Source organism: Paenarthrobacter sp. NPDC018779 (genome assembly GCF_044391085.1).
GTDB lineage: Bacteria > Actinomycetota > Actinomycetes > Actinomycetales > Micrococcaceae > Arthrobacter.
In genome coordinates this window covers 1-55,221 of sequence record NZ_JBIRZS010000012.1, presented here as the reverse complement: position 1 = coordinate 55,221, position 55,221 = coordinate 1, and the positions used below count along the sequence as shown (strand labels likewise).

At 64.3% G+C, this 55,221-nt stretch carries 58 protein-coding genes; 34 read left to right on the top strand and 24 right to left on the bottom strand.

Annotation, left to right across the window (positions count from 1 at the left end; translation table 11 throughout):
* Positions 1 to 309 precede the first annotated feature (309 nt).
* Positions 310 to 1,296, bottom strand: a complete 987-nt coding sequence (locus ACH488_RS13590) for a LacI family DNA-binding transcriptional regulator (protein ID WP_397324934.1) — start codon at positions 1,294 to 1,296, stop codon at positions 310 to 312.
* A gap of 319 nt (positions 1,297 to 1,615) precedes the next feature.
* On the bottom strand, positions 1,616 to 2,671 hold the full coding sequence (locus tag ACH488_RS13585; protein ID WP_397324932.1) for an NAD(P)-dependent alcohol dehydrogenase: 1,056 nt from the start codon (positions 2,669 to 2,671) through the stop codon (positions 1,616 to 1,618).
* 116 nt (positions 2,672 to 2,787) lie between these two features.
* Here ACH488_RS13585 and ACH488_RS13580 point away from each other — a divergent pair, with 116 nt between their 5' ends.
* Positions 2,788 to 3,696: an AraC family transcriptional regulator gene (locus ACH488_RS13580; RefSeq protein ID WP_397324930.1), complete on the top strand. Its 909-nt coding sequence runs from the start codon at positions 2,788 to 2,790 to the stop codon at positions 3,694 to 3,696.
* Positions 3,697 to 3,868: 172 nt separating this feature from the next.
* Here ACH488_RS13580 and ACH488_RS13575 read toward each other — a convergent pair whose 3' ends face one another.
* Positions 3,869 to 5,311, bottom strand: coding sequence for an SLC13 family permease (locus tag ACH488_RS13575; protein WP_397324928.1), 1,443 nt, complete (start codon positions 5,309 to 5,311; stop codon positions 3,869 to 3,871).
* 12 nt (positions 5,312 to 5,323) lie between these two features.
* Positions 5,324 to 6,442, bottom strand: coding sequence for a PrpF domain-containing protein (locus ACH488_RS13570; protein ID WP_397324926.1), 1,119 nt, complete (start codon positions 6,440 to 6,442; stop codon positions 5,324 to 5,326).
* A gap of 238 nt (positions 6,443 to 6,680) precedes the next feature.
* Here ACH488_RS13570 and ACH488_RS13565 point away from each other — a divergent pair, with 238 nt between their 5' ends.
* The 3 genes from ACH488_RS13565 (at position 6,681) to ACH488_RS13555 (ending at position 9,688) form a co-directional block, all read left to right on the top strand.
* Positions 6,681 to 7,619, top strand: coding sequence for a LysR substrate-binding domain-containing protein (locus ACH488_RS13565; protein WP_397324925.1), 939 nt, complete (start codon positions 6,681 to 6,683; stop codon positions 7,617 to 7,619).
* Between the two features lie 135 nt (positions 7,620 to 7,754).
* Entirely contained in the window at positions 7,755 to 8,897 is a 1,143-nt protein-coding gene (locus ACH488_RS13560; RefSeq protein ID WP_397324923.1) for a Gfo/Idh/MocA family oxidoreductase, read from the top strand.
* On the top strand, positions 8,894 to 9,688 hold the full coding sequence (locus ACH488_RS13555) for a TIM barrel protein (protein ID WP_397324921.1): 795 nt from the start codon (positions 8,894 to 8,896) through the stop codon (positions 9,686 to 9,688). Before ACH488_RS13560 ends, ACH488_RS13555 begins: the two co-directional genes overlap by 4 nt.
* A 58-nt stretch (positions 9,689 to 9,746) precedes the next feature.
* Here ACH488_RS13555 and ACH488_RS13550 read toward each other — a convergent pair whose 3' ends face one another.
* Both ACH488_RS13550 and ACH488_RS13545 read right to left on the bottom strand, forming a co-directional pair.
* Positions 9,747 to 10,742: a Gfo/Idh/MocA family oxidoreductase gene (locus tag ACH488_RS13550; protein WP_397324920.1), complete on the bottom strand. Its 996-nt coding sequence runs from the start codon at positions 10,740 to 10,742 to the stop codon at positions 9,747 to 9,749.
* A gap of 1 nt (position 10,743) precedes the next feature.
* A complete protein-coding gene (locus tag ACH488_RS13545) occupies positions 10,744 to 11,928 on the bottom strand; it encodes a Gfo/Idh/MocA family protein (RefSeq protein ID WP_397324919.1) in 1,185 nt (394 codons plus the stop codon).
* A gap of 116 nt (positions 11,929 to 12,044) precedes the next feature.
* On the opposite strand from ACH488_RS13545, the gene ACH488_RS13540 reads away from it, so the two are divergent.
* A complete protein-coding gene (locus ACH488_RS13540) occupies positions 12,045 to 13,103 on the top strand; it encodes a LacI family DNA-binding transcriptional regulator (RefSeq protein ID WP_397324918.1) in 1,059 nt (352 codons plus the stop codon).
* 1 nt (position 13,104) lies between these two features.
* Here the strand turns inward: ACH488_RS13540 and ACH488_RS13535 are convergent, their stop codons facing one another.
* On the bottom strand, positions 13,105 to 13,971 hold the full coding sequence (locus tag ACH488_RS13535; protein ID WP_397324917.1) for an EamA family transporter: 867 nt from the start codon (positions 13,969 to 13,971) through the stop codon (positions 13,105 to 13,107).
* A gap of 68 nt (positions 13,972 to 14,039) precedes the next feature.
* Here ACH488_RS13535 and ACH488_RS13530 point away from each other — a divergent pair, with 68 nt between their 5' ends.
* Positions 14,040 to 14,909, top strand: a complete 870-nt coding sequence (locus ACH488_RS13530) for a LysR family transcriptional regulator (protein WP_397324915.1) — start codon at positions 14,040 to 14,042, stop codon at positions 14,907 to 14,909.
* A 52-nt stretch (positions 14,910 to 14,961) separates the two neighbouring features.
* Here ACH488_RS13530 and ACH488_RS13525 read toward each other — a convergent pair whose 3' ends face one another.
* The gene (locus ACH488_RS13525; RefSeq protein WP_397324913.1) at positions 14,962 to 15,183 is read right to left on the bottom strand and encodes a hypothetical protein; all 222 of its coding nucleotides are present in this window, start codon (positions 15,181 to 15,183) and stop codon (positions 14,962 to 14,964) included.
* A 224-nt stretch (positions 15,184 to 15,407) separates the two neighbouring features.
* Between ACH488_RS13525 and ACH488_RS13520 the strand changes: the two genes are divergently transcribed.
* Positions 15,408 to 16,211, top strand: a complete 804-nt coding sequence (locus ACH488_RS13520) for a CPBP family intramembrane glutamic endopeptidase (protein WP_397325057.1) — start codon at positions 15,408 to 15,410, stop codon at positions 16,209 to 16,211.
* A gap of 101 nt (positions 16,212 to 16,312) precedes the next feature.
* Positions 16,313 to 17,563: an Nramp family divalent metal transporter gene (locus ACH488_RS13515; RefSeq protein WP_397324911.1), complete on the top strand. Its 1,251-nt coding sequence runs from the start codon at positions 16,313 to 16,315 to the stop codon at positions 17,561 to 17,563.
* A gap of 1 nt (position 17,564) precedes the next feature.
* Here the strand turns inward: ACH488_RS13515 and ACH488_RS13510 are convergent, their stop codons facing one another.
* Positions 17,565 to 18,032: a hypothetical protein gene (locus ACH488_RS13510; RefSeq protein WP_397324909.1), complete on the bottom strand. Its 468-nt coding sequence runs from the start codon at positions 18,030 to 18,032 to the stop codon at positions 17,565 to 17,567.
* A gap of 508 nt (positions 18,033 to 18,540) precedes the next feature.
* Positions 18,541 to 19,104 carry a MarR family winged helix-turn-helix transcriptional regulator gene (locus ACH488_RS13505; protein ID WP_397324907.1) on the bottom strand — a complete coding sequence of 188 codons (564 nt, stop codon included), beginning with the start codon at positions 19,102 to 19,104 and terminating at the stop codon, positions 18,541 to 18,543.
* Between the two features lie 83 nt (positions 19,105 to 19,187).
* Here ACH488_RS13505 and idi point away from each other — a divergent pair, with 83 nt between their 5' ends.
* The 6 genes from idi to ACH488_RS13475 are packed head-to-tail and all read left to right on the top strand — an operon-like array spanning position 19,188 to position 25,086.
* The gene (idi, locus tag ACH488_RS13500; RefSeq protein WP_397324905.1) at positions 19,188 to 19,736 is read left to right on the top strand and encodes an isopentenyl-diphosphate Delta-isomerase; all 549 of its coding nucleotides are present in this window, start codon (positions 19,188 to 19,190) and stop codon (positions 19,734 to 19,736) included.
* The gene (locus ACH488_RS13495) at positions 19,733 to 20,839 is read left to right on the top strand and encodes a polyprenyl synthetase family protein (protein WP_397324903.1); all 1,107 of its coding nucleotides are present in this window, start codon (positions 19,733 to 19,735) and stop codon (positions 20,837 to 20,839) included. Before idi ends, ACH488_RS13495 begins: the two co-directional genes overlap by 4 nt.
* Positions 20,836 to 21,741 (top strand): phytoene/squalene synthase family protein, encoded by a 906-nt coding sequence (locus ACH488_RS13490; RefSeq protein ID WP_397324901.1) that lies wholly within the window; start codon positions 20,836 to 20,838, stop codon positions 21,739 to 21,741. Before ACH488_RS13495 ends, ACH488_RS13490 begins: the two co-directional genes overlap by 4 nt.
* Positions 21,738 to 23,405 (top strand): phytoene desaturase family protein, encoded by a 1,668-nt coding sequence (crtI, locus tag ACH488_RS13485; RefSeq protein ID WP_397324898.1) that lies wholly within the window; start codon positions 21,738 to 21,740, stop codon positions 23,403 to 23,405. Before ACH488_RS13490 ends, crtI begins: the two co-directional genes overlap by 4 nt.
* Positions 23,405 to 23,770, top strand: coding sequence for a lycopene cyclase domain-containing protein (locus tag ACH488_RS13480; RefSeq protein ID WP_397324896.1), 366 nt, complete (start codon positions 23,405 to 23,407; stop codon positions 23,768 to 23,770). The genes crtI and ACH488_RS13480 overlap by 1 nt, the downstream gene beginning before the upstream one ends.
* Entirely contained in the window at positions 23,767 to 25,086 is a 1,320-nt protein-coding gene (locus ACH488_RS13475; protein WP_397324894.1) for a prenyltransferase, read from the top strand. Before ACH488_RS13480 ends, ACH488_RS13475 begins: the two co-directional genes overlap by 4 nt.
* Here the strand turns inward: ACH488_RS13475 and ACH488_RS13470 are convergent.
* On the bottom strand, positions 25,081 to 25,605 hold the full coding sequence (locus ACH488_RS13470) for a MarR family winged helix-turn-helix transcriptional regulator (RefSeq protein WP_397324892.1): 525 nt from the start codon (positions 25,603 to 25,605) through the stop codon (positions 25,081 to 25,083). The two genes, ACH488_RS13475 and ACH488_RS13470, sit on opposite strands and share 6 nt — an antisense overlap.
* Before the next feature lie 88 nt (positions 25,606 to 25,693).
* On the opposite strand from ACH488_RS13470, the gene ACH488_RS13465 reads away from it, so the two are divergent.
* The 4 genes from ACH488_RS13465 to ACH488_RS13450 all read left to right on the top strand — a co-directional run bounded on the left by ACH488_RS13465 (position 25,694) and on the right by ACH488_RS13450 (position 28,037).
* Positions 25,694 to 26,509, top strand: coding sequence for a tryptophan-rich sensory protein (locus ACH488_RS13465; RefSeq protein ID WP_397324890.1), 816 nt, complete (start codon positions 25,694 to 25,696; stop codon positions 26,507 to 26,509).
* Between the two features lie 39 nt (positions 26,510 to 26,548).
* Positions 26,549 to 27,289 (top strand): ANTAR domain-containing protein, encoded by a 741-nt coding sequence (locus ACH488_RS13460; RefSeq protein ID WP_397324888.1) that lies wholly within the window; start codon positions 26,549 to 26,551, stop codon positions 27,287 to 27,289.
* Positions 27,290 to 27,435: 146 nt separating this feature from the next.
* Positions 27,436 to 27,846 carry a hypothetical protein gene (locus ACH488_RS13455; protein WP_397324886.1) on the top strand — a complete coding sequence of 137 codons (411 nt, stop codon included), beginning with the start codon at positions 27,436 to 27,438 and terminating at the stop codon, positions 27,844 to 27,846.
* Entirely contained in the window at positions 27,846 to 28,037 is a 192-nt protein-coding gene (locus tag ACH488_RS13450) for a YegP family protein (protein WP_397324884.1), read from the top strand. Before ACH488_RS13455 ends, ACH488_RS13450 begins: the two co-directional genes overlap by 1 nt.
* Before the next feature lie 3 nt (positions 28,038 to 28,040).
* On the opposite strand, the gene ACH488_RS13445 is transcribed toward ACH488_RS13450, so the two are convergent.
* The 4 genes from ACH488_RS13445 to ACH488_RS13430 all read right to left on the bottom strand — a co-directional run bounded on the left by ACH488_RS13445 (position 28,041) and on the right by ACH488_RS13430 (position 33,075).
* Positions 28,041 to 30,401 (bottom strand): glycoside hydrolase family 65 protein, encoded by a 2,361-nt coding sequence (locus ACH488_RS13445; RefSeq protein WP_397324882.1) that lies wholly within the window; start codon positions 30,399 to 30,401, stop codon positions 28,041 to 28,043.
* 29 nt (positions 30,402 to 30,430) lie between these two features.
* Positions 30,431 to 31,162: an HAD family hydrolase gene (locus tag ACH488_RS13440; protein WP_397324880.1), complete on the bottom strand. Its 732-nt coding sequence runs from the start codon at positions 31,160 to 31,162 to the stop codon at positions 30,431 to 30,433.
* An 8-nt stretch (positions 31,163 to 31,170) separates the two neighbouring features.
* Complete coding sequence (locus ACH488_RS13435) at positions 31,171 to 32,169, bottom strand: LacI family DNA-binding transcriptional regulator (RefSeq protein ID WP_397324878.1); 999 nt, start codon at positions 32,167 to 32,169, stop codon at positions 31,171 to 31,173.
* Positions 32,170 to 32,436: 267 nt separating this feature from the next.
* Positions 32,437 to 33,075, bottom strand: coding sequence for an alpha/beta hydrolase (locus ACH488_RS13430; protein ID WP_397324876.1), 639 nt, complete (start codon positions 33,073 to 33,075; stop codon positions 32,437 to 32,439).
* A 26-nt stretch (positions 33,076 to 33,101) separates the two neighbouring features.
* Here ACH488_RS13430 and ACH488_RS13425 point away from each other — a divergent pair, with 26 nt between their 5' ends.
* Together ACH488_RS13425 and ACH488_RS13420 are read left to right on the top strand one after the other, a co-directional pair.
* Entirely contained in the window at positions 33,102 to 33,524 is a 423-nt protein-coding gene (locus tag ACH488_RS13425) for a helix-turn-helix transcriptional regulator (RefSeq protein WP_397324874.1), read from the top strand.
* Between the two features lie 48 nt (positions 33,525 to 33,572).
* Positions 33,573 to 33,974 (top strand): VOC family protein, encoded by a 402-nt coding sequence (locus ACH488_RS13420; RefSeq protein WP_397324871.1) that lies wholly within the window; start codon positions 33,573 to 33,575, stop codon positions 33,972 to 33,974.
* 78 nt (positions 33,975 to 34,052) lie between these two features.
* Here ACH488_RS13420 and ACH488_RS13415 read toward each other — a convergent pair whose 3' ends face one another.
* The 3 genes from ACH488_RS13415 to ACH488_RS13405 form a co-directional block, all read right to left on the bottom strand.
* Positions 34,053 to 35,180 (bottom strand): glutamate--cysteine ligase, encoded by a 1,128-nt coding sequence (locus tag ACH488_RS13415; protein WP_397324869.1) that lies wholly within the window; start codon positions 35,178 to 35,180, stop codon positions 34,053 to 34,055.
* A 40-nt stretch (positions 35,181 to 35,220) separates the two neighbouring features.
* On the bottom strand, positions 35,221 to 35,679 hold the full coding sequence (locus tag ACH488_RS13410) for a hypothetical protein (protein ID WP_397324868.1): 459 nt from the start codon (positions 35,677 to 35,679) through the stop codon (positions 35,221 to 35,223).
* A gap of 240 nt (positions 35,680 to 35,919) precedes the next feature.
* Positions 35,920 to 36,693, bottom strand: a complete 774-nt coding sequence (locus tag ACH488_RS13405) for a GAF and ANTAR domain-containing protein (RefSeq protein ID WP_397324866.1) — start codon at positions 36,691 to 36,693, stop codon at positions 35,920 to 35,922.
* Between the two features lie 161 nt (positions 36,694 to 36,854).
* Between ACH488_RS13405 and ACH488_RS13400 the strand changes: the two genes are divergently transcribed.
* From ACH488_RS13400 to ACH488_RS13375, 6 genes are all read left to right on the top strand, one after another.
* The gene (locus ACH488_RS13400) at positions 36,855 to 37,286 is read left to right on the top strand and encodes a hypothetical protein (RefSeq protein WP_397324864.1); all 432 of its coding nucleotides are present in this window, start codon (positions 36,855 to 36,857) and stop codon (positions 37,284 to 37,286) included.
* A gap of 54 nt (positions 37,287 to 37,340) precedes the next feature.
* Positions 37,341 to 37,550, top strand: coding sequence for a hypothetical protein (locus ACH488_RS13395; RefSeq protein WP_397324862.1), 210 nt, complete (start codon positions 37,341 to 37,343; stop codon positions 37,548 to 37,550).
* A 602-nt stretch (positions 37,551 to 38,152) separates the two neighbouring features.
* A complete protein-coding gene (locus ACH488_RS13390; protein ID WP_397324860.1) occupies positions 38,153 to 38,947 on the top strand; it encodes a DeoR/GlpR family DNA-binding transcription regulator in 795 nt (264 codons plus the stop codon).
* Positions 38,944 to 39,930 (top strand): 1-phosphofructokinase family hexose kinase, encoded by a 987-nt coding sequence (locus ACH488_RS13385; protein ID WP_397324858.1) that lies wholly within the window; start codon positions 38,944 to 38,946, stop codon positions 39,928 to 39,930. Before ACH488_RS13390 ends, ACH488_RS13385 begins: the two co-directional genes overlap by 4 nt.
* A 2-nt stretch (positions 39,931 to 39,932) precedes the next feature.
* Complete coding sequence (locus tag ACH488_RS13380; RefSeq protein WP_397324856.1) at positions 39,933 to 41,990, top strand: fructose-specific PTS transporter subunit EIIC; 2,058 nt, start codon at positions 39,933 to 39,935, stop codon at positions 41,988 to 41,990.
* A gap of 29 nt (positions 41,991 to 42,019) precedes the next feature.
* Positions 42,020 to 42,295, top strand: coding sequence for an HPr family phosphocarrier protein (locus ACH488_RS13375; RefSeq protein ID WP_397324854.1), 276 nt, complete (start codon positions 42,020 to 42,022; stop codon positions 42,293 to 42,295).
* Positions 42,296 to 42,384: 89 nt separating this feature from the next.
* On the opposite strand, the gene ACH488_RS13370 is transcribed toward ACH488_RS13375, so the two are convergent.
* Both ACH488_RS13370 and ACH488_RS13365 read right to left on the bottom strand, forming a co-directional pair.
* Complete coding sequence (locus tag ACH488_RS13370) at positions 42,385 to 43,341, bottom strand: DNA topoisomerase IB (protein WP_397324852.1); 957 nt, start codon at positions 43,339 to 43,341, stop codon at positions 42,385 to 42,387.
* 30 nt (positions 43,342 to 43,371) lie between these two features.
* Entirely contained in the window at positions 43,372 to 43,851 is a 480-nt protein-coding gene (locus tag ACH488_RS13365; protein WP_397324850.1) for a Dps family protein, read from the bottom strand.
* A 271-nt stretch (positions 43,852 to 44,122) separates the two neighbouring features.
* On the opposite strand from ACH488_RS13365, the gene ACH488_RS13360 reads away from it, so the two are divergent.
* From ACH488_RS13360 to ACH488_RS13350, 3 genes are all read left to right on the top strand, one after another.
* Positions 44,123 to 44,293: a hypothetical protein gene (locus ACH488_RS13360; RefSeq protein WP_397324848.1), complete on the top strand. Its 171-nt coding sequence runs from the start codon at positions 44,123 to 44,125 to the stop codon at positions 44,291 to 44,293.
* Positions 44,294 to 44,449: 156 nt separating this feature from the next.
* A complete protein-coding gene (locus ACH488_RS13355; protein WP_397324846.1) occupies positions 44,450 to 44,932 on the top strand; it encodes a DUF6328 family protein in 483 nt (160 codons plus the stop codon).
* Between the two features lie 48 nt (positions 44,933 to 44,980).
* Positions 44,981 to 45,247, top strand: a complete 267-nt coding sequence (locus ACH488_RS13350; protein WP_397324844.1) for a Rho termination factor N-terminal domain-containing protein — start codon at positions 44,981 to 44,983, stop codon at positions 45,245 to 45,247.
* A 116-nt stretch (positions 45,248 to 45,363) separates the two neighbouring features.
* Here ACH488_RS13350 and ACH488_RS13345 read toward each other — a convergent pair whose 3' ends face one another.
* Entirely contained in the window at positions 45,364 to 46,056 is a 693-nt protein-coding gene (locus ACH488_RS13345) for a FadR/GntR family transcriptional regulator (protein ID WP_397324842.1), read from the bottom strand.
* 245 nt (positions 46,057 to 46,301) lie between these two features.
* Between ACH488_RS13345 and ACH488_RS13340 the strand changes: the two genes are divergently transcribed.
* The 4 genes from ACH488_RS13340 (at position 46,302) to ACH488_RS13325 (ending at position 50,682) form a co-directional block, all read left to right on the top strand.
* The gene (locus ACH488_RS13340) at positions 46,302 to 47,519 is read left to right on the top strand and encodes an aminotransferase class V-fold PLP-dependent enzyme (protein ID WP_397324840.1); all 1,218 of its coding nucleotides are present in this window, start codon (positions 46,302 to 46,304) and stop codon (positions 47,517 to 47,519) included.
* Between the two features lie 61 nt (positions 47,520 to 47,580).
* The gene (locus ACH488_RS13335) at positions 47,581 to 48,879 is read left to right on the top strand and encodes an ABC transporter substrate-binding protein (protein WP_397324838.1); all 1,299 of its coding nucleotides are present in this window, start codon (positions 47,581 to 47,583) and stop codon (positions 48,877 to 48,879) included.
* 7 nt (positions 48,880 to 48,886) lie between these two features.
* Positions 48,887 to 49,849 carry a carbohydrate ABC transporter permease gene (locus tag ACH488_RS13330; protein WP_397324836.1) on the top strand — a complete coding sequence of 321 codons (963 nt, stop codon included), beginning with the start codon at positions 48,887 to 48,889 and terminating at the stop codon, positions 49,847 to 49,849.
* Positions 49,846 to 50,682 carry a carbohydrate ABC transporter permease gene (locus ACH488_RS13325; RefSeq protein ID WP_397324834.1) on the top strand — a complete coding sequence of 279 codons (837 nt, stop codon included), beginning with the start codon at positions 49,846 to 49,848 and terminating at the stop codon, positions 50,680 to 50,682. Before ACH488_RS13330 ends, ACH488_RS13325 begins: the two co-directional genes overlap by 4 nt.
* A gap of 106 nt (positions 50,683 to 50,788) precedes the next feature.
* On the opposite strand, the gene ACH488_RS13320 is transcribed toward ACH488_RS13325, so the two are convergent.
* Positions 50,789 to 51,655, bottom strand: coding sequence for a Ku protein (locus ACH488_RS13320; RefSeq protein ID WP_397324832.1), 867 nt, complete (start codon positions 51,653 to 51,655; stop codon positions 50,789 to 50,791).
* A gap of 38 nt (positions 51,656 to 51,693) precedes the next feature.
* Between ACH488_RS13320 and ACH488_RS13315 the strand changes: the two genes are divergently transcribed.
* A complete protein-coding gene (locus ACH488_RS13315; RefSeq protein ID WP_397324830.1) occupies positions 51,694 to 54,246 on the top strand; it encodes an ATP-dependent DNA ligase in 2,553 nt (850 codons plus the stop codon).
* A gap of 72 nt (positions 54,247 to 54,318) precedes the next feature.
* Here ACH488_RS13315 and ACH488_RS13310 read toward each other — a convergent pair whose 3' ends face one another.
* Together ACH488_RS13310 and ACH488_RS13305 are read right to left on the bottom strand one after the other, a co-directional pair.
* Positions 54,319 to 54,579: a hypothetical protein gene (locus ACH488_RS13310; RefSeq protein WP_397324828.1), complete on the bottom strand. Its 261-nt coding sequence runs from the start codon at positions 54,577 to 54,579 to the stop codon at positions 54,319 to 54,321.
* A 45-nt stretch (positions 54,580 to 54,624) separates the two neighbouring features.
* A complete protein-coding gene (locus ACH488_RS13305; protein ID WP_397324826.1) occupies positions 54,625 to 54,822 on the bottom strand; it encodes a hypothetical protein in 198 nt (65 codons plus the stop codon).
* Positions 54,823 to 55,221 lie beyond the last annotated feature (399 nt).

The following is a 55,221-nucleotide window of genomic DNA, read 5'->3' as shown; positions in this document are numbered from 1 at the left end:
GGAACAGGTGCGCCCCCTCAAGGAACGCCCCCGCACGGCGCACGCCCATGCACCCACGCCCGCCCTGCGCACCCGCACCCGCCCTGCGCACCCACACGGAACACCCATCGCACCCATAGCCGCTCCACGCACCCGTAAGAATGGGCGCGATCGGCGGGAACGGGTGCGCCCCGCACGGCACACGCCCATGCACCCGCACCCGCCCTGCGCACCCACACGGAACACCCAGCGCACCCATAGCAGTTCCACGCACCCACAAGAACGGGCGCGATCGGCGGGAACGGGCGCGCCCGGACTCCGCGGGCGCGCCTACGCTCGAGCTGGGCCGGTGGTGCTGCGAACCACCAGGTGCGGGGTCCGCACCTGGTGCGCGGCCGGCGTCGGGCTTTCCAAGCGGTCAATGGCGCGTTCGACGGCGGCACGCGCCAACAGCGGTGCGTCCTGGCTGATCGAGGACAGGCGGACGTAGCTGAGCCGCGCAAACTGGCTGTCGTCGTAGCCGAGGACCGAGACGTCCTCCGGGACGCGGAGCCCGACGGCCCTGAGGCTTTCCAGGACGCCGAGGGCGCAACGGTCGTTGAAGGCGATGATGGCCGTGGGCGGGTCCGCGTGGAGTTCCTGCCCGGCGCGCAGGCCGTCCTCTTCCGTTGGTCCGCCGGCCACGATCCGGGGCTCCAGGCCCCGCTTGAGCATTTCTGCGCTGAAAGCCTCGCGGCGCTGTGGACCGGAGACGGTGCCGCCGCCGTCGACGTGCACAATCCGTTCGTGTCCCAGCGAGGTGAGGTGTTCGATCGCGATGCGGATTCCCTCGAAATCGTCGCTGCTGACGGAGTCCAAGGCCTCGCCAACATCGTCCCGGAGGAGGCTGACCACGGGCACCCGCGCGGCATAGCCCGCCAGTTCGGGCTCTCCGAGCATGGGCGAGATCAGGATCAGGGCCTCGCAACCGAGGTCCAGGAGTGATTCGACGGCCCGCTGTTCCGGGCGGCCGTTGGCTACTGCGCTGAGGGCGATGTCGTAACCGCGTTCGGTGGCGCCGGCATAGGCCGCGTCCACGATTTCGGCATGGAAGGCGTGCGCCGTGGAGAAGCTGATGCCCAGGAGCCTGGTCCGGCTGCTGCGAAGGAGCCTGGCACGGCTGTCCGGGCGGTATCCGAGCCGCCGGGCGGCTTCCTGGACTTTGAGCCGGGTGGCCTCGGACGCACCGGGAGCGTCGCGCATCACGATGGACACGAGCGCGCGGGAAACCCCTGCCGCTTCAGCGACGTCCATCAGTGTGGGGCGTTTGCCTGCCATGTCCCTCCTCCGCCGGAGCCAGTCTATAGAACGATCCAAGACTGCCCCGCGCGGAACTTAACGCGGACTTTAAGACGTGCGGCCGGTCGCGACTCAGACGACCGACCGCACTTAGCCCGGTTATCTGCAGTGACGGCGCCCCGGGCGGGCCCCAGAACCCGCCACATCCATCACTGCTAACGCAACGTTGCCCGCGGAACTGCGTCGAAAAGGGCGACAACACAGATTGCGATGCAACGACATAGGCACTGGATATGTGCAAACCCCTCCCTAAACGTGACGGGTGGTTTCGAAAAAAGTTTTCGGGGGCGGATTCGGGTCAGCGGCCCGGGTAAACCACTGCCTTGAGTTGGCCCGCTTCCTTGTCTGCGCGCAGTGCTGCCTCGGCTTCATCGAGTCCGAATTTCCCGGTAACAAGGATGTCCAGGTCCACCTTGCCGTCAGCGAGGAGCTGGATCGCCAGGGGCCACGTGTTGGTGTAGCGGAACACGCCGGACAGCCAGATCTCCCGGTTCTGGATATGGGACACGGGAAGCTCCACGTCATCGGCGCCAAGGCCCACCAGGATGACACGGCCCGCAGGTCCCACCGCCTTGATCCCGGAACGGACCGCGGCCGGTGCGCCGGAAGCGTCAATGAAGGCATCGACGTCGAGCCCTTCAACGCTGTCCGTCAGCGCGTTGAGCGCGTGGGTGGCACCATGCTCCAAGGCGAAGGCCAGACGGTCCTCCGCGATATCCGTGATGTGGATTTCGGTGGCCCCAAATGCCCGTGCCGCCTGGGCCGCGATAATGCCGATCGGTCCGGCACCGGCAATGAGGACTCTGCTGCCCGGCTTCACCTCCGCGCGCTGGCAGGCCCACAACCCCACGGACAGCGGCTCGATCAGGGCCGCGGCCTCATCGCTCACCGAGTCCGGGATGGCGTACGCGAAGTCGCCCTGGATGGCGACGTACTCGGCGAACGCACCGTCCACCGGCGGGGTGGCGTAAAACTCCATGTCGGGGCACAGGTTGTACCGGCCGGCCTTGCACTGCGTGCAGCTCCGGCATGGCCGTTGGGGCTCGACGGCGACCCTCTCACCGATGCGGGCGGGATCCACAGCGGTCCCGACGGCGGCAATCCGCCCCGACAATTCGTGGCCGAGGACCAGCGGATGCTCCACCACGAAATCACCGATCCGGCCGTGCTGGTAATAGTGGACGTCGCTGCCGCAGACGCCCACAGCGGCCACTTGGACCAGGACCTGGTCCGGATGCAGCTGCGGTACGGGGAGTGTCGCCTGGCTCATCACTCCTTGGCGTTGCAGGACCGCGGCACGCATGGTGGCAGGCATTTGGGGGTGGTCCAGCAAGGGCGTCAGTGCACTTGTCATTTCGGAGTTCCTTTGGCGCGTTGATTTTCCTCAAGGCTAGGCAGCCGGGGCGGGGACAACTAGCGCCGGAAGTACGCCATACTGATACTTATTTGTCACGAGCCGGAAGGATTGCCGTGTCCGCTCGGATGCCTGCACTGCTCGCGAGCCGGTTGGTGGGACGGCAAGCGGTGCGCGAAGTGGTGCCCGCAGATCCCCACCACTCCGTGCGCTGGCACCAGCACGATTACCCGAGCCCGTTGGCGCGCTGGAACTACCACCCCGAGTACGAGATCCACCTGACCAGGAAGGGCCCCGGCAAGTTCATCGTGGGCGACTACGTGGGCACGTTCGAGCCCGGCAATGTGGTGCTGGTTGGCCCCGGCCTCCCCCACGACTGGGTGAGCGACCTGGAAGCCGGCGAGGTCCTGGTGAACCGCGACGCCGTGATCCAGTTCGAGGGCGCGTGGGTTGACCAGGCGTCGCTCGTGGTGCCTGAATTGGCGCAGATCAAGCCGCTGCTGGAAGAGTCGGCCCGGGGCATCGAGTTCCTCGGAACTACGGCAGTTGACGCGGCCCGGGCCATCGAGGCAATGGGAGCAACCACGGGATTGCAGCGCCTGCAGCACTTGGTGGGCCTGTTCGGGATCCTCGGTGCGGCTCCTGCGGGTGAACGGCGCTATCTCGCGTCGGAGTGGTTCGAACCCCAACTCGACGGGAAGGCCGCCGCCGTGGTGGAAATCGTCCTCGAGTACGTTTTCGCACATCATGCCGGTCCCCTCTCCATGGGCGAAGCCGCTGCCTTGGTGGGAATGGGTGAGCCCGCCTTCTCCAAATACTTCAAGCGCGCCACCGGGCAGAACTTCAGCGACCTGGTCAGGAAGCTACGGCTCGCCCACGCCCGCCGGCTCCTGGAGCGGACCGACAAAGCAGTATCGGACATCTGCTACGAGGTTGGCTTCACCAACCTCTCCAACTTCAACCGGCACTTCCTCCGCGATACGGGCCAGACACCCAGGGAATTCCGACGGCGGCCGCGGGCCTAGGTGCGCGGGTTTGCCTCCATGCCAACACGCCAATGGCGGGGCGGCTCTGTTGAGCTGCCCCGCCATTGCCAGCGTTCGGGTTGTTCCTGCGCCCGTCTTTCGGGTCTCCTGTTGCGATGGAGTGCAGTTTCCCTTTGCGCGTGCCGGACTCGGGTCCGGCGGTCTCTGCCTGCTACATGATGCCCGTGGGTACCAGCAGCGCCCAAGCCAGGGCCGGTGCCACCAGGACCACTCCTCCTGCGTACATCATGAGCTGTTTGTAGACACGCTGCCGGTCTGAGTCGCGGGCATTGGCTACCACCAGGGCGCCGTCGGTGGAGAACGGCGACACATCCACCACAGTGGCGGCGATGGCCAACGCGGCCACCGTTCCCGAGGCACTCAGCGAACTGGTGGCCAGCAGTGGACCGGCAAGGGGGATGAAGGCCGTGAGCAGCGCCGTAGAGGATGCGAAGGCCGAGCCAACACCGATCACGTAGCAGAGGACCAGCGCGATCAGCAGGGGTGCACCGAGCGCCAAGGCCATCTCCGCGAGGGTGTCGATGACGCCCACGTGCTGGAGCAGGGAGACGTACGTGATCATGCCTGCCACAAGGAGCACGGTGGACCAGGAGACGCCGCCAATGAACGTCTTGTGCTCCTTGATGTTGACGAACGCCAGGAGCAGGCCGGCTGAGAGGGCCACGAAGCCAATGGGCATGTGGAAGCCGAGGGTGCAGACCAGAATGGCGAGGATCAGTGCCAGGGTAAACAGCTGCTGCCCGTTGGGCCGTCCCACGCGGGGCGTTTCGAGGGCGTCGTACTCATTGGCGTGCTTGTCGCGCAGTTTACCGAGGAAGGCGAACACCACGATGGTCAGTGCGGACAAAATGAAGTTGAGGGCGAAGCTGGCCAGGAACAGGGCGCCTTGGTCAATGGGAAACCCGTTCTTGTGCGCGATGTCGTGGACGAGGACACCGGCAACCGAGAGGGGCGAGAATCCGCCGGCGTGGGCTCCGTTAATCACGAAGGCACCCATGAGGACAGGGTGGATGCGCGACTCGTACGCCAGCCCCAAGGCGGCCGGAGCCAGCAGGGCAACAGCGGCGGGGCTGAAGGTACCCAAGGCGGTCAGCCCCGCAGCCATGAGGAAGAAGACCCACGGAAGGAGCATCGTCTTGCCCCTGACCATCCGGACGCAGCTCTGCACAATGATGTCGATGGACCCGTTCCGTTGGGCCATGCTGAAGAAATAAGTGACGCCGATGATCGTCAGGACGATGGTGGCCGGGAAGTCCTCGAGGATCTGCTTGTCAGTCATTCCCAGGACGAAGTAGCCAACCCCGAACGAGGCGACCAAGCCCATCACGCCGATGTTCAGCGGCCATTTGGTTGCCACCACGAACATCACCACCAGGATGACCAACGGAATGATCTGGGTGGCGGTCATGGTCGGCTCCGATCCCGAGGCAGCCGAGGGATTGCCCATGACACCGCCAAACAGGAGGGCCGCGAGGCCCAGGACGGTGATGGCAACTGCCGTCACCAGAAGGATACGACGGCGGCGCTTGGGTGGTGCGGACTGGTGTTCACTGACTGTGCTGGGGGCAGTCTTTTCTGGAGTCTTGGTTGTCATGATGCTCTCTCTTCATCGAGTAGCGCCGGCGAGTGAGGCATCGACCATGCTGTCGATTGCCTCAGGGAGGTGGATAGTGGTGGAAGCGATGGTGCGGGCTGTGCGGTCCACGCCGACGAGCTGGGATCCGTCCCGTTCCTCGCTCCAGGTTTCGATGACTCCGGCCGGTGTGCGCAACCGGAGCCTGGGGTGCACGGCAGCGCCCATGAATTCGTTCATGACGGTGCCGGGGGTTCGGGCGGCGAGTGTCAGCGCGATGCTTCCCGTAATGGCCAGGGCTGGGTGGGGCTTGCCCATGGAGAGCATCATGACGCTGGCATCGGCGTCGGGGTCGTTGATGGATGGAGGAGCAACTATCGCCACTTTGGGGACAGCGCGGGCGGCTTCCCCCGGCGTGGCTGCCAGGCCCATAAGGACGGCTGCCTGGCGGCGGATACGCTCAAGGGTGTGCAGTTGGAGTTCCACGCCACCGAACCACGTGTCGTAGTGTTCGGCGTCGAGGCCAAGATCCTGTGCCCGGAGAATCACCACGGGCGCACCCGCGTCCACCATGGAAACGTCCCAGCGGGTTCCGTCGGCAAGCACCACATCCCGGGCGGCGCCGGTGGGCAGGAGCCTGCCGGTCGTTTTGCCCGCCGGGTCCCGGAAGCCCAATCCCACGTGGTATCCCGGGAACGGCACGCCTGGCATCCGGGCCTCGGGCATGGTGGGCAACGCTCCGGCTGGTGTGGCGACCTGCTGGATGATGATCTGGCCGGTGTTGGTATTGCGCGTCACGATCCTGGTGACGCCGTTGCCGGGGCTGACCCATCCCTTTTCGATGGCGTAGAGGCCAACCACTGCCGAGCAGTTGCCGCAGTTGCTGCCCCAATCCACGGCTGCTTCTTCGATGCCCACCTGGGCGAAGGTGAACTCCACGTCCACGTCGCCGTCCAGTGGCCGATGGAGGATCATCGCCTTGCTGGTTGTAGACGTTGCCCCGCCCACTCCGTCGATCTGCCGGTGGTCCGGACTGCCAAAGAGCCGCGGGAGCAGGACATCCACACTGGTTTGGGTCTCCGCCAGATCCGCTGATTCGAACACCCAGCATTTGCTGGTGCCACCGCGCATCCATTCCGCTTCGATCTTCATGGTCATTTCCTTGCTCTTCGACGCCCCGGAGTTGAAGGGGATACTTCGAGAATGAGCCAGCTCACAAATGAAGACAATGTTGGATAAGTGTAGGGGGCTGTAGCATTACTTAACTCATTGCCGTAGTTGCCCGCCTGGACCCGCGAATTCCCGACTACGCGGGCCATGGAGGGCCGACGGTGTCTACTTCAAGCCCAAGAATGCATAGAATTAACCATTCATACGGAAGGGTAAAGCGTTGCTTAACGACGAGTACCAAGGTCTTTTCGATATCCGGCGGTTGGCACTCCTGGTTGAGGTGGTGGAGCAGGGATCCATCACGTCGGCGGCTGACCTGATGATGTACACCCCGTCCGCAGTGTCCCAGCAATTGCGCAAGCTCGAACAAGAGGTGGGGCAGCCCCTGCTGAACCGCCGCTCGCGTGGCGTGGTGCCCACCGAAGCCGGCCAGGTGCTTGCAGCCCATGCGCGGAAGATCGTTGGCCAAATGAAGGCCGCGCAGTCCGACCTCGATCAGATTGCCGGCCTCAACCGGGGCTCTTTGGCTGTTGGCACCTTCCCCACCCTCGCAGGATCCTTTCTTCCTGTAGTGATCCGGGCTTTCAAGAAGCGCTACCCGGCGATTAGCCTCTCCGTCCGCAGCGCACGGTTCGACCAATTGGTCAGCGATCTCCAATCCGGCATCACCGGTCTTTGCCTGCTGTGGGACTACCCGTGGAACAGGTTCCATGACGACAGCATCCGCTTGACCGAAGTCTTCCAGGAGAGCACCGTGCTCCTCGTCTCCCGGAACCACCCGCTGGCTGACCGCGAAGAGATCCGGATGGTGGAGTTGAAGAAGGAATCCTGGATCGTCAGGGCTGAAGCTCATCCGGTTGTTGAGGTGCTCCAGCGCGCGGCACACAATGCGGGCTTTGAGCCTTCCATCGGCTTTCTGGCCAATGACTACCAAGAGGCCCAGGCCATGGTCAGCGTGGGCATGGGCGTGGCGCTTGCGCCCAAGACGGCGGTTGCCCTGCAGCACCCGGATGTGAAGGTCATCAGCATCGGCGATGCCGCACCCCTCCGCCGCATCCTGCTGGCCCAACGCCAGGACAAGGTTTATGCGCCCGCGGAGGTCGCCTTTCAGTCCACCCTCCTCGAGATTGCCCGCGAGCGCGCCGGAGACTACCTCTAACCGCTTCCCCGCATCCGCCCCACATGCCGGCTTCATCAGCACACACAAAGCTAGAACGATCTAGACGCGCCACTGAAAGCGTGCCACCATAGTCGGAACTAGAACGATCTAGCCGCCATGAACAAGGAGCCATCAATGACGTATCTCCAGCACCCGGTCACAGAAGACCGGCCCGTTCGCATCGCCCTGATCGGCGCCGGGTGGATTGGAAAATTCCATGCAGAATCCATTGCACGCCGCATCCCGAATGCCCGGCTGGAGGCCATCGCCGACCCCGTCCTTCCGGCTGTCCAGGAACTCGCCACGAAGCTAGGCGTCACCAAGATCAGCACCGATGCGGCCGATGTCCTGGCCGATCCGGATGTGGATGCCGTCCTGATCGCCTCGCCCTTGCGCTTCCATTCCGAACTGATCACTGCAGCAGCCCGCGCCGGCAAGGATGTTTTCTGCGAAAAGCCTGGCGGACGGACCATCGAGGAACTCGACGGGGCCATCGACGCAGCGGCGAGTGCCGGCGTCGTACTCCGCTTTGGCTTTAACCGCCGCTATTCAACGGACTTCGCAGCGGCCCGCAAGCTGATCGACGACGGTGCCGTCGGCACGCCGCAACTGCTCCGCTCCCTCACCCGCGATCCCGGCACGGAAGCAGGACTCAGCAACCCCGAACGGATCGCGCCCGGGACCATCTTCCTGGAAACCCTCATCCACGACTTCGACACACTGAACTGGTTGAACCCGGGCGCCGTACCGGTAAGGGTCCACGCCGTCGCCGATGCCCTGGTGGCACCCGAGGCGAAGGCGGGCGGCCTGCTGGACACCGCCGTCGTCACCGTCACGTACAGCAACGGCGCCATCGCGGTGGCGGAAGCGAACTTCAACGCGCTTTACGGCTACGACGTCCGCGGCGAAGTGTTCGGCTCCGCGGGCATGGTCACTGCCGGCACGCCGCAAGCCACCAACGCAACCAGCTACACCGCCGCCGGCATCGCCTCGGACACCTCGCGCCTCAACATCCAGCTGTTCCACGACGCCTACACCGACGAGCTTGCGCACTTTGCCCATGACGTCGCGGCACGCCGCGGTTACGCCGGAGAACGTACGACGGCGGCAGCCTCGCCCGCCGTCGTGGCGCCGGGTGGGGTGGATGCGCGCAACGCCTTGGCCGTGGCCCTGGCTGCGTTCCGGTCGGCTGAAACGGGATTGCCCGTGGAGGTTTCGGACATTGCTGAGCTGCAGGCCGCCGAGGGTGCCGTGCAGTTGCAGGGAGCGCGCGCATGAGCTTCCGCCTGGCCGTCTGCGCCGAGATGGTCTACGGAGAACTGCCGCTCATCGATCGCGTTCGCCGGATCCATGACCTGGGCTTCGAGGCGGAACTGTGGGACACCCGGGGCCAGGACATCACGGCCCTCGCCAGCACGGGCGCCCGGTTCTCCTCGATGAGCGGCTACTTTGGCGGGAGCGTCATCGACCCCACCAACGCCCACGAGGTCTTGGCCTCTGCGGAGAAGCTGATTCCCACGGCGCTGGAGTTGGGCGTCGAGCGGATGGTAGTGCACCCCGCCGAGCTGGGCGAGGGCGGCCGCGCAGTCCGGCCGACCCACCGCTCCACGGGCGAAATGTGGCTGACCGGACTCCGAACCTTGGAGAAACTCGGTGAGCTGGGCGCACAACATGGGATCACGTTCGCCCTGGAGAACCTCAACACCATCCTCGACCATCCCGGCATCCCGCTGGCCAGGGCCAAGGACACTTTGGCGCTTGTCCAGGCCGTGAACCACCCCAACGTCAAAATGATGCTGGATCTCTACCACGCCCAAATCGGCGAGGGGAACCTGATCGAATTGGTCCGGGCATCCCAGCCGTTCACGGGCGAAATCCAGGTGGCCGACGTGCCCGGTCGCTTCGAACCCGGGACCGGCGAGATCAACTACCCGGCCATTGCCACGGCACTCCGCGAGGCCGGGTACACGGGCGTGATCGGAATGGAAGCGGGCGCGATCGGCGGCCAAGGCATCGAAGCCGGGGACGCAGCCCTGGCCGCCTTCCGCGCAGCCTTCTCCCCCAAGTAGGGGACAGCAAACGTCGCTACGAGCACCCAGTGCGACATGTGCTGTCTCCTACTTGGGTTCAGTACTTGATCGGTTCCATGCGTCCCGAACGCAGGGACAGGACGGCGGCCTCGGCGATGGCTTGGGCTTTCAGACCGTCTTCCAAGGAAGGGGTTGGAGCCGCGCCGCCGTCGAGGGAAGCAACGAAGGCGGACAGCGCAGCAGCGTACGTTGGCTGCACGCGTTCGAACCAACCGGGGTGCAGCCCGTCGTCAACCACGGATGTGCCGGAGTAGCGTGACACGGCCCCATTCCGGTGGCGGCGGGCTTCCACCATTCCTTTGGAGCCCATGATCTCGATGCGTTCGTCGTAGCCGTACCCGGTGCGGCGTACGGAATCGATCTGGACCAACGCCCCACCGGGGAGCCGCAACGTGACCGCGGAGGTGTCTACGTCGTCGTACTCCACAATGCCGGGCTCCGCCAAAGCCGAACCCGTAGCGAAAACTTCCACGGGATCCAGCCCGGACAACCAACGTGCAAGGTCGAAGAAGTGGACGGTCTGGTCCCGCATCTGGCCACCGGAAACCGCCACATAGGACAACGGCGGCATGGACGGCCCGCGGGAGGTGAGCTGGATGAGCTCCACCGTGCCGATCTCACCCGAGTCCACCACGCGCTTGAGTTCGGCGTAGTCGCGGTCGAAACGTCGGTTGAAGTCCACCATCACCGGGACGCCGGCTTCCTGCGCGAACGCAGCGGTCTCGCGGGCGCGGTCCAGGTCCAGGTCGATCGGCTTCTCGCACAGGGCGGCAATTCCGACGGCGGCAGCCCGGCGAAGGTGTTCGGCGTGCGTATCGGTAGAGGACGCGATGAAGACTGCGTCGATTTCCCCGGGGTTGAAAACGTCCTCGATGGCGGTTGCGGCGGTGGCACCGTGGGCGGCGGCGAGGGACTGCGCGCGCTGCTGGTCCACGTCGTAGACCAGGCGGAAGTCGATGCCGGGATGCGCGGCGAGGTTGGCTGCGTGGACGGAACCGATGAAGCCGGCTCCCAGGAGGGCGAAACGGGGCATGTCAGACTGCTGCTTTCTGGTAGGCGGATGCGGGGACTTTCCACGCGGAATCGTCATGGTGCGAGGCCGCGACTGCCTCGACGAACTGGACACCGATCAGGCCGTCGATCCCCGTGGGGAAGGACAGCTCCCGCTCCGGGAGCGGTGAAGAATCGCGGCGGGCGCGGAGGACCTCGGCGAGGTCGGAATAGAAGTTGGCGAAGGCCTCAAGGAAGCCCTCCGGATGCCCCAAACCGACGCGTGTAAGCCGGGACGCGTCGTCGTGCAGGGTGCTGAGCCCGTGCGTGAGGATGGTGGTGGTGCCGGCGAGGTCCTGGACTGTGAGGTGGTGCGGGTCCTCGTGCTGCCATTCGAGGCTGCCCTTGTCGCCGAAGATACGGATGCGGAGTCCATGGTTGTGGCCGGTGGCGGCCATGCTTGCCCATACCCGCGCCGGGACGTTGCCGGTCAGCTCCAGTTCCACGGTGGCGTTGTCGAAGACCCGCCTCCCCGGGACGAACGTCTGGAGCTGGCCGGACAAGCGCTGCGCCTCAAGCCCGGTGATGTAGCGGAGCAGGTGGAAAGCGTGGGTGCCGAGGTCCCCCACGACGCTCGGGAAACCGGCGATGTCCGGGTTGGTGCGCCACGTCGCCTGCTTGTGGCCTTCGTCCTCCAAAGGCTTCGAGGCCCAGCCGGAGGCATGTTCGACGTCGACAAACCGGATGGCGCCCAGCTCGCCGTTGCGGACCATGCGGGCAGCCTGGCGAACCATCGCGTAGGCGGAGTAACAGTGCGGGACGGCGAGGATTGCGTTGTTCTCCTCGGCGATGCGGACCAGTTCTGCCGCAGTGGCGGAGTCCTGGGTCAGCGGCTTCTCGCACACCACGGAAATGCCCTTCTCAAGGAAGGACCGGGCGATCCCGAAGTGGCTGTCATTTGGAGTCGCCACCACAACGACGTCCACCCCGTCTTCGCGTTCCGCCTCGGCGACGGCCATTTGTTCGACACTGCCGTAATTGCGGTCTGCGGGCACGCCGAGGTGGGCCGCGATGTCGCCGGAAGTGTGCGGATCCCGACCGAAGATTCCGGCTTGGAGATCGTAGTGACCGTCCAGCCGCATGGCGTAGCGGTGGGTCTTGCCAATATCGGCGCCCGGCCCTCCGCCAACCATCCCAGCGACCAGTTGCCGCGAATTCGGTGCACTCATGAAAGATCCTCATTGACTCTTTGGAATTTACTTGGACCGGTCCATAATGGCTGTGGAAGGTCACAGCCGTCAAGCCCCCTAAGCTTGAACGGGACACTGACGAGAGGAGACACCGCATGGCCACCAAGCCCACCATCCGCGACGTCGCGAGTGCTGCCGGAGTCTCCAAATCCCTGGTCTCCCTGGTCCTCCAGGGCTCCGCAAACGTCAGCGAGCCCCGCCGTCGTGCCGTCCTGGACGCCATGGAGCAACTGGGCTACCGGCCCAACAGGCTGGCGCAGCGCTTGTCCGGACCGCGCAGCGGAACCATCGGCGTGATGCTCAACGACATCCGGAACCCATGGTTCGTCGAGCTCCTTGAGGGACTCACCGCGTCCCTGCACTCGGCGGGTGTTTCGCCGGTCCTCGCCGATTCCTACACGGACAACCGCGTGGGCCGCAGCTCCGTGGAGACCCTCCTGGAGCAGCGGATCGACGGGCTGGTGGTGGTGGGAACCACGGTGGAGTCGGCCGCCATCGAAAGAGCCGCACAGAGCATCCCGGTGGTTCTGGCCGGTACCCGCGAACCGCACCTTCCCGGCGTGGACATTGTGGTCAACAACGACGACGCCGGCGCGCGGCAGGCCACCGAACACCTCCTCTCCCTGGGCCACCGGCGAATCGCCCACCTGCAGGGCCCGGGCGAAGTGGGCAAGCTGCGGCGGCTGTCCTTCGAGCGGACCATGAACGATTCCGGAATGGAGCCCATGGTGGTTTCCGGTGGCGTGAGCGAGGAAAGCGCTTATGCGGCGGCCGGCCGGCTGCTCTCTTCCGCGGAGAGGCCCACCGCGATCTTTGCGTACAACGACATCGCCTGCATCGGCGCCTTGTCCGCCGCCGACGATCTTGGCTTGTCCGTGCCCCAGGACCTGTCACTGGTGGGTTACGACAACACCTACCTGGCCAAGATCCGCCACCTCTCACTGACCTCCGTGGACAACGGAAACCTTGCCGTGGGCGTGGAGGCCGGGAAGTTCATTCTGGAACGGCTCACCGCCCCGGAACTCCCGGGACGGTTGCACCAGGTGCCGTCACAGTTGCAGGTCCGGGGCTCGTCGGGGGACGCGCCGGTCCGGGGATCGTCGGGGGACGCGCCGGTCCGGGGATCGTCGGGGGACGCGCCAGTCCGGGGCTGACTCAGCGCCGGCCCAGCAGCAAAACTCCCGCGTTGGCAGCAACGATCAGGCCTATCCCGGTCCACTGCACGGCGGCCAGGTCCTGGTGCAGCACGAGCGCGCCGATGATGGCGGCGAAGACCGGGTTGATGCTCATCAGGATGCCGAACAGACTGGCAGGGACCCGCCGCAGGGCAAGCAGGTCCGCCACGTATGGCAGCACCGAGGCCAGGATCCCAGCGCCCACGGCACACATGACCGCGAACCCGTCCACGGGCCGGCTCACGAAAACGACGACGGCGACCGGCAGGAAGAGCGTGGCGGACACCCCGGTGGCCGCCGCAGTCCCTTGGACTCCCTGGATTCTTTGGCCGACCACGCGGTTCAAGAGAATGTACGCGGCCCAACTACACGCCGCCATGAGACCCAAGGCGATTCCCGCGACATCGGTGGAGGCTTCAGGCCGGGTAATGGCCACGACCCCACCAACCGCAGCCACGGCACACAGGACGTTGCCCTTCCGATGGGAGCCCGCCCGGCTGGAGCTGATCAAAGCCACGGCCAACGGCCCCAGGAACTCCAAGGTCACGGCGAGGCCCAAGCCGATCCGCTGGATCGCGGCATACAGGCCGAGATTCATGGTTCCAAAGGACACAGCCAGCAAGAGAACAGGCCACCACTGATGCCACCGCAGGTCGCGCAGCCGCGGCCGCACCAGGGGAAGGAGGACGGCGGCCGCAACGAGTTGCCGCACGGCCACCACGCCCACTGGCCCCAGGGCAGGGAAGGCCAGCGATCCACTCGCAGCTCCGAGCTGGTTGGAGAGTGCGCTGGCAACGAGGGTAGCGGCACCACCGGCTTTTCCTGCTGCGGCATGGATCTGGTTCATGAGGAGATTCTGCGCTTGCAGCTCCCATCCACTAAATGCATGAATGACGCTATTTATACGCTGAACGCATGAATAGAATGGGCCGCATGGACGTGGAACTGCGGCAACTGCGCTGCCTGCTCGCAGTGGTGGACGAGGGCACGTTCACGGACGCCGCCATCGAACTGCGGATATCCCAGGCTGCGGTCTCGCGGAACATCGCAGCGCTGGAGGGCGCTTTGGGTGTGAAGCTCGTGCAACGGACCACGCGGAGCGCGGCCCTCACACCCGCAGGCCAGCGTGCCGTCACCAAGGCACGGCGGATCGTCGCCCTGATGGCTGACCTTGAACGCGACGCCCGCGCCGGAATCGGACAGGCACGCATCGGCTACGCCTGGTCCGCGCTCGGCGAGCACACCACGGAGTTCCAACGGCAATGGAAGAGCCATTTCCCGCACACGGAACTGCACCTTGTCCGTTCCAACACACCCAGCGGCGGCCTGCTGGACGGAACCGCAGACTTCGCGATCCTTCGCCGCCTCCCCCAAGGCACCGCCGTCGAGCACGTCCTGATCGGTGAGGAGAAGCGGTACTGCGCCATGTCCGCGGACGATCCCCTGGCCTCGCGGCGTTCGGTGACTTTGGCGCAGATTGCCGCGATGCCGGTGGCGATGGACCTTCGGACCGGCAGCACCACGCTGGACCTGTGGCCGGAGCACGGGCAGCCCCGGGACGTTATCCCCATCAACGACATTGACGATTGGCTGACCGAGATTGGCAGCGGCGCCGCGCGGGGCATCACCGCCGCGTCAACCGCGCACCAATACCGCCGACGGGGCGTCACGTACCGTCCCGTCCGCGATGCACCGACGGTTCCGGTGTACGTGGCGTGGCTGGCGAAGGATCGGCCTCAGGAGCGGGAGGCAGTGGTTGGTTTGCTGGCCGGCTTATACGCATAAAAAAGCGGACGACGCCGGGAATCACCCAACGCCGTCCGCCCGCTTTAGTGGATCAATCGGCTTTTCCGGCCAGCGCAACCAAGACGCCGGCAGTGGCAAAATACTTGTTGCTTCCCAGATCGCGCACCGTCTTGATGCCCAGACCGGCAAGCAATTCATTGTGCTTGTCAGTCAGGCCGGCCAACGCCGAGGGCGGAGCGGCCAGAACCTCGTCCAGGCTGGCATTTTCGTAGGCTTTATCGAGTGCTTTGCCCAATTCAACAGAAACAGCCAAGGCATTTCCTTTCATCGATACGGAACAAGTGCAAACGTGCTGCAGAACATTAACCACGCAACCGGTGAATCCGGATCCCCCAAGGAATTACGGTTCGGGCCGCATACCTGTCAAGATAGCCCACCTCGGCGCGAAGGTGGGTCGATTTGACCGGAGATTTAACGGTCGCAGCCAGAGCGGCTGTCAACGAGTCCTGAGATGCTGGAGGCGTGACCTCACTTTCGATGGATGCAGCCCGGACCGCGTTGAGCTGGAAACTCCTGCCCGCGGGGCTTCTCTCGGTGTCCGGAATCCCGTTGTTCGCCCTTGGCAACGATCTGTTGGGGTACTCGCTGGTTGCCCTCAGCCTGGTCACGGCCGCGTTCGTCGACCGGAGTTTGCTGCGGCACCTCGCCCTGATCGCCGCGGGGATGGTGATCATCAGCCTGGTGCCGCTCAATGCGGACCTGAGCCTGGAGCACATGGCCCTCATGGGCGGCGCGTTGGCCCTGGCAGTACTGGTTCCTTGGCTGGTTTCGCGCTTCGCCTATCGGGAAGACATCATCAGGTTCCCGGTCAACACTGGCCGGAAATGGCCCCTTGCGGCGAAGTTCTACCTGGCGGGAGTGGTAGCACTGGGCTACTTCATCCTGCCCGCCTACCTGATTACCACAGGGGTGTACCGGAACTGGCCCGACGCCTCAGATCCCACCATCTTTTGGCGGCTCTTCCTCGGCGTTAATACCGTGGGCATCTGGGACGAGCTGTTTTTCATCTGCACCACGTTCACCCTGCTGAGGCACCATTTCCCGGATTGGTTGGCCAACCTGCTGCAGGCCGTGGTGTTCAGCTCGTTTCTGTGGGAGATCGGCTACCAGTCATGGGGTCCCCTGCTGACGTTCCCCTTCGCGCTGCTGCAGGGCTACACCTTCAAGCTGACCAAGTCCTTCACCTACGTGGTTTCCGTCCACCTGATCTTCGACTTCGTGCTGTTCCTGGCGCTGGTGCACGCCCACAACCGGGAGTGGCTCCCGGTCTTTCTTTACTAGGAACCCGCTCATAAGACGGTATACCTAACTACTACTTTTCGGTGTGCCTAACTTTCCGCTATCCTCCTAGTATCCCTACGCCCCGATGATGAGGATTGACCATGGCAGCACCCACCCTGGAAAAACGAGCAGCCCCCGGCCGCGTCTGGTCGCGACTGCTCCTGCTTGGCCCTGCCTTTGTGGCAGCCATTGCTTACGTCGATCCGGGAAACGTGGCCGCGAACCTCACTGCGGGTGCCAATTATGGCTACTTGCTGGTCTGGGTCCTGGTGGTGGCCAACGCCATGGCCGTATTGGTGCAATACCAATCCGCCAAGCTGGGCCTGGCCACAGGTATGAGCCTCCCCGAAATCCTCGGCAAGCGCCTTGGCAACAAGCGGAGGCGTGCCTACTGGCTGCAGGCGGAAATCGTTGCCGGTGCCACTGATATGGCCGAAGTGATCGGCGGTGCCGTGGCACTCAACCTGCTGTTCGGCCTCCCCCTGCTGACCGGCGGCGTCATCATCGGCATCGCGTCCATGCTGCTCCTCGCCCTGCAATCGCGGAGGGGGCAACGCTCCTTCGAGTACGCCATCCTGGTACTGCTGGGAGTCATCGCGGTGGGCTTCATGTCCGGCTTGGTGGTCAGCCCACCGGATCCGGGTGAAGCACTCGGCGGGCTGCTCCCGCGCTTCGAAGGCACGGACACCGTGCTCCTCGCCGCCAGCATGCTCGGCGCCACCGTTATGCCCCACGCCATCTACCTGCACTCCGCCCTGGCCCGGGACCGCCACGGGTTCTCCCCGGATCCGATCATCCGGACCCGCCTCATCAAGGCCACCCGGTTCGACGTCGTGGGCGCGTTGCTGCTGGCCGGCGTCGTCAACATTTCCATGCTGCTGCTTGCGGCCACGAGCCTGCGCGGCATCGAGGGAACAGACACCATCGACGGAGCACATGCAGCCGTCACATCAGCGCTGGGTCCGGCGATCGGCGTCGTCTTTGCCATCGGCCTGCTGGCCTCCGGGCTGGCCTCGACCTCCGTGGGTTGCTACGCGGGCGCCACCATCATGGGTGGCCTGTTGAAGGTCCGCGTACCGCTGCTGGCCCGCCGCGTGATTACGCTCATCCCCGCGCTGATCATCCTGGGCGCAGGAATTGAGCCCACCCTGGCACTTGTGCTCAGCCAAGTCCTGCTGAGCTTCGGCATCCCCTTCGCCCTGATCCCCCTGATCCGACTCACGGGCAAGAAGGACGTCATGGGCATCCACACCGACTCCCTGCCGCTGAAGATCGCGGGATGGACCAGCGCTACCCTGATCGTCGGCCTCAACTGCGTGCTGATCGCGCTGACGCTGTCAGGTCAGGGCTAGTTCAGGCGACACCCGCGGCCAGGCCTACGGGCTGCTTCCCGGCACAGTCCTCGGCGGACACGTAGTCTGCGTGTCCTCCGGCCAGGCTCGCCTGGCACTCAGCCACGCGGTGTTCAACGTCGCCGTGCACGGCCGAGGTGATGGCTTCCACTACGGCGATCTGGCCGGTGGTGTCAGGTACGCCGGGGAACTGGACCTGCGGAACTTCCTCAATCACGGCAACGGGAGCCTCAGTCGTGGCGCGCATCCGGACCAGTGCTATCGCGGAAATCAGGAACCAGGCCACGTTGGTGACCACTGACGGCCACGCCCCGTGGACAGCGCCGTTAATCATGAAGGCGACCGCCCCGATCAGGTTGGCCGTCTGGAAACGACGGCCCGCTTTCAACCAGCCCATGGAGACGCTCAAGTAGGCACTCAGGATGAGTACGGCGCCTGTCCAACCGGCAATTTCCCACAGCAATTCCATGGTGGCCTTTCAAAAAATGTGCCCGTCGTGCTTAGGTGCTGTGCGGGAAAAATGGGGAGTGGCATGACTTGCCAGAGCTAAGTTACCAAGCGCGCCCAGCCACGTTCAATAGGTGATCAGCCACCTCACTGTGTGATTCTGCACACGGCGCCTGCAAGGCCCAGTCGGCGCCGCCGTCCCTCTCTCACCAAACACCCCCCCTTCCGCCGTCCCCCTCTCACCAAACACCCCCCTTCCGCCGTCCCTCTCTCACCAAACACCCCCCTTACCGGAATGCTCTATCAGCTGCACTCCGGGAGCCGACGGCACCTGTGTTTCGCGAGTCCGGCGTACCGCCACGACCCCCTTTGGATGGGGAAAGTGCCGACGCGCCGGGCCAGTGGTCTCCCGACCACCTTCCGGTCGTCAAAGTCGGTGGTAGCGGCACAGCACTGCGTAGCGGACACGACGGCGGTCGGCTCGCCGGGTAGCGGACAGCCACCAGGCACCCCTCCGTCGAGCAGTCTCCCTACGTCCACGCGTCCTTATCCACCGAGATCTCCTCGGCCATGTCGTCCAGGAAACGCATCACCACGTCCCTTTCGGCCGGCGTCAGTCGGGCCGCGGCCAGGAACCGGCGGGCGTGCTGCCTGCCCACGGTTTGCATGGCAGCTTCATGGGTTTCCGGCGTGATGGCAATGGCCAGCGCCCGCCGGTCGGAGGGATGTGGCTTCCGGGTGACGTGGCCGGCGCGTTCCAGACGGTCCAGCAACTTGGTGGTGGACGCCGTCGAGATCTGCAATTGGGCGGCGATGGCGCCCGGCGTGGCGATGACGCCCCTGTTCGCGGAGACAATCAGGTAGTGGAGCGCCCGCATGTCCGAGGGGTTGAGTTTCATGTATTTAAGCGAGGCCTCGGACAAACGCTCTTCAGCGTCGCGTAGCCGTCCCAGGGCAGCCATCAGTTGGCTGATCTGCCGCAGGTCTGCGTCGCTGAGCCCACTTCTGTCCACGAGTTGCTGCAACGGATCGTTGGCTTCCATGTCGTAGAGACGGGAGGAGGACGCAGCGTCAACTTCTCCCTTTTTGAGCATGAAAGTATGTTACACCTAACTGCCTACATGGTAGTCTTTTTTCTAGCTTGTCTAGCAATACTCGCGTTGGAGGAAGGGTCACCATGAACACCGCAGAGATGGTTGTCCTTCTGGACGATGCCGGCACCCCCATCGGGGAAGCCCTCAAATCCCGGGTGCACACAGAGGACACACCCTTGCACCTCGCCTTCTCCTGCTACCTCATGAACCGCGCCGGTGAGCTGCTCCTGACCCGCCGCTCCCCGGAAAAGAGGACCTGGCCCGGCGTGTGGACCAACAGCTTCTGCGGACACCCCGGCCCGGGAGAAGATCCGGAGGAAGCCGTGATGCGGCGGGCACGCTTCGAGCTGGGGACGGACATCACCCGATTGGAGCTGGCCCTTCCGGACTTCCGCTACAGGGCGGTGGACCCTACCGGCGTGGTGGAAAACGAACTCTGCCCTGTCTACGTCGCACAGATCCATGGGGAACTCCGGCCCAACCCCACGGAGGTAGCGGATTGGGTATGGGTCTCGCCGGATCTCCTGTCGGGGGCACTCGAGCACACAGCCAGCGCGTTCAGCCCATGGCTCGCCCTGCAGTTTCCCCAACTCCTTGAGGCCAAGGGCCTCACGCTTGGAGTCTCGGCATGACAACCATGCCGAACATGGTCCGGGCCAGGCCACATCTCTGCTCAGCCATCGAGGGCGAGCTGTCCGCGCTCATTGGCGAACGGACCAAGACCGCTGTCCGGTACGGCCCCGAATTCCACCGGCTCTGGAAGATCGCCGGGGAAAACGTGCTCGGCGGAAAGTTCGTCCGCCCCCTCCTGCTCGTGGAGACCTACGACTCGCTGACAGCAGCAAACGCCCGGGACCGCAGAACTGCCATCTCCATCGCCGCCGCCATCGAACTCCTGCATTACGCCTTCCTGCTCCACGACGATGTGATCGACGGCGACTTGGTGCGCCGCGGGCGCCCCAACCTGATCGGGTCCCTCCTCGCGGAGGCCGGCCAACTGCCGCCTTCCGGGGAAAGGCCCGACGCCGGCCGTCCGGACAGCGCGCTGCACTGGGCCCAGACGGGCGGCATCCTGATGGGCGATATGCTGCTTGCCGCAACCCATCAGGCGTTCGCCCGCGCAGAACTGCCGCAGGAAACCCGGATCAGGCTCCTGGACCTGCTGGAACACACCATCAATGAGACAGTGGCAGGGGAACAGCTCGATGTGGGACTCGGAGACGGCATCATCGCTCCCGAGCTCGAAACCATCCTGACCATGTGCGGCTACAAAACCGCGACGTACACGTTCGAGCTGCCCCTGCGCGCGGCGGCGACGCTGGCCGGCGTCGAACCTTCCATCGAGTCCACGCTGGCGGCGGCGGGCCGCCACCTGGGCTTGGCGTTCCAACTGCAGGACGACCTCCTGTCCACCTTCGGGGATCCGCGCCAGCACGGCAAGGATCCCTTTTCCGACCTCCGCGAGGGCAAACAAACGGCGATCATCGCCTACGCGCGGAAGACGAGCGCTTGGGCCGGGATCGAACCGTGGTTTGGCCGCGCGGACCTGGGCGGCAGCGACGCCGAAAGAGTCCGGGAGCTGCTGTCCGGGTGCGGCGCGGAAACCTTCGTCCAAGGCCACATCGACCAGCAAACGCGGGAATTCCGCAAGGCCATCTCCAGCGCAGGCATCCCCGGCGGAACCCGTGATGTGCTGCTGGAGCTCGCCGGACAACTCGAAGGACGCCAATCATGAGCCTCGACGTGGACACCTCCTTCAGCCAGTTCACCCGCACGGCCGAACGCGCAGCCAACCAGGTCATCGCGGCGTATTCCACGTCCTTCGGCCTGGCCACGCGCCTCCTGGGTCCGCGGCACCGCCAGCACGTCCGCAACATCTACGCCCTGGTGCGCGTGGCTGACGAGCTGGTTGACGGCGTTACGGCCGAGGCCGGACTGAGCCGCGAGCAGCAGTGCGAGGCCCTGGACCACTTTGTGGACGAAACCCACCGGGCGCTGAAGATCGGGTACAGCAGCGATCTCATCATCCACGCCTTCGCGCAGACTGCCCGGGTGGCGGGAATCGACGAAACCCTGGTGGATCCCTTCTTCGCTTCCATGCGCACCGACCTGGGCGCCCAGGACTCGGCCCCAGCTGCACCGCTCCGCTTCGACGCCGCCGCCCACCAGGGTTACGTCTACGGTTCGGCCGAGGTGGTGGGACTGATGTGCCTCAAGGTCTTCGTGCGGGGCCAGGCAATGGACGACGCCGACGCCGCGGCCCTGGAGTACGGCGCCGGACGGTTGGGGGCTGCTTTCCAGAACATCAACTTCCTGCGCGACCTCTCGGACGACACCACGCGCCTGGGCCGCAGCTATCTCGGCACCGCGGACCACCTGGAGGACGCGGACCGTGCCGAATGGGTGAAAACCATCCACTCCCAGCTGGCCGACGCCAACGCCGTCATCCCCCTGCTCCCCCACGATGCCCGGGCGGCCGTGCGGAGCGCCCTGGCACTCTTCGCAGCGTTGACCCGGCGGATCGAGCGGACGTCCGTTGCCGAACTCTACGAGTCACGGGTCCGCGTGCCGGATGTCTTCAAAGCCGGACTGGCCGCCCGCGCGGTCGCCGCAACCTGGTTGGAACCGCGCTCATGACCAGGACGGTAGTGATCGGCGGTGGCATTGCTGGGCTTGCCACCGCCGCACTTCTTGCCCACGAAGGCCACGAGGTCCAACTCCTGGAACGGCTGCCACGGGTGGGAGGCCGCGCGGGAACGCTGGAACGCGACGGCTTCCGCTTCGACACCGGCCCGTCCTGGTACCTTATGCCGCGCGTCTTCGACCATTTCTTCGAGCTGCTTGGAACCAGCACGGAGGAACAGCTGGACCTGCGCACGCTGAGTCCCGCTTACCGCGTCTTCAGCGAACCTGACGACGCCGGCATCCGGCCCGAGCCGTTGACCGTCCCCTTGGGCAGCGAGCAGGTCCGGGACGCATTCGAACGAGTGGAGCCCGGTAGCGCAAAGCAACTGAAGGCGTATCTGGACTCCGCCCGGCACACCTCTGACATGGCCGAACGGTATTTCCTCTACAACCCGTTCACCAGGCTCAAGGCACTCCTGCAGCCCGAAGTGCTCCGGGGACTCCCCGAGCTGGCCCGCTTGTTGGCCACGCCGTTGGAGAAGTTCATCGCCCAGCGCTTCCAGCATCCTGTGCTGCGCCAGGTGCTGGGCTATCCGGCAGTGTTCCTGGGGACCAATCCCGCCGATGCACCCGCCATGTACCACCTCATGAGCGCCCTGGACCTGGGCGATGGGGTGCAATATCCGGTGGGTGGCTTCTGGGAACTCGTCCAGCGCCTTGAAGCCTTGGCCGTGGAGGCAGGGGTCCGGATCCACACCGATGCCCAGGTGCTGCGTATCGCCACCAGGCAGGCCCAACCCAAGGGACAGGAACGCTTCACGCCCCACGGCCACTTCCAGGGTCCGGCACCGTTCCGCAGCAAGCGCTCCCGCGAGGTCACAGGCGTCAAATGGCGGGACGCAAGCGGAGCGGAGCACTTCAGCGTGGCAGACACCGTTGTGTCCGGGGCCGACCTGCACCACACGGAAACGCAACTCCTGGACATCGCGGACCGCAGCTACCCCCGTTCGTGGTGGCAGCGCCGGACAAGCGGTCCAGGGGCGGTGCTGGTGATGCTGGGAGTCCGCGGCCAGCTCCCTGAATTGCCGCACCATTCACTGTTTTTCACGCGGGACTGGCAAGCCAACTTCGGGGCGATCTTCGGCAAGCCTTCGCGGATTCCGGATCCGGCGTCGATCTATGTCTGCAAGCCCAGCGCAACGGACTCCGGCGTGGCTCCCGGCGGCCACGAGAACCTGTTCGTCCTGGTGCCTATCCCGGCCGATCCTTCGCTGGGTTCAGGCGGGGCGGAGGGCACGGGAGACCCGCGGATCGAGGACATCGCGGACGCCGCCATTGACCAGATCGCCGGCTGGGCGGACATTCCGGACCTCCGCGAGCGCATTGTTGTCCGGCACACGATTGGCCCGGCGGACTTTGCGCGGGACTACAACTCCTGGCGGGGAGGCATGCTGGGACCAGCGCACACCCTGGGCCAGAGCGCCATGTTCCGGGCGCAGAATGCCTCCAAGAAGGTAGATGGTTTGTACTACGCTGGGGCCACCACGGCGCCCGGGGTCGGTGTACCTATGTGCCTGATCAGCGCCGAGTTGGTCCTGAAACGGATCCGTGGCGACCACAGCGCCGGGCCAAGCCCCGTGCGCCACCGCAGCACCACCGGCAGGAAGGTGGGTTGATGGGCTTCGTGTACCTGGCAGCGCTGCTGGCCGGCATCGGGTGCATGCTGCTCCTTGACCACCGGTTCCGGCTCTTCTTCTGGCACGACGCCAAGGCAGCGGCGATCGTCACCGCCGTCGGGCTGGTGTTCCTCCTCGGCTGGGACCTGGCGGGAATCGGCCTGGGCATCTTCCTGCGCGGCGAAGGGGCCATAGCCACCGGAATCCTGCTGGCACCCGAACTCCCCCTCGAAGAGCCCGTGTTCCTGCTGTTCCTGGTTCTCTGCACCATGGTCCTGTACACGGGCACCCGGCGGATCCTCGAGCGGCGGGTGCAGACGCAGGTAGCCCCGGGCAGTTCCGAACGCGAACGGGAGAACGCATGACGTACTTCTGGCTCGCCCTGGCGTTCGTAGGTGCCGCGGCAGTTGCCGGTGCGGTTTTTGCAAGGAGCACGACGGCGGCACGCGCCATGGCGGCGGTCGGCACCAAACGTGCTGACGGAGAGCGGGACGGCGCCGCCAGGGTGCCCTCTGCAGCGCATTGGCGGGCCGTCGGGCTGGCCTTTGCTGCCCTCGCGGTCCTCACCGCCGTGTTCGATTCCGTGATGATCGGCATGGAGCTGTTCCACTATGACGAAGCCCATCTCCTCGGCGCGAAGATCGGCCTGGCACCGCTGGAGGACTTCGCCTACCCATTGGCCGCCGTCCTGCTCCTACCCGGGCTGTGGCTGTGGCTGACACGCCGCACGGCTGCCCACACTAAGGCGGCCACCCCGGAAGATGCCCGCGACTCCGTGAGCCCCAATCCCCCGGTCCCCTCCGGATCCCGTCCCGCCGGGCTGCTTTCCCAAGCCATCCTCGCTTCGAGGCCGGTGAGCTGGATCAACACGGCCTACCCCTTCGCCGCGGCCATGCTGCTGACCAACCGGGAGATCGACTGGGTGCTCATTGTGGGCACGTTCTACTTCCTGATCCCCTACAACCTGGCCATGTACGGGATCAACGACGTGTTCGACTACGCCTCGGACCTGCAGAACCCCCGCAAGGGAGGCATCGAAGGCGCCCTCCTGCCACCCCGGCTGCACCGTCCCATGCTGTGGCTGGCCGCCATCACCAACGTGCCGTTCCTGGTGGTCCTGGCCTTCGCCGGCGGTCCGGCCGCGTGGATCAGCCTGGCGGTCAGCGCTTTCGCCGTGGTGGCCTATTCCGTGGCCGGACTGCGCTTCAAGGAACGCCCGCTGCTGGACTCCATGACGTCCAGTACGCACTTCGTGAGTCCCGCCGTCGTGGGTTTGGCGCTGGCCGGAGCGGACGTGACGGCGGGCCTCCTGATCCTGCTGGCCGCGTTCTTCGTCTGGGGCATGGCGGCGCATGCGTTCGGTGCGGTGCAGGACATCGTCCCGGACCGCCAGGCCGGCATCGGTTCCATCGCCACGGTGATCGGTGCCCGCGCCACGGTGCGGCTCGCCGTCGTTCTATGGCTGCTGGCTGGACTTGCGATGCTGGCGACGCCGTGGCCCGGGCCGCTGGCAGCCGTGGTGGCCCTGCCCTACGTGGCCAACTGTGCGCCCTGGTGGAACGTCACGGATACGACGGCGGCACGCACCAACAAGGCTTGGCGCCGCTTCATCTGGCTCAACTACGGTTCAGGATTCCTGGTGACGCTCATCCTGATCCTGCAGTGGAGCCTCAGCTCATGATGGCTCGTGGCCGTCTGCGGGTTCGTGGTCGATCGTGTCCAGGGCCTCGCTCATGTGCCGGAGGAAATCCATCACCACGTGTGCCTGCTCCTGGTCCAGTCCGCTGGCAACATCCAGCATGCGCCGGTGCATGGCTCCCAGGGTGTGCCGGACTTCCTGGTCGGAGGACGGCGTGGGCCGCAGGATCAGTGCCCGACGGTCCGTGGGATGCGGTTCCCTGCGGATGTGCCCGGAATCAACCAGCCGGTCGATCAGCGTGGTCATGGACGCCGAGGTTATGCCCAACCGGTCGCCCAGGTCCTTCGGCTTCATCACTCGGCCATCGGCCTCGGCCTCGAACAGATACCGAAGCGCCAACAGGTCCTTTTCGCCCATCAGCATGGAGGAGCGGGTCCGTTTGCGCATGGCTTGTTCGGACACCCGGTAGTCCCGGAGGGCATTCAGGACGCCAACGGCGAGTTCCTTCTGTCCCGGGTCCTTACCGTACCAATAGCCCTTGGCGTGGCCGTCTGCGTCCATCCAACAGTCCTTCGCAAAACATGAAGCTCGTTTACCTAGCATCTGATAGTAAGTCCGGAGAGGTCCCTCAAGGAAAGAGGCTCTGCACGTGAAAACGAAAAACTCGGATTTTGTACGCCAAATTTTGGTGACCGTGAGCCTGGTGGTCTGCATTGTCGGCTCCATGATCGGGGTAGGCGTGTTCGGCGGCACGCCCATTGCACAGGCTGCAGGTGGAGCGCTCAGCGCAGACTCCACCCTCCTGGCCCCGGCAACGCCGGCGTTCTCCATCTGGTCCGTGGTGTACACGGGACTGGTGGCCTTCACGGTGTGGCAATGGCTGCCATCGCAGCGAAGCAACCCCCGGCAGCGCGCCCTCGGCTGGGTGGTGGCAGGCTCCATGCTCCTGAACGCGGCGTGGATCCTGTCCGTCCAGGCAGGGTGGCTCCCAGTGAGCGTGGTGGTGATCGTTGCCCTGCTCGCGGTGCTGGTCATGGCCTTCCTCCGCTACAGCCGCACCCGGGCCTCGTCCTGGGTGGAGGCCGTGGTGGTGGATGGCACGCTGGGCCTCTACCTCGGATGGACCAGCGTGGCCGTGTGCGCCAACATTGCCGCGGCGCTGAAGGCAGCGGGTTTCTCAGGATTCGGGCTGCGCCCGGATGTGTGGTCCGTAGCGGTCCTGGCGGTAGTCGCCGTCGTCGGTATTGCCTTGGCGGTCAAAGGCCATGGCCGCCTTGCACTGGCAGCCGCCATCGCCTGGGGGCTCGTGTGGATCACGGTGGGCCGGAGTGCCGACGCGCCCCAATCCACGCCCACAGCCATCGCCGCGGCCGTGGCGGCGGTTGCCGTTCTGGGAGCCGCGGTGATCGTCCGGACGCGAACGACGGCGGCGCCGGTGCGGGTGCGCGGTGGGCGCAACGGATAGCGCTTGTAGGCAGTGGAACATCACTCTAGATTTGAAGCCATGACTGCTGAAGATAAGGCCGAGGACTTCGAACGGTTGGTGGACCTTATCGCCGGCACCGAAGACATCAAGGAGTTCCTGGGCGGGCTCACTGGCTTCTCCGCCGACATGATGAGCCAGGCCACCGGCGTGCACATCGAATGCGCCGTGACGTTGCGCCGCCGGAAACGCACGGCAACCATCGGCGGCAGCAGTGAGCGGGCCGTCGTCCTGGACCGGATCGAACAAAGCCTCGGGGAGGGCCCTTGTGTTGACGCCTTGGACAGTGGCGTGCCCAAGATCCTGGAGGACGCCGCCACTGATCCGCGCTGGCCGGACTATTCGGAGGCTTTGCTGGCCGCAGGCATCAGCAGTGCACTGGGCGTACCCATGGACCTGGGCGAAGAATCGGCAGCAGTCCTGAACTTCTTCGCCGCCGAGCCCGGGCTGTTCACCAAGAAGACCGTGGATGACGCTGTGCGGTTCGTCGCCATGTCCAGCAAGGCACTGCGGCTGGCGGTACGGATCGCGGCTGCGGACCAGCGCGGCGATGACCTCAAGGCCGCCATGGAAAGCCGGACCGTGATCGACCTTGCGTGCGGCATGATCATGGCGCAAAACCGATGCTCGCACGACGAAGCGTTCGACATCCTCCGCCGGGCGTCCAGCGATCGGAACCGCAAGCTGCGGGACATCGCCCAGGAGATCGTGGACCGGATGGCCGGGCAGCCGCACACGGCACCGGCACATTTCGAGGACTGACCAGAGAGATTGATCAGCAAGCTGCGTATTCTAAACTCGGTTGACGAATTCGGCACGTAATGATTGACATGACATAACTCACATTCTGTAAGCTAATTTTACAGTCACGCAGCCGGCTTCCTTCGCTCTACTTCGGGGAGGTCCGCATGGCCCCCAATCCAGTCAAAACCACCTATACCCATGGCGTAGCGCCGTTCGCTGCCCCGATAGCTCGACGAGGAGCATCGAGGCCGCACGACCTGCCCAACAAACCGGACGCCCTCCTTGGCGCCATAGCCGTCCGTCAGTTGTTCCGACGCTGGCCGCTGGTGCCCACGCGGGAACTGGAACGCATCCGCCACGTCCTGGTTCATTGCGACCAACTTGGGTCCCCGGACGCGCACCACTTGTCCGAACCAGCCCAGGCCCTCCTGGACCTCATCACATCGGAGCTGAACAACCGCAGGGAAGCCGCCAAGGCGGCCCACCCCGCAAGCGGCCGCCGGTTGGCTCCGGTGAAACCGCCCGCCTCGCCGCAGCCGGACAAACCGGCTGCCGGAGAGAGGAGCGCGAAGTAATGGCCGGCCACTTCGAACTCATCGATGCCGCCGGCGGCGACTGCCGCGTACGGCTCGTGGACGCAGACGGCACCGAACTGGCGCTGTCCGTGTGCTTCCAGGACAAGGAAACTGCCGCGAAAGGCATCTACTCCCTGCGTGAAATCGCAGCGAGCGGACTGATCGAGGACCACACAGCCAGCGCCAGCTAGCGGTTACGAACCCACGATCGGGAGTCCCGCCGTCGGGAACGAACTCGGGAAGACCGACGTCGGCGGTACCGGTACCGCCTCAAGCGGCACCGTTACCGTGCCCGGACCGACCGTGACGCCGTGGTCCCGGACCTGCACGCGGAGCGGCTCATTGCTGTAGCCGGCCGCTTCCACCAGGCCAAGGGCCATGGATCCCTGCGAGAGCTCCACGGACAGCAAGCGCCCCTGGACCTTCAGCCGGAACGCCAGGTCTTCCCATTCGGAGGGCAGCCGCGGATCGAAGCGCAACACGTCTCCCTGGTCCCGCATGCCCGCGAAGCCGCACACCAGCGAACTCCAGATCCCGCCGGTGGAGGCGATATGGACGCCGTCGATCGTGTTGCCGTGCGAGTTGTCCAGGTCGATGAACAAGGCCTCGGTGAAGTGCTTCAGCGCGAGTTCGCCGTAGCCGATCTCGGCTGCCATGATGCCCTGCACGCACGCGGACAAGGTTGAGTCACCGGTGGTGATGGGATCGTAGAAGTCGAAGGCGCGCTGCTTCTCTTCTGCGGAGAAGTCCTGCCACTGGAGGAACATCGCCAGCACGGTATCGGCCTGCTTGAGGACCTGGTGCCGGTAGATCACCAGCGGGTGGAAGTTCAGCAGCAGCGGGTACTTGGACCGGGGAGTGTTCCAGTCCCACGGCTCCAGGGTCATGAAGTCGTTGTCCTGGCTGAAGACCTCAAGGTGGGGATCGTAGGGCAGGGACATGCGTTCGGCCGCCTGCCGCCACACCATGCGCTCGGTATCGGCGATGCCCTCGTTCTCCAGCGACGCCGCGGCCCGCAGGTTAAAGCGCGCCATGACGTTGGTGTAGAGGTTGTCGTTGACCACGGCCGTGTACTCATCCGGGCCCGTCACGCCGTGGATGTGGAACATGCCGTCCTTGCCAAAGAAGCCCAGGGAGGCCCACATCCGCGCGGTCTCGATCAGCAGGTCCGCACCCACCTCGGACTCGAAGCCCGCATCGGCACTGGCCCACCGGTACCGGGTTGCTGCGAAGGCGATGGCCGCGGCGATGTGGAACTGCGCGGTTCCGGCAGCGTAGTAGGCACTGGCTTCGAGCCCGTTGATGGTCCGCCACGGGAACAGGGCACCGTCAACGCTGAGCTCCTTGGCCCGCACGCGGGCGTCCGGCAGCATGGCGTGGCGGGATTCCAGGACCTTCCGGGCACCGTCCGGGTTGGTGTACGTCAAGTACGGCAGGAGGTAGACCTCCTGGTCCCAGAAGTAGTGGCCCTCGTAGCCGGAGCCGCTGACGCCCTTGGCCGGGATACCCGCAACACCGGCGCGGGCGGTCGCCTGTGCCAGCTGGAACATGGCCCAGCGAACCGCTTGCTGCAGCTCGGGCTGCCCGCCGATCGATACGTCTGCCGTGGTCCAGTACGTGTTGTAGTGGGCAAGGCTCTGGGCAAGGATCTCGTTGAACGGAACCAGGTTGGCTTCGGCTTCGGCAACCAGGACCTCGCCGCGGTCCTCGGCGTCGCCCGCCGATCCGGCCACCATGTAGCTGACTGTCTTTTCCAGGCGGAAGGGCTGGCCGGCGTTGATGGCCAGGACGTAGCGGACGGACGATTCGTCTTCCGCCACGGCAGTCTCGAACGGCTGCCCCTCGTACGAAATCCAGTGGTCCACGGCCATGGCCACGCGCTGGCGCGATTCCGAAGTTTCCCAGGCCAGGCGAAGCGAACCATCGGCGCCCTGCAGGTGCAACGGCAGGAGCACCCGCCCGGCGTGGCGGCCGGAACGCCGGGGATCGTGGACCGAGTGGTCCTCCACAGGCTGGTCCTGGCGGTTGACGACGCCGGAGCTGATGTCCGCTGACACGTCACGGTCCGCGCTCACGGACAGTTCCAGGCCAAGGCAGCCGCGGGAATCGAAGCCCACCGCGCGGCGCTCCACCGTGGTGACCGTGGCCCCGGAACGGCACGCCCACGTGGTGGTTTCCTCGTAGACGCCGGTGGCGAAATCGATGCTCCGGTGGTAGTCCAGCACCGTCGATTCGGCCAGGCTCAGAGCCTCGCCGTCAATGGAGACTGAGAAGTTGTTGGCGTCCGGGACATACACGATCCGCTGGCCGGTACGGGCGAATCCGTAGGCATTTTCGGCGTGCTTGATGTCCCAGATCTCATGGAAACCGTTAATGAAGGTGCCCGGGAGTTCGCCGTCTCCGCGGGTGGAGTGCGCGCCACGGATGCCAAGGTGGCCGTTGCCCAGTGCGAACAGGGTTTCCAGGGTTCCCTCGTCACCGGGGACGTGGATGTTTTCCACAAGTTTCCAAGGCTCGCAGGGGAAGCGCAGCCGGTCAGAGCTGATGAGTGCCATGGGCTGATGAAGTCCTTTGAAAAGTCGGGTCAGAGAAGGTCGTTGAGGTCTTCGACCACCAGCGTCGCGCCGGCGTCGAGAAGGGTTTGGCGACCGGCGCCGCGGTCCACGCCGATCACGGCCTGAAAGTTTCCCGCGCTTCCGGCCTGCACACCGGACACGGCGTCCTCAACCACAATGCATTCCTCCGTGGGGACGCCCAGCAGCGAGGCCGCGTACGTGAACGTTGCGGGGTCCGGCTTTCCGGGGAGCCCGACGGCGGCAGCCACCTGCCCGTCCACCACCACCTCGAAGTGGTGGTCCAGTCCGGCGGCCTTCAGGACTGCGGGAGCGTTGCGGGACGAAGAAACTACGGCAACGTGGAGGCCTTGTTCCAGGGCCGCGTTGATGAATTTAACCGAGCCCGGGTACGGTTCCACGCCGCGGGTGTCCACGATCTCGTTGAAGATGGCGTTCTTGCGGTTCCCCAGGCCCTGCACGGTCTCGTTGGTGGGGGCATCGTCCGTGGGCCCCTCGGGCAGGGTGATGCCGCGGGAAGTCAGGAAGTCCCGCACGCCATCGAAGCGCGGCTTGCCATCGATGTGGTCGAAGTAGTCGCTCTCTTGGTAGCCCTCGGGGTGGTTTTGTTCCGCGAGGTAGCCGTCGAACAGTTCCTGCCACGCTTGCTCGTGCACCACGGCGGTGGGCGTCAGCACGCCGTCGAGGTCGAAAAGGAGCGCAGAGGCGCCCGTCCAGGCAGTACGAAGGTCAGTCATGTGCATTGTTCCGTTCAGCGCTTGTGACGCGTGGTCTTGCGTTCGATGAGCTTGGTATCGAGCAGGTGGTTGGCGGGTGGGTTGGGGGTTTCGGTATTCACGAGTCGTTCGCAGAGCAGGTTAGCCGCGAAGGCACCCTGGTCCGCTACGGGCTGGGCCACGGTACTCAAACCAAGGAACCAGCTCATGGGATGGTCATCGATGCCGATCACGGACATGTTCTTTGGTGCCGACAGGCCGTGTTCGCGCAACGCCATGAGCGCACCGAACGCTGCCTCGTCACAATGGGCGAACACCGCAGTGGGCTTCCCACCACGGGCCATGAGCTCGGTCATCGCCCGGCGGCCGTCGTCGATGCTGGGCTCGCAGCCCACCACCTGGTCCGGGTGGACGGTGAGGTGGTGTTCATCAAGTGCACGGCTGAAGCCTTGGAAGCGGGGAATGTCCTTCACAACGGGTTCATTGCTCGCAAGGACAGCCAAGTCCCAATGCCCCAACTCCAGCAGGTGGGAGGTGGCCCGCCACGCCGCATGTTCGTCATCGATACCAACATTGTCCCACGGAACATTCCGCATGCTCACGCTGGCCACTGCCAAACCGGAAGCGCCCAATGCTTCCACTTCGCCGGGGTCCAGGTCAACATTGAGCAGCAGCAGCCCATCCACCCGCTGGGCAAATTGGTCCAGGCTGCCGAAGACCTGCTGCTTCACGCTTTTCTTGTTGCGGAGGCTGATCAGCACGGTGTCATAACCGCTGTCGCCGAACACTTCCTCGGCCGCTTCCACGGCTTGTGCGAAGAACCAGGTGGTAGCTGTGGGGGCAATGATTGCCACCGAGCCGGTGCGGCCGCCGGCCAGGCGGGCTGCCGCGGCCGAGGCCTTGTAGCCCAGTTTGCTGGCGGCGTCCGCAACTTGCCGCTGGGCCTTTTCTGAAACGTTGGGGAGGTTCCGGAGCGCCCTGGAGACGGTGCAAATGGACAATCCGGAGAGGAGGGCAACGTCCTGGATCGTCACCCGGTGTGTCCTAACCATGCAACACGGCCTCAACCCTTCCATGCTCGATTTCACCCTGTGGTGGCGGCGTTTGGGGAGCGCCGCAGCCAAAAGTGTAAGCGCTTACAATTTTGTCATTCAACAGAGTGGGGCTGGATTCTGAAATGTGACGCGCACCTCACCGCGGGTGTTGCGTCAGGGTGCCCCGATGCCGTCTAATCCCCACCCTCCCCCAACTGGGGGACAGATAACGCTCCATTGAAGCCTCAGTGGAACAAGTGCTGTCCCCTAGATGGGCGGGGTTGCGCCGGGGCCGAGGACGTAGAAACGGAGGAACGCACTCACGTCCACCAGCTCCGGGGGCTCGATCCGGTGCCCCATCCCCGGGTAGGTCCGCGCGGTGAGGGCCATGTTTGCGTTGAGCCACTCCTTGGTGTGGGCGATGGCGTCCTCGTTGATCACGGGATCCGCCTTGTCCCTCCCCCAGAAAAAGGGCGGCGGAGTGTCGAAGGACTCAGACAACGCCAGGAGGTCGTTGTCCAGGACAAATCCGGAGAGGCCAACGGTGGCCGCGAACTGTTCCGGCTTGAGGCGCAAGAGGGTGCTGGCCATGGCCATGCCCTGGGAATACCCCAGCAGGCTCACGCTGCTGTGGTTCTGCCGCACCGAACCGATCCATTCGAAGACCTTGTTGGTGGAAGCGATGACGTCGGCAAAATCATTGGTCAGGAAGTAGTCCAACAGGAACCAACCGTAGTGGTCGCCGATCACCTTCGGCCCGCGCAGGGCCACGCACGTGAACTCCTGCGGCAAGTGCGGAAACAGGGAAACCATGCGGTCCTCGCTGGTCCCATAGCCGTGCAGCATCACCAACAAAGGAGTGCCCGCGCGCTCATTTTCGGGCTTCGACCAAACCACTGAATCCATGAGCCTGAGCCTAGTAGACTGACCGCATGACACCGCAGGAACTGGCCAATCTGGCCCATCTGCGGCGCGCACGCGACTTCATCGACCGGGAATACGCGCGCCCGCTGGATGTGCCCACCATGGCAGCCGGGGCCCTCATGTCCCCCGCCCATTTTTCCCGCCAGTTCAAGGCCGCCTACGGCGAATCACCCTACAACTACCTCATGACCCGCAGGATCGAACGGGCCATGGCCTTGCTCCGGGCCGGCACCAGTGTCACCGATGCCTGCATGGAAGTCGGATGTACCTCGCTGGGTTCCTTCAGCTCACGTTTCACGGAGATTGTTGGCATCACGCCCAGCGAGTACCGCACCCGCGAGCATGAGGCCGTGAAAGCCATGCCCAACTGCATCGCCAAGCAGCACACCCGCCCCGAACGACGCAAAACCGCTGCGGCCCCCACAAGCTGAGCAGGATCGAAGAAGCGCCCCGTCCACGGCTGCAATAGCGTGTGAGTCATGAACATCTCACTGAAATACGCACACGTTACTGTCAACGATGTTGATGAGTCGCTCCCCTTCTACCGGGACGCACTGGGCATGAAGGTCAGGAACGACGTCGGCTCGGACGGCCAGCGCTGGGTCACCCTCGGCAGCGACGCCCAGCCGGACCTCGAGTTGGTCCTCTCCCCGCCGCACGCCGGCCGTTCCCAGGCCGATGGGGACGCGATCCAGGAACTCCTCACCAAAGGCGTCATGCCCATGCTCGTGTTCAACACGGACGATCTGGACGGCACGTTCGAGAAGCTCCGCGCGTCCGGCGCCGAGGTCCTCCAGGAACCGATCGACCAGCCGTGGGGCCCCCGCGACTGCGCTTTCCGCGACCCCTCGGGCAACATGATCCGCATCAACCAGGGCTGATGCCCCGCATGAAGTACGACGACGGTTGGCCGGCTTGGGCGCCCAAGCCGGCCAGCCGACGTCGTACCTTAACGGTGCTTACCGCAGCATGAGGCCGGCGTCGGTCCGTTCCCCGTCCTGGTGGGTCGAAGCGATGGCCGCGGAGACCACGTCGGCAAGCCGCAAACGGCGGCTGTAGGCGTGCCGCTGGAGTCGTTCACCGGTGCCGCGCCGGAGAATCGCCGCCACCCCCGCCCGGGCCACGGCCAGGTCTCCCATCTCCGCGAGCGCCGGGCCAACGTGGCGCAGAAGCGCGCCCACGGCATCCGCCGCCGGGCAGGGCACCAGCTCCTCCGGTTGGAGCAGCTGCTCGTTGACGCCGTAACGGCTGGCGCGCCAATTGGACATGCGCAGGACGCTGGTCAAAACGTCCGACGGCGGCACGCCCTCCCGCCAATGCCGCGCCGAAGTCTCCACCAAGGCCCGCGCGACGACCGCGATGGTCAGCGCGTCCTCGGCATAAAGGCAGACGTCGGCGATCCGAAGCTCCACTGTTGGCTGGCCACGGGAGAGCCGGGCATCGAAGTAGATCATGCCCTCGTCCAGGGGCACGCCGGTCTTGAGCAGCTCCCGCAGTACGCCCCGGTATCCCTCTGCCGAGCCGAACACGTCCATGGGCCCGGCGGTGGGCCAGCGGTTCCAGATCTGGGTCCGGTAACTGGCGAAACCCGTGTCCACGCCCATCCAGTACGGCGAATTGGCGCTCAAGGCCAGCAACACCGGAAGCCAGTGGCGCATACGGTCCAGGACTGCCACGCCCTCTTCGGGCGACTCGATGGAAACATGGACGTGGAAGCCGCAAGTGATCTGTTCCCGGGCAATCAGGCCGAACTCATGGCCCATGGTGGCGTAGCGCTGGTTGCCCAGGGTTGGCGTCGCATGGAACACAGGCGGCGTGGCCAGGGCAGCAACCCGTGCACCCACGGTCCTGGCGGCCTTGTCCGCGAGCGCCCGACCCAACTGGATTTCCTGGCGAAGGCCCGCGGCGGTGGTGCAAGGGCGGGAGTTCACCTCCACCTGCTCCTGCTTGAACTCGGACTTCAGCGAAGGCCCGTCCCCCTCGCCCTGCTGCGGGGCAAGATCCAGGATGCCGGCAGCGAGTGGCAGCGGCATCCCATCGATCGGATCGGCAATGAGCAGCTCTTCCTCTACACCGAACGTTCGCATAGCCACCCCTCCCCAAGGGTCATGTCTTCAGAGACGGCCGTCATCCCACGTGGCGCGGAACCTCCATTTGGAAGCCGCACCGGCAGTGCAGCACCTGGGTTTGCAGATACACCTCCAGAAGGCTGGGACTGTCCGGACGGTCAGTGGTCCGGGGTGCTTCGATGAACCGTTCGGTGGGGCGGCCCAAGGTCATGGGCTCGCCGCAATGGGTGCAGCTGAACCACAGGCCGGCCGCGGACGTAGAGAGGAATTCCGTCTGGATCTCCGGGACCAGTTCGGCCAACGGGACGGCATGGGCGTAGAAGGTATCGCATTCACTGCAGGTGTAGCTGACTTCGACAATCTCTGACTGGTTCGGCGTGGCCTCAACCACTGTTTCAACAAAAATGTACGAATCGGTATCGCACACTGTGCACCACGGGCGTGAGCCGGCGTCTTCAGTGGCGGGAGTTGCCCCAGGCAAGCGTTTCGGGGCAGGAATCGGGGAACCAAGCGTCATTGCCATTCTCCTTTTATTGCAAGCACCACCGTGACGGTGGTTTCCGACAACTGTCCCTTGCGGGACACTGAACAGCGGTCGGGAGAAGCGAATGCTCCTGTCGGAGTCCGCGTCCTTGGAGAGGCAGGTCAGCCGCGCTCCAAGGTCGTAAGGATCCAGGGGCTATTGGCTTAACCCAGTAATGAATGTAGTTCAACAGTGCCACACGTCACAAGACGCCGGTGGCTTAACCGCGTGCGGCTAAAGGTCGAAATGGGACACCGAGGCCGTCCCGGCAACAGCCTTGATCATGGCTTCAGCGACGTCCCGGAGCTTTTGGTTGCGGCCGTTGGAGGCCTTCTTAAGTATCCCGAACGCCTCAGCCTGGCTGCAGCGGTTCTGGCCCATGATGATTCCGCAGGCAAGGTCGATTGCGGTGCGCGAGGCCATGGCATCCTGCAGGTCGTCGGCGTGCTGCTGCTTGGTTCCGATCCGTACGGCCAAGCGCAGGGAACGTTCTGCCTGGCTCGCATACAACTCGCAGTTGCGGACAGTGGCAGGATCGAAAATGTGGGCCTGCGGAGCAAAGAAGTTGAGCGCGGCAGTGGCTCCTTCGTCCAACTGCAGGGGGACGCACAGCACGGACAAATGACCGCGCTCGGCGATCACGCTGCAATAGTCGGACCACCTCTCCTCGGTGGCAGTGTCCTCCACCAGCACCGTGGTGTGGGTACGCATGGCTTCCAGGCAGGGACCATCGCCGAACGTCCGCTGGACCTCGTCAATCAGCCGCGCCTCGTGGCTGTTGCCGGCCACGGTCAAGGCCTTGCGACGGCGGCTCAAGGTGATGCCGCAGAGCACGCCCAGCCCCACGGTAGCGGACACCGAATCTGCGGAGAACATGGCGAGCTCGCCAAGGAATCCGCCCACATCCTCACTGTCGATCACCAGGTCCTGGAGCTGCTCGGCCACGGTGACGTCCTCGGTAGCAGGCGCCTCCACGGGCATGGCCGTGTCCGGATGAATTTGGTCCATGCCCCTATTATCTACACCTCTTCCACCCCGAGCGGATCCCCCAAAAATCCTTGCATCTGCAGTGCACCTATGTGCACAATCTAGCTACGGTCTGCGTCGACGGACCCCGCTTCACAGCTCATGCAGACGGGCGCCCCCATATTCACACAGAGGTGAATGCCATGCCGGCCCAGCCTGCTTCGAGGGTTCCCGACGAAGCACACCAACCACCCGATGAACGGCTGTGGTGCCCACGCTGCAACACCGACCAGCATCTGTTGGTGGATTCCATCCAGTCGCACTATCCGCCTGCGCCCAACAGGGTGGACGTCAGCTATCAGTGCGTGGAGTGCAGATACACCTATGAGCAACTCGCCAGCGTGCAGCGGGTGGCCGCCATCCTTAACCGGCCCAGCAGTTCCCAGGGCGTGCTCCAATTCGGTGGCCAGTTCCTGCATTGCGGCAACCCCATGAAAACGCGCAGCTGCGAGCTTCGCCGCATCCAGGCACCCTTGGCGCTCAAGCCCGGGGCACCGTTGCGGCTCTACGAGGTCTACATCAACACCCGCGTCCTTGGATGCACGTGCGGCTTCCGGATGGAGATTCCGGACTAACCCGCACCATTTCGGTTCAATCCGGCCTGGTCCGGACATAGAGGAAGAGAACGCATGCACGCAGAGAAGCGCAGGAAAGAGTCGCTGGCCACCAATGCGGGACCCCAGGCCGGGCGCAAGCACAAGTTGCCCGATCCGCCGGATCCGGACAACCTCCCCATCGACTACCTGGGCTCCGGCTGGGATTCCAGCAAGTATCCCTCCTCCACGCCGCGCACCCTCCGCCCCCAGCAGCGGAGCCACGGACGGAACGGGAAGTCGTGACAGACCCAACCGCCGCTTGGACTCCCGGGCCGGAAGACACGTCCGGGCCCGCTGGCCAGTCCAGCCCGGCGGGCCAAGCCGCGCCAACGGGCCAGCCCAGCCCGGCGGGACGAACGGATCCCCCGCGCACACCTGCGCCCACACCGGAGCCCGTGCCGCTACCGGAGCCGGGGCCACCGCCGGTTCCCGAGCCCACTCCCGAGCGGGAACCCGTACCGGGAACCACCCCGCCAGACGGACCCACACCGCGCGAACCATAGCTTTGCGCACCCCCGGACCAGCGCCGCATCGACGGCAGGTCCCCTAAGACCGGATCCTGGCAAATCCCCCAGTCGGGATCCGAACGAGGGCATGACGCACTACAGGGAGTGCGTCATGCCCTCTGCCATGCCCACGCCAGCGTCCGGGCGCTGGCACCACATCCCCGTGTCACAACCCGGTTTCACCACCCTCACCAGCGAATCTGTGTTTATGTTGTTTTCTATTGACTTACCAACACAAACACAGATAGAGTCAAGCAATTCCACATAACGTGTGACAGCAGTCACCGTGAGTGGAAGGCAATGAAGACAACGACTCACGCATTACGCAATGGAGGGTAAGTGTTCGCCGAAGAGCGCCAGCAGCTGATCTCCGCACTCGTCACGGAGCGCGGACGCGTCAGTGTCACAGAGCTGGCAGACCGATTCAGCATCACCACCGAAACCATCCGCCGGGACCTCGCAGCACTTGAAGTTTCCGGCAACCTGCGCCGCGTCCACGGCGGCGCGGTTCCCTCGGACCGGCTCAGCACCCGCGAAGAAAGCATCCTGGAGCGCGCCATTCAGCGCCAGGCAGAGAAACTCCGCATCGCCGCCGCCGCCCTCGCCATGATTCCCGAGCCCACCACCGGCAGCGTCCTGCTCGATGCCGGCTCCACCACCGAAACCCTCGCGGACCTGCTGGCACAGCGCACGCCGGCATCCAACGGGTCAACGGACGAGCTCGTGGTCATCACCCACGCCATTCCCATCGCCGGCAAGCTGTCCACCACACCCGGTATTGCCCTCCAGATTCTGGGTGGCCGCGTCCGGGGACTGACGCAGGCAGCAGTGGGACAGTCAACCGTGGACGCAGCATTCAAGCTCCGTCCGGACATCGCGTTCGTCGGAGCCAACGGCATCCACGCCACCTTCGGGCTCAGCACCCCCGATCCCGAGGAAGCCGCGGTCAAGGCCGCCTTCGTCAAGTCGGCCCGCCGCGTGGTGGCCCTGGCCGATTCCTCCAAGCTGGACGCCGAAACCCTGGTCCAGTTCGCCACTCTGAAGGATGTGGATACTTTGATCACAGACAGGGAGCCCTCCGCGGAACTCGCGGCAGCCCTGGCCGACGCCGGCGTAGACGTGGTGGTCGCATGATCGTCACCCTGACCGCCAACCCCAGCCTTGACCGCACGGTGGAGCTGCCCGGACCGCTGGCCCGCGGCGAAGTGCAACGCGCCACCCACGTCCATCAGGAATCCGGCGGCAAGGGCGTCAACGTTTCCCGGGCACTCGTGGCCTCCGGCCTCGAAACGCTCGCCGTCCTCCCGGGCGCCGAATCGGACCCGGTCCTTGCGGGACTGCACGACGGCGGTGTGCCGTTTGCGGCGCTGCCGATCGGCCAGGCGCTGCGCAGCAACGTGACGCTCACCGAACCGGATGGCGTCACCACCAAGATCAATGAACCCGGCCCGGAGTTGAGCGCCGACCAGCAAGAGGCCCTGATCGGGCTGCTGCTGGAGCGCTCCCGTGGCGCCAGCTGGGTAGTCCTTGCCGGCTCGCTCCCACCAGGGGTTCCCGCCGACTTCTACGCCACCATCGCCCGCCGGCTCCGTTCCCGCTCGGACGGGCTCGCCGCACCGGAGATCGCCATCGACTCCTCCGGCGCTCCGCTCGCGGCGGCCCTGGAAGGTGACCCCGCCGGAAAGCCGGACCTCCTGAAACCCAACGCCGAAGAGCTTGCAGAGCTCGCCGCCGCAGCCGGTTTCACCCAAGTCTCCACCGCTGAGGAACTGGAAGCAGACCCGGCCAAGGCAGCCCAAGCTGCTGCCGCCGTCGTCGAAAGCGGTGTGGGTGCTGTTCTCGCAACACTCGGATCCAAGGGCGCAGTCCTGGTGACGGCAGACGGAGCGTGGCTTGCCACGCATCCGCCGATCCAAGCCGTCAGCACTGTCGGTGCCGGCGATTCGTCCTTGGCCGGCTACCTGCTGGCTGCAAGCAAAGGTGGTTCCGCCCCGGACTGCCTCCGTCAAGCCGTGGCCCATGGTGCCGCTGCTGCATCGCTGCCGGGCTCCACTGTCCCGGCAGTCCACCAGACAACCCCAGACGCCGTAACCATCACGGCCCTCCAGAAGGACTAACAGTGACCCAGCTGATCACACCCCAATTGGTCACCCTCGACCAGAACCTGGGCGATGCCCCCGCCGACGTCATCCGTGTCCTGGCCGGCAAAGTAGCCGACGCTGGCCGTGCTTCCGAGGTTGAAGGACTCTTCACGGACGCCTTCGCCCGCGAACAGAAGACCGCTACCGGCGTGCCCGGCGGCATTGCCATCCCGCACTGCCGTTCGGCCGCCGTCACGGAACCCGCCCTGGCCATGGCCCGCCTGTCGCACAAGGTGGACTTCGGCGCGAAGGACGGTCCGGCGGACCTCATCTTCTTCATCGCAGCCCCGGACGGCGCAGACCAGGAGCACCTGAAGCTCCTCTCCAAGCTGGCCCGCTCGCTCATCAAGAAGGACTTCACGGCAGCACTGCGTGCAGCTTCCTCGGAGCAGGAAATCGTGGAGCTGGTGGACGGCGCGCTGGCAGACAAGCCCGCAGCGCACGCCGCCGAATCTGCTTCCGCAGCAGCTCCGGCCGCTGCGGCCGCTCCGGCGGAAAGCCCGACGGCGGCTGCCGCACCCAAGCGCCTCGTGGCCGTGACCGCTTGCCCCACCGGTATCGCGCACACCTATATGGCGGCCGACTCGCTTGTTGCCGCGGCTGCCGAGATGGGGGTGGACCTGCAGGTTGAAACGCAGGGTTCCTCGGGCGCCAAGCCGCTGGACCCGGCGGTGATCGCTGCGGCGGATGCGGTGATTTTCGCCGTCGACGTGGACGTTCGCGGCAAGGAGCGCTTCGCCGGCAAGCCGGTCATCAATGCTCCGGTCAAGCGCGGCATCGACGAGCCCGCCAAGATGGTCCAGGAAGCACTCGCTGCCGCCGACGATCCCCACGCACACCGTGTGGCCCACTTCGGGGCGGAGGAGCAGGCTGAACGTGAGGCCGAGGAGAAGAGCGAGCACATCGGCCAAAAGCTGAAGCGCGCCCTCCTCACGGGTGTGTCCTACATGATTCCGTTCGTTGCCGGTGGCGGCCTGCTGATTGCGCTGGGCTTCCTCATGGGCGGCTACCTGATCACGGGCTTCGCGGACAAGATCGTGGTTGAGAACAGCATCTTCAACCTGCCCACCGAGTTCCCGGACAACGCTTGGGGCCCCTTGGGTGCCTACCTTGGCGCGGTCCTCTTCAAGATCGGTGCGCTGTCCCTGGGCTTCCTGGTTCCGGCTTTGGCTGGTTACATCGCGTACGCCATCGCAGACCGGCCGGGCATCGCGCCGGGCTTCGTGGCCGGTGCTGTCTCCGGGTTCATGGGCGCAGGCTTCCTGGGCGGCATCGTCGGTGGTCTCCTGGCCGGCTACATCGCCTACCAGTTGGGCAAGCTCAATGTGGCCCGCTGGCTCCGCGGCCTGATGCCGGTGGTGATCATTCCGCTGCTGGCCTCCCTGGTGGCTTCGGGACTGATGTTCCTGATCCTCGGCGCACCGATCGTCGCCCTGACCAACGCCCTCAACACCGGCCTGTCCAGCCTCACCGGCGCAGGTGCCATCATCCTCGGCATCATCCTCGGCCTCATGATGTGCTTCGACCTCGGCGGCCCGGTCAACAAGGTTGCCTACTCCTTCGCCGTCGCCGGCCTGGGTACCGCTTCCATTACCAATCAGGCACCGTGGCAAATCATGGCAGCCGTCATGGCCGCAGGCATGGTTCCGCCGCTGGCCATGGCCCTGGCAACCGTGCTGGACAAGAAGCTGTTCTCCCTCGCTGAGCGCGAGAACGGCAAGGCTGCTTGGCTCCTGGGTGCATCCTTCATCTCCGAAGGCGCCATCCCGTTCGCCGCTGCCGATCCCCTCCGCGTCATCCCCGCCAGCATGGTGGGCGGCGCAGTGACCGGTGCACTCTCCATGGCCTTCGCTGTCACCTCCAAGGCACCGCACGGTGGCCTGTTCGTCTTCTTCGCAATCGACAACTTCCTGTTGTTCTTCCTGTCGATCGCGGTAGGCGTGGTCATCACGGCGCTCCTGGTCATCGCCCTCAAGCGCTGGGCAGTCCGCAAGCCGGAGGCCGTTGAAGCCGAACCCGTACCCGCAACCGTCTAGACTCTCCACAACCTCTCAAAGGAGCATCAATGCCTGAACGTACAGCCACCATCGCCAGCCGAGTCGGCCTCCACGCCCGCCCGGCAGCCATCTTCGCCGAAGCCGCGGGAGACCTGGACCTTGAGGTCACCATCGCCCGCGAAGGCGAACCGGCCGACGACGCCATGGACGCCGCCAGCATCCTGTCCCTCATGAGCCTCGGTGCTTCGCACGGAGACGTCGTGGTGCTGCGGGCCGAGGGCGAAGGTGCGGACGCCGCCCTGGAGAGCCTCGTGAAGATCCTCGAAACGGACCACGACGCCTGATCGCATTTATCAGCGACACGGAAAGAGCCTGGCGACACCCTTATGGGGGTGTCACCAGGCTCTTCCTATGTCCGGAACAGGTTCGGGCGTCAGCCCTGCTTCCCCATCAGGAACTCGGCGATCGAGGGCTCGGTGGGCTTGATCTTCTCAAGTTCCCCTTCGAGGTAGGCCTCCACGATCCGCGGGTCCACGTAGGACGTGCGGGCCACGGCAGGGGTGTTGCCCAGCATCTCCGCCGCTTCCTTCATGGCTTTCACCAAGGCTTGGGGACGGGTCATGGTCCCGTCATTCTTCAGGAGGCACAGGGCTGCCGCCGCAGTGCCCTTCCAGGTGCGGAAATCCTTGGAAGTGTAAGCTTCCCCGGCGATGCTTCGGAGGTACTCGTTGACCATGTGCCCATCCAAGGGGACCCAGACGCCGTCGTCCTTGTACGAAAGCAGCCGCTCCTTGCCGGGCCTGCGCGCCAAAGGTTCCAGAAAGGCCGCCAGGACGGGGTCATTGATGGACGTATCCCACCATTGCCCGCTCTTGCCGGGAAATTTCAGGGCTACGGCGTCGTCTTTGATGCGTGCGTGCCTGCACCTGAGGGTGGTCAGCCCATATGAGCCGTTCTGGCGCATGTAGCTCTCGGAACCGACCCGCAGCGCACCGAGGTCCATGAGACGGACGGCTGCCGCCAGGGTCTGCTGCTTCTGCGAGGAAGCGTCCTTGAGGTCCATGGTGACGGCCCGGCGGATCGAGGGAAAAGCACTGCCGAGCTCCGCTGCGCGTTGGAACTTCTCAGTGTCTTTACGTTGACGCCAGCGTGGGTGGTACATGTACTGGCTTCGACCGGCCGCATCAACACCGGTGGCCTGGATATGGGCATTCTCGTACGGACTGATCCAAACGTCGGTCCACGCAGGCGGGATCGCCAGCGCCTTGATGCGCTGGCGATCCTCCGCGTCCAGTAGTGTTCCGTCGGGGTGCCGGTAACTAAAGCCCTTGCCCGAGCGGCGCCGGACGATGCCGGGCTTGGACAGGTCGCTTCGCCGAAGCCTGGCCATGGCGGCCGCCCTGCCGTCGTCCCGGGCCGGTCAGGCTTCGTCGGGATCGGTCACGGGCGCGCCGGAACCCATGGTCTCCGCGTTGATCATCCACGCCAACTGCTCAAGGCGGGCGATGAACTCATGCAGGAGGTCCGCCGTCGTGGGGTCTTCCTCATCAACCTCATCGTGGACATCGCGCATGGTCTGGACGGTGCGTTCCACGCGATCCGTCACCAGTTTGACGGCGTTCTTGGTATTGACCAGTCCGCCGGGGAATTCTTCAAGGCGGGTGCCCTTGGCGATGGTCCCGCTGCGGCCGTCGGGGAGTGCATGGAGGGCCCGCATGCGTTCTGCGGTGTCGTCCGCGAATTGCCGGGTGGCAAGGACCAGTTCATCCAGTTGGAGGTGAAGGTCCCTGAAGTTCGGACCAACGATGTTCCAGTGGGCCTGCTTTCCTTGGAGTTGAAGCTCAATCAAGTCGGTCAGGACGATCTGAAGGTTGTCTGCGAGTTGCTGTGACGCTTTCATGTTTTCCTCTCGTGGACGCTGCCTGGACGTTCACCCAATCATCAAGTGGCTACTTCAACAACTCTTTCATAAGGATGCTTAGTAGTACAATGAAGAGTGTCGCTGTTCACAACTGGCGAACCGGGAAACCGCGGGAACCGGTTTGTGGCACGGCATAGGCACCTTGGAACTGTTTCCAGGTACCGGCATAACTCAATTGAAGTAAACGGAATGCATGTCAGGAATCCGTCCACAAGCCGCCGGATTCCTCCCAGAAAGGAATGTGCTGACCATGAACACGCTTCTGATCATTGCTGGTGTAGTGGCGATTGTCCTTCTTCTTGTGGGCGGCTTCTCGTCGGCCCTCAACTGGCTGCTGTGGGTGGGCGTCGTCCTCCTGGTGGTCGCAGCCATCGGCTGGCTTCTCAGCTTCATGTCAGGTCGCCGCGGCCACACGGTATAGAGCCCGCAGCGCGACACCAGCCGGGCCGCGAGGCCGGCGCAACCTAACTACCGAGAAAACCGTGAGGGCTGTCCCCGCAGCGATGCTGCAGTTCGGGGCAGTCCTCCGGCGCATCACACCCACGTGGAGGTGCCTGAAGTGGCGGACACTGAGCCGGTGGCACGAACCGGCCGCAACGAATCCACCGAAGAGAAGATGGACCGCAATTGGCTGGAGCTGATCCAGGAACTGCGCGTCCTCCAGACCGGAGTCCAGATCCTGGGCGGCTTTCTGCTGACCCTCCCCTTTCAATCCAGGTTCTCCACCCTGGACGACTGGCAGACCGGCCTGTACCTCTTCAATGTGCTGGTCGCCTCACTGACCACCATCTTGATCGTCCTTCCCGTCAGCATCCACCGCCGCCTCTTCCGGCGCGGCCTCAAGGCCACCCTCGTTTCCAGCGCGGATACCATCACCAAACTCGCCTTGGCAGGGGTGTCCCTCCTGATCGTAGGCTCGGCGGCCCTGGTTTTCGATGTCACCATGGGCAGGGACGCCGGCTTGCTCACCGGCGCAGCCCTGGTCCTGGTGGTGCTGGTGATCGTTGTGGGACTCCCGTTCTGGATTCACCGCAAGGCCTTGCAGAACCGGGAGGACTGACCTCGCACTGCGGCCGGCCCCGGCTTCAACAAAGAAAGGATCTTCACCATGCCCGGCAAAAAGAATCCCAGCCTCAAGGACCCCGAACTTTACGAGGAACTCCGCGATGACGGAGCCTCCAAGGAGAAAGCCGCCCGGATCTCGAATGCCGCTGCCAAACAAGGCCGGGGCGAAGTGGGACGCAAGGGCGGAAAGTCCGGCGACTACGACGATTGGACAGTAGACAAACTCAAGTCCCGCGCAAAAGAACTCGGCCTGAAAGGTTACTCGGACAAGAAGAAATCCGAACTCATTTCAATGCTGAGGAACCACTGAATCACCCAACTGGGTAGCAGTTGATGCCGTTTTAGACGCTCAAAACGGCGTCTACTGCTACTCAGTTGGGGTGACGACGGCGGATGGTGACGACGGCGGGCAGGTCACCGTCCGTGTCATTCCGTGAGGCGCGGAACAGGCCGTAGCCGCTTGAGCCAGGCTTCGGTCTGGGCGATGTGCGATCCCATGGCGACGGCGGCCAAGGTGGGGTTCTTTTGTGCGATGGCTTCCAGGATCGCGGCGTGGCCGGCCGTGCTGCCTTCGCGCACAATGGTGCCTTCATCGCCGTCGAAAATGTGGAAGTGGCCACCGCGCGAGCGGAACAGGCGGACCAGGCCAGCCAAGGTGGCATTGCCGCTTGCGTGGCAGATTTCCTCATGGAACTGCGAGTCCAGTTCCGAGTATTCGGAAGGGTCAGCGGTGTTTTCCATGGCCTCCACCAGGGCCGTGAGCGAGGCCAGGGCGGCAGGAGTCGCGTTGGCAGCGGCTGCGGACGCCGCATGCGACTCCATCAATCGCCGGATTTCGAACAGCTCCAGCAAGCCATCCAGCGGAAGCAGGTCAACCAGCAGCGCGAAGTTCTGAAGGATCACCGTGGGTTCCAAGGACGATATGTACGTCCCTGAACCGTGCCTGGACTCCATGATCCCCAGAGCGGACATGGCGCGGACAGCCTCCCTCAAGGAGCTCCGTGATACTCCGAGTTGTGCGCATAACTCCGCTTCGGGGGGACATTTCTGTCCGGGTGCGAGCTCGCCCGATGCGATCTTGTTGCGCAGGCCTTGCATGGCCGTCTCGACTGCACCCATTTACCCGCCTCCTCCAGACTTGGTACACGCTACAGCACTACCGGCCGGGTATTCCGATCGGGCAAGTGGTCGGACTTCATGAGGCGAGACATCGTATCTCTTAGCTCACAGAGTTTATGAAATGCGCCCCATTAGTACTTCTGATCCAAAGTCATCTTATGACTTTGCGGAGTAGTCTGTTGTCTGGGTCATATATGTGAGGTAACTTACAGGCAGTTCCTGACTCACCGACCTAGAAGGCCCTTGTGCACCCAGCCAACAATCTGACGGCTCCGCGTCCCCTGACAACCCCCGATGGCGCTCCCTCCCGCTCCGACTGGACCCTGACAGCTTCCAAAGTCCACCTGAACCACGGCTCCTATGGTTCGGTCCCCCGGGCGGCACAGGAATTCCAGCTGGAACTGAAGGCCCGCATGGACGCAAACCCGTGCACCTGGTTCATGGGCCAGTACCAGGCCGTGGCGGCAGCCCGGGCGGACGTGGCCTCCTTCCTGGAGGTCGACGCCGGGGACACAGCACTCGTGCTGAATGCGAGCGCCGGAGTCACCGCCGTCTATAACTCGCTGGACTTCCGTCGCGGCGCGGAAATTGTCATGACGAACCATGCGTACGGAGCCGTGCTGCAAGGCGCCTACCGCGTGGCACGGCAATGCGGTGGCCGAGTCCGTATTGCCGAAATCCCCTTGGATGCCGACGCGGAGACCGCAACGGCCCTGCTGATGGCGGAAGTCGGCGACAAGACGGCGTTGATCGTGCTGGACCAGATCACCTCGGCTACGGCGCGGGCGTTTCCCGTAGCGGCCATTGCAAAGGCTGCAAAGGCCGCCGGGGTGCCCTTGCTGGTGGACGGGGCGCACGCACCGGGCGTGCTGGAGGCTCCCGTTCCCGAATTCGACGGATACTGGGTTGGCAACCTCCACAAGTTCGCGTGCGCCCCCAGGGGCACAGCGGCGCTTGTAGCTCGTGGGGATCGCGCCGAATGCCTGTCGCCACTCATCGATTCATGGGGTTTCCCCTACAGTTTCCCGGAAAGCTTCGACCATGTGGGGACCCAGGATGTCACGTCCTGGATGGCTGCAGGCACCTCGTTCACCACCATCGAAGAACGTTACGGCTGGGCGACGTTCCGCAGCTATGCCACGGCCCTGTGTGATTACGGCGCAGCGATCATTGGCTCTGCCTTTGCGGACCTCACTGGAGAAAACCACGCAGTAGATGTCGGCATGCCCGTCGGCCCGCTGCGGTTGCTTCGCCTGCCGCAAGGCCTGGCCACCACGCATGAGGATTCGCACAGCGTCCGGGCGTTCATTTCAGACCAGCTGGACATCGAAACCGCGGTGACCACCTTCAACGGCGAAGGCTTCCTGCGGCTATCCGCCCACCTCTACAACTCGCCGCAGGACTACGAAATCTTCGCTGAACGCGCAGTGCCGGAACTCGTGCGCCTCGCCAAATCCCTCTAAACATCACTGACCGCGCCACTGCAAGGCGCAATCCACCTCAACCAACCAACGGAGGACCCACGTGAAATCCAGAATCATGGCATCGGCCGCAGCAGGCCTGGCGGCAGTTCTGGCCCTGGCAGGCTGTGGCGGTGGCGGACAGGGCGCCGCCGATGGCAAGGTCACTTTGAAGATGGTGGAAAGCCTCACCAACCCAACCCGGACAGAGACTTTGAAGAAGCTCCTTGCCGGATTCGAACAGGCAAACCCCAACATCAAGGTCGACCTCATCTCGCCACCCACCGATCAGGCTGACCAGAAGATTCAACAGATGCTCCAGTCCGGCAAAGGCGTGGACGTGGTGGAGGCCCGCGACATCACCGTGGGTTCCTTTGGTGCCAACAACTGGCTCTATGACATGACCAAGGACCTGGATGGCTGGGATGGCTGGAACAACCTGACCGAAAACGCTGTCACCTATTCCAAGCAGAACGGCAAAACCTACTACATCCCCTACGGCTTCTACGGGCTCTCCCTCTTCTACCGCTCGGACCTTGTCAAGGACGCTGGGTTCGACGGTCCTCCCAGCAGCTGGTCCGAGATGGCAAAGCAGGCCGAAGCCCTGAACAAGCCGTCGGAGAACAAGTTCGGCTATGCGTTCCGCGGGGGCACCAACGCCAACTCCAACGCCGTAGCCATCATCGAGGCCTACGTTGCCGACGAGATCGACCGGGAGAACGCGTTCAAGCTGACCAACGGCGAGACGATCTTCTCCTCCCCCAAGGCGCAGGAAGCCATGGACCTCTACATCGACCTCTTCAAGAAGGGATCTCCGCCGTCGTCCGTGGCGTGGGGTTACCCGGAGATGGTCCAGGGCTTCAGCAACGGCTCCACGGCGTTCCTGCTGCAGGACCCTGAGGTAATCGCAACGGTCAAGGAGTCGCAGGCCATCAAGCCGGACCAGTGGAATGTTGCGCCTTTGCTGGTAGGACCGGGCGGTAAGGCAATCCAGCCAGTAGCCTCGGCAGGTTGGGGCATCGCCCAGTCCTCCAACGCCAAGCCGGAAGCAGTGAAGCTCATCAAGTACCTGGCCCAGGGCGACGCTGCCACCACGTTCAGCAAGGACAACAGCCTTGTTCCTACCCTGAAGTCCGCCGCCCAGGACACCTTCTACAGCACCGGCCCGTGGGCTGCCTACGTGAAGATGACGGAGAACCCCGATACCTACGTTTCGGCCATCCAGCCCCGCAGCGTGTCTTGGTGGACCGAGTGGATCAAGAAGTCCGACGGCGAACTCCAGCGGGTGCTCACAGGGCAGATGAGCACCTCCGAGCTGCTGGCCAGTTGGGACACGTTCTGGACAGAAAAGATGAAGGGCTAGAGGCCCCATGAGCCTCGACCTCAAGCGTTCCACCTCTCCGCCTTCGGGGCGCGAGGGCTTGCGAAGGGAACCGGCCAGCAGGAAAAGGCGGTTCAGTGGCAGGACTGCGCTGACCTTGCTGGCGTTCCTGGCCCCGGCCGCGGTTTTCGTGGGGATCTTCACTTACTACCCCATGATCGCGGGCAGCCAGATGGCCTTCCGGAACTGGAACCTGAACGACCTTTCAGATACGTCGTGGATTGGCTTCGGGAATTTCCAGAGCCTCTTCGACGCACCGGAGTTCGGGACGATCGTCCGGAACACCGTGGTGTGGGTGGTCGGCTCCCTGGTCCCGCAAGTAGTCATCGGGTTCGCGGTGGCACTGTTCCTGAAGCGGCGGTTCAGGATGCGTGGAGCGTACCAGGCCATGATCTTCTTCCCCTGGGCGGTGTCCGGTTTCCTCATCGGCATGCTGTTCCGTTGGATGTTCAACGCCGAGTTCGGCGTGGTGAATGACCTCCTGATGAAGTCCGGCCTGATCAGCTCGCCCATTCCCTGGTTGTCCGATCCGGGCTTCGCCATGACGGCCATCATCATCGCCAACATTTGGTACGGCGTCACGTTCTTCGCCATCATGATCCTCGCTGCCCTGCAGTCGGTATCGGACGAAATGTATGAGGCCGCCGCGTTGGATGGTGCGGGCAAGGTGCGTACGTTCTTCAGCATCACGCTGCCCAGCATTTCCACGACGCTGGCGCTAACCATCCTGCTGCGGGTGATTTGGATCTTCAACTTCCCGGACATCATCTTCGCGATGACCGGCGGCGGACCAGCAGACCAGACCCACATCATCACCACCTACATGATCAAAATCACCCAGGAAGGCGACTACGGCAAGGCGTCCGCGCTGGGGTTGATCGTCATGGTCACCCTGATGCTTTTCGCAGCTTTCTACCTCATGGCCGTCCGCTTTCGAAAGGGAGCCCAATGATCAACAGCCCGACGCTCATTGGCCGCGTTTCCAAGGTTGTCTTTTTGGGCCTCTGCCTGATCGTCACCGTTTTCCCGCTGTACTGGATCGTGGTGACGTCCCTCAAGGAACCGGGCGCCATTTACTCCCTTCCGCTGGATTATTGGCCCAAGCAGTTGTCCTTCGACAATTACGTCGGACTGTTCACGAAGTCCGACTTTGGCCAGTACATGCTCAACAGCCTGGTGGTGGCATTGGTGGCAGCCTCCGTTGCCACGCTCATTTCCCTGCTCTCCGCCTACGTCCTGGCCCGGTTCCAGTTCTCCGGACGCGGGGCAGTGCTGGGCGCTTTCCTCATCACGCAAATGATCCCCGGTTTTATTGCCTTGGGTCCGCTCTACCTGATGATGACCGACTTCGGGCTGGTGGATTCCAAGACCGGGTTGATCCTGATCTACATCGCCATTTGCATTCCGTTCTGCACCATCATGCTCCGCGGCTTCTTCGAGAACGTCCCCGACGCCTTGGAGGAGGCGGCCATGATCGATGGCTGTTCCCGCATGGGTGCGCTCTTCAGGGTCATCGTTCCCGTAATGCTGCCCGGCATTGCTGCGAGCTTCGTCTTCAATTTCGTGAACTGCTGGAACGAATTGTTCTTGTCGGTAACCCTGATGAACAGCGACAGCAACAAGACAATTCCGACGGCGTTGGCCGGCTTCATCTCCAGCTTCAACATTGATTGGGGTTCCATGTCCGCTGCCGCGGTCCTGACGGTGGTCCCCACGCTGGTGATCTTCGCCTTCGCCAGCAAGTTCATCGTCCAAGGCCTGACGGCTGGCTCCGTCAAAGGCTGAGCTTAAAGACCCAACTGAGTCGCAGTTCAGCACGTTTAGACGGCTCTAAACGCGCTTAACTGTGACTCAGTTGGGTGCACTCAGTTGGGTAAAAAACGACGGCGGGTCAAGCCTTTTTCTTGGCCCGCGCCTTGGGCTTGCTGGCGGCTTTGGTGGCGGCAGCGTCGTCGTCGTCCGCTTTTTCCTTGCCGCGCTTCTTGTCCAGGCTCCGCTTGAGCGCTTCCATGAGGTCGATGACGTCGCCGCCCTCGCCTTCCCCTTCCACTACGCCGAACGTTGCCTCGGTGTCCAGGGCCTCGCCCTTCTCCAGCTTGGCCTCGATCAACGTCTTCAGCTGCACCTGGTAGTCGTCGGTGTATTCGTCCGGATCGAAGTCGTGTGCCATGGACTCCACCAGGGCGGAGGACATTTCGAGTTCCTTGTCCGAGATCTTGATGTCCGTTTCCAGTGACGGGAATTTGGCCTCGCGCACTTCGTCGCCCCACAAGAGGGCCTGGAGCAGCAGGACGTCGCCGCGCACACGCAAGGCACCAAGCCGGGTCTTTTGCCGCAGGGCGTACTGGACTATGGCGATCCGGTCTGTGTCTTCGAGTGTTTGCCGCAAAAGCATGTAAGCCTTGGGCGATTTGGAATCCGGCTCAAGGAAATAGCTGCGCTCATACATGATCGGGTCCAGCTGTTCGGCCGGAATGAATTCGACTACTTCGATTTCGCGGCTGTTCTCTTCAGGGAGCGATTTTAATTCGGCGGAGGTGAGGACGACGGTCCGGCCTTCTTCTTCGTAAGCCTTGTCAATATCCTCGTACGCCACCACTTCGCCGCAAATTTCGCATTTCCGCTGGTAACGGATGCGGCCGCCGTCCTTATTGTGGACTTGGTGGAGTCCAATGTCGTGGTCCTCTGTGGCGCTGTAGAGCTTAACTGGTACGTTGACCAGACCGAACGCGATAGATCCCTTCCATATGGCCCTCATGCACCCAGTCAACAGCACAAGCCAGCAGAGGAGAAGAGGTGGCAGGCAAGCAGAAGGAACGTGTCACTGTTGAAGGCCACGAACTGACCCTCACCAACCTTGGCAAAATCATCTACCCGGAAACCGGCACCACCAAGGCCGAAGTGCTGGCCTACTACGCCGCGGTTGCCCCCTTCCTCATTCCCGCGGCGGCCAACCGGCCCGTGACGCGGAAACGCTGGGTGAACGGCGTGGGCACGGCCGCGAACCCCGGGGAAGTGTTTTTCCAGAAGAACCTCGAAAGCTCCGTTCCCCGATGGATCCCGCGTGCCACCATCCATCACTCCGACCACACCAACGTCTACCCCATGGTCAACAACCTGGCCACGCTCACATGGATGGCGCAGATTGCTTCCCTGGAAATCCACGTTCCACAATGGCAAGTGGATCCGTCCGGGACTCCCCTGCGGCCGGACCGCTTTGTCCTGGACCTGGATCCCGGTCCCGGTGCGGGTTTGCCGGAATGCGTGGAGGTGGCCAAGCTGGCCCGCTCCATTTTGCAGGACATGGGCATGGAGCCGGTACCGGTCACGAGCGGAAGCAAGGGCATCCACCTTTACACCGGGCTCGAAGGAACGCTGAAGTCCGAGCAGGTTTCGGCGTTCGCCCATGAGCTCGCCCGGGCCCTTGAGGCGGACCATCCCAAGCTGGTGGTCAGCGATATGAAGAAGTCGCTGCGGAGCGGCAAGGTGTTGGTGGACTGGAGCCAAAACAGCGGCAACAAAACCACCATTGTTCCTTACTCCCTGCGCGGCAAGCCCCACCCCACCGTCGCCGCGCCCAGGACCTGGGACGAACTCGATGACCCGGACCTCGGCCACCTTGAGTTCACGGAGGTCATGGACCGGGTCAGCACGGGCGAGGACCACTTCGCGTCGATCTCCGGCAGGCACCTGCCGCCCCACAGTGAAGAGAACGACGCCGGCACTCCCGCTGAGAGTGCAGGCTCGCCAAAGACGGGTGGCCGGGAAAAGGTCACCGTGGAGGGACGCCTGGCCAAGTATGTAGGAATGCGTGATCCGGGCAAGACTCCGGAACCGTTCCCGGCGTCGTCCGTTTCCTCAAGCGGGACGGCCACCGCCTCCTCCGATCAACCGCGGCCCGGCGACCCCGCGCCGCCCGGCGGCATCTTCGTCATCCAGGAACACCACGCCCGCCGCTACCACCTCGATTTCCGGCTGGAGCACGACGGCGTCCTGGTCTCCTGGGCCCTGCCACGCGGCGTTCCCGATACTCCGGACCGCAACAACCTCGCCGTCCACACCGAGGACCACCCCATGGACTACGCCAACTTCGCGGGAGTGATTCCCAAAGGTGAGTACGGCGGCGGGACCGTGACCATCTGGGATCGTGGCGAATTCACGTGCGAGAAGTGGCGCGAGGGCAAGGAAGTCATCGCCACGCTGACGGGTGAACCAGGTGGCGGCCTGGGCGGAACCAAGCGCTTCGCCCTGATCAACACCGGTGATCGCTGGCTCATACATCTGATGAAGGAGCAGCCGGGAGGCCGGAAGAAAGCTGCCGCACCGGCGCCTGACGGGAAGGCAGCTCCGGACGCGAAGCCGCCAACCGCCGTCGAGCCTGAACCAATGCCTGGCTACACTCCCATGCTGGCCTCGGCCGGCAGCACCGGAGAGCTCAGTGGCGGCGACTGGCTCTACGAACTCAAGTGGGACGGAATCCGCGCAATCATCACGGGCACGGAGGGCCGGATCCGCCTCATGAGCCGCAACGGTAACGACCTCACGGCCGCCTATCCGGAGCTCACGGACCGCAACTGCTGGCCCGACGGCGATTTCGTGGCCGACGGTGAGATCGTCGCCTTCGGCAAGGGCGGCAAACCCGATTTCGGCCGGCTGCAGCAGCGGATGAACTTGGTCAAGGCAGCGGACATCGAGCGGGCACAGGCGTCGGTTCCGGTGCAGTTGATGCTTTTCGACCTCTTGTACCACCGCGGCGCGGACCTCAGCAGGCTGCCGTTCCGCGAGCGGAGAGAGCATTTGTCCTCGTTCGTGGACAAGCTCAGTGAGGGCTGTCCACTGCGCGTATCCGAGGTCCTGGACCACGACGTGGACGACCTGCTGGCGGTAGCTGCCGAACTCGGCTTGGAAGGCGTCATGGCCAAGAAAGCGGACAGCCGCTACACCGTGGGAAGGCGAAGCCGCTCGTGGATCAAGCTGAAACTGGAGCGGAGTCAGGAAGTGGTGATCGGCGGCTGGCGCCCGGGTGCCGGCGCAAGGAGCGGGACCTTCGGCTCGCTGCTCCTGGGAATTCCCGACGGCGGCAAGCTGCGGTATGTGGGCCGGGTGGGGTCCGGGTTCTCCGACTGGCAGCTCAACGACATCCTGGGGAAACTCCAGCCGCGAGCCACGAAGGATTCGCCGTTCCTGGACATTCCGCGCGAGGACGCCGCCGGGGCAACCTGGGTAGAGCCGGATCTCGTGGCAGAGGTGACCTTCGGCGAATGGACGGGTCCCGGGCGGCTGCGGCATCCCGTGTGGAAAGGGTGGCGCCCGGACAAGTCGCCTTCCGACGTAACCCTGCCCAACTAGGTCGCAGTTCAGGTCGTTCCCAGCACTCAGAACGACGCGAAGTGCGACCTAGTTGGGCAGGCGGGGGTTGGATCAGGAGGAGTGCGGCATCTGGGGCCGGCTGGTCCGGTGGACCGCGGTGACCGCTGCGCCCTGGCCTGCGCGGCCATGGGATTGGTCGTGGTCCTTCGGGTGCCGCCGCTTGCCGTTACCGTCCGGCCATTGCTTGCCCTGCTCGGTGCCGAGAGTAGCTACTACGGCAGCCGGCTCAGGCATGGGAGCCATATCCATGGACTCCACCAAGTGGCTGGCCACCTCGGGGTTGATGCCTCCGGAATTATGGTTCGCAGTCATGGTTCTTCCTTTCCTCAGTGAAACGAAGGGATTTCAAGTCTAGGCCTACCAGCGGACCTTTTTCATGGTCTTTGCCTGCTTTCCGCTGGCGTGCGTTGGCTTGTGGCCCTTGCCCGTGCTTTGCCAGCCACCGGGGGCTCCTCCCCCGGACTTGCTGTCAAGCATGGCCCGCTGGGCGTCGGTCAGTTTGGATTTGATTCCGCCTTGGGCGGCTTGGTTGTTATCTGGCGTGTTGGCAGTCATAAGTGGACTCCTCAAAGGTGGTGAAGTCCTGGAGAGGCGCGGGAACCACGGCGTCACGGTGTGGTCATGAAGCAAAGAAGGCGACAACGGGAACGGCATGGAGGCAGGGCCTCAACAGGCGTGGATTTTTGTCAGGTGAAACTCGGCTGCGCATCAAGAGGCGCAGGCGGTTTACTCAAAAATCAATGTTCCCATGCGTCACACCTTAGCCAAGATGGACCGCGTTTGGGAACCCCGCGCATTGACTCATAGAAAACCTCCGCGTAGCCGGATACGTTGCCTCATTTGAAAACCTCCGCGTAGTGGCGTGGTTGAGGGTGTTGGCGGCGGTTGCGGGTTATGCCCGTTTTCATGGAGCTAACGATGGCCCAGCGGCAAGCTGTGACGAAGAAGAAGGCC

Coding starts and splice junctions, on each gene's coding strand:
- ACH488_RS13575 (WP_397324928.1), bottom strand. CDS start 5,311: ATGACAACCAAGACTCCAGAAAAGACTGCCCCCAGCACAGTCAGTGAA.
- ACH488_RS13510 (WP_397324909.1), bottom strand. CDS start 18,032: ATGGAATTGCTGTGGGAAATTGCCGGTTGGACAGGCGCCGTACTCATC.
- ACH488_RS13450 (WP_397324884.1), top strand. CDS start 27,846: ATGGCCGGCCACTTCGAACTCATCGATGCCGCCGGCGGCGACTGCCGC.
- ACH488_RS13515 (WP_397324911.1), top strand. CDS start 16,313: ATGGCAGCACCCACCCTGGAAAAACGAGCAGCCCCCGGCCGCGTCTGG.
- ACH488_RS13405 (WP_397324866.1), bottom strand. CDS start 36,693: ATGGACCAAATTCATCCGGACACGGCCATGCCCGTGGAGGCGCCTGCT.
- ACH488_RS13555 (WP_397324921.1), top strand. CDS start 8,894: ATGAGCTTCCGCCTGGCCGTCTGCGCCGAGATGGTCTACGGAGAACTG.
- ACH488_RS13460 (WP_397324888.1), top strand. CDS start 26,549: ATGACTGCTGAAGATAAGGCCGAGGACTTCGAACGGTTGGTGGACCTT.
- crtI (WP_397324898.1), top strand. CDS start 21,738: ATGACCAGGACGGTAGTGATCGGCGGTGGCATTGCTGGGCTTGCCACC.
- ACH488_RS13325 (WP_397324834.1), top strand. CDS start 49,846: ATGATCAACAGCCCGACGCTCATTGGCCGCGTTTCCAAGGTTGTCTTT.
- ACH488_RS13495 (WP_397324903.1), top strand. CDS start 19,733: ATGACAACCATGCCGAACATGGTCCGGGCCAGGCCACATCTCTGCTCA.
- ACH488_RS13455 (WP_397324886.1), top strand. CDS start 27,436: ATGGCCCCCAATCCAGTCAAAACCACCTATACCCATGGCGTAGCGCCG.
- ACH488_RS13375 (WP_397324854.1), top strand. CDS start 42,020: ATGCCTGAACGTACAGCCACCATCGCCAGCCGAGTCGGCCTCCACGCC.
- ACH488_RS13445 (WP_397324882.1), bottom strand. CDS start 30,401: ATGGCACTCATCAGCTCTGACCGGCTGCGCTTCCCCTGCGAGCCTTGG.
- ACH488_RS13345 (WP_397324842.1), bottom strand. CDS start 46,056: ATGGGTGCAGTCGAGACGGCCATGCAAGGCCTGCGCAACAAGATCGCA.
- ACH488_RS13440 (WP_397324880.1), bottom strand. CDS start 31,162: ATGCACATGACTGACCTTCGTACTGCCTGGACGGGCGCCTCTGCGCTC.
- ACH488_RS13530 (WP_397324915.1), top strand. CDS start 14,040: ATGAATAGAATGGGCCGCATGGACGTGGAACTGCGGCAACTGCGCTGC.
- ACH488_RS13365 (WP_397324850.1), bottom strand. CDS start 43,851: ATGAAAGCGTCACAGCAACTCGCAGACAACCTTCAGATCGTCCTGACC.
- ACH488_RS13410 (WP_397324868.1), bottom strand. CDS start 35,679: ATGACGCTTGGTTCCCCGATTCCTGCCCCGAAACGCTTGCCTGGGGCA.
- ACH488_RS13310 (WP_397324828.1), bottom strand. CDS start 54,579: ATGACTGCGAACCATAATTCCGGAGGCATCAACCCCGAGGTGGCCAGC.
- ACH488_RS13480 (WP_397324896.1), top strand. CDS start 23,405: ATGGGCTTCGTGTACCTGGCAGCGCTGCTGGCCGGCATCGGGTGCATG.
- ACH488_RS13415 (WP_397324869.1), bottom strand. CDS start 35,180: ATGCGAACGTTCGGTGTAGAGGAAGAGCTGCTCATTGCCGATCCGATC.
- ACH488_RS13430 (WP_397324876.1), bottom strand. CDS start 33,075: ATGGATTCAGTGGTTTGGTCGAAGCCCGAAAATGAGCGCGCGGGCACT.
- ACH488_RS13505 (WP_397324907.1), bottom strand. CDS start 19,104: ATGCTCAAAAAGGGAGAAGTTGACGCTGCGTCCTCCTCCCGTCTCTAC.
- ACH488_RS13425 (WP_397324874.1), top strand. CDS start 33,102: ATGACACCGCAGGAACTGGCCAATCTGGCCCATCTGCGGCGCGCACGC.
- ACH488_RS13545 (WP_397324919.1), bottom strand. CDS start 11,928: ATGAGTGCACCGAATTCGCGGCAACTGGTCGCTGGGATGGTTGGCGGA.
- ACH488_RS13305 (WP_397324826.1), bottom strand. CDS start 54,822: ATGACTGCCAACACGCCAGATAACAACCAAGCCGCCCAAGGCGGAATC.
- ACH488_RS13585 (WP_397324932.1), bottom strand. CDS start 2,671: ATGACAAGTGCACTGACGCCCTTGCTGGACCACCCCCAAATGCCTGCC.
- ACH488_RS13540 (WP_397324918.1), top strand. CDS start 12,045: ATGGCCACCAAGCCCACCATCCGCGACGTCGCGAGTGCTGCCGGAGTC.
- ACH488_RS13370 (WP_397324852.1), bottom strand. CDS start 43,341: ATGGCCAGGCTTCGGCGAAGCGACCTGTCCAAGCCCGGCATCGTCCGG.
- ACH488_RS13470 (WP_397324892.1), bottom strand. CDS start 25,605: ATGGACGCAGACGGCCACGCCAAGGGCTATTGGTACGGTAAGGACCCG.
- ACH488_RS13420 (WP_397324871.1), top strand. CDS start 33,573: ATGAACATCTCACTGAAATACGCACACGTTACTGTCAACGATGTTGAT.
- ACH488_RS13330 (WP_397324836.1), top strand. CDS start 48,887: ATGAGCCTCGACCTCAAGCGTTCCACCTCTCCGCCTTCGGGGCGCGAG.
- ACH488_RS13400 (WP_397324864.1), top strand. CDS start 36,855: ATGCCGGCCCAGCCTGCTTCGAGGGTTCCCGACGAAGCACACCAACCA.
- ACH488_RS13570 (WP_397324926.1), bottom strand. CDS start 6,442: ATGAAGATCGAAGCGGAATGGATGCGCGGTGGCACCAGCAAATGCTGG.
- ACH488_RS13320 (WP_397324832.1), bottom strand. CDS start 51,655: ATGAGGGCCATATGGAAGGGATCTATCGCGTTCGGTCTGGTCAACGTA.
- ACH488_RS13490 (WP_397324901.1), top strand. CDS start 20,836: ATGAGCCTCGACGTGGACACCTCCTTCAGCCAGTTCACCCGCACGGCC.
- ACH488_RS13550 (WP_397324920.1), bottom strand. CDS start 10,742: ATGCCCCGTTTCGCCCTCCTGGGAGCCGGCTTCATCGGTTCCGTCCAC.
- ACH488_RS13350 (WP_397324844.1), top strand. CDS start 44,981: ATGCCCGGCAAAAAGAATCCCAGCCTCAAGGACCCCGAACTTTACGAG.
- ACH488_RS13560 (WP_397324923.1), top strand. CDS start 7,755: ATGACGTATCTCCAGCACCCGGTCACAGAAGACCGGCCCGTTCGCATC.
- ACH488_RS13590 (WP_397324934.1), bottom strand. CDS start 1,296: ATGGCAGGCAAACGCCCCACACTGATGGACGTCGCTGAAGCGGCAGGG.
- ACH488_RS13520 (WP_397325057.1), top strand. CDS start 15,408: ATGGATGCAGCCCGGACCGCGTTGAGCTGGAAACTCCTGCCCGCGGGG.
- ACH488_RS13475 (WP_397324894.1), top strand. CDS start 23,767: ATGACGTACTTCTGGCTCGCCCTGGCGTTCGTAGGTGCCGCGGCAGTT.
- idi (WP_397324905.1), top strand. CDS start 19,188: ATGAACACCGCAGAGATGGTTGTCCTTCTGGACGATGCCGGCACCCCC.
- ACH488_RS13385 (WP_397324858.1), top strand. CDS start 38,944: ATGATCGTCACCCTGACCGCCAACCCCAGCCTTGACCGCACGGTGGAG.
- ACH488_RS13395 (WP_397324862.1), top strand. CDS start 37,341: ATGCACGCAGAGAAGCGCAGGAAAGAGTCGCTGGCCACCAATGCGGGA.
- ACH488_RS13535 (WP_397324917.1), bottom strand. CDS start 13,971: ATGAACCAGATCCATGCCGCAGCAGGAAAAGCCGGTGGTGCCGCTACC.
- ACH488_RS13360 (WP_397324848.1), top strand. CDS start 44,123: ATGAACACGCTTCTGATCATTGCTGGTGTAGTGGCGATTGTCCTTCTT.